Annotated in this window: 57 protein-coding genes and 1 pseudogene (2 of these 58 cut by a window edge); 30 read left to right on the plus strand and 28 right to left on the minus strand. The window is 73.5% G+C overall.

Going from position 1 to position 56,121, the window contains the following annotated elements:
- Positions 1–778 carry the 5' portion of a crotonase/enoyl-CoA hydratase family protein gene (locus tag EV378_RS04695; RefSeq protein WP_132421480.1) on the minus strand. The gene continues 110 nt to the left of window position 1, outside the view, so 778 of the gene's 888 nt are visible here — the first part of the coding sequence; the start codon lies at positions 776–778; its stop codon lies off the left edge, out of view.
- A 10-nt stretch (positions 779–788) separates the two neighbouring features.
- Positions 789–1,505, minus strand: coding sequence for a DUF1990 family protein (locus tag EV378_RS04700; protein ID WP_132421481.1), 717 nt, complete (start codon positions 1,503–1,505; stop codon positions 789–791).
- A 51-nt stretch (positions 1,506–1,556) separates the two neighbouring features.
- Here EV378_RS04700 and EV378_RS04705 point away from each other — a divergent pair, with 51 nt between their 5' ends.
- The 3 genes from EV378_RS04705 to EV378_RS04715 are packed head-to-tail and all read left to right on the plus strand — an operon-like array spanning position 1,557 to position 3,380.
- On the plus strand, positions 1,557–1,778 hold the full coding sequence (locus EV378_RS04705; RefSeq protein ID WP_132421482.1) for a hypothetical protein: 222 nt from the start codon (positions 1,557–1,559) through the stop codon (positions 1,776–1,778).
- Complete coding sequence (locus EV378_RS04710) at positions 1,721–2,521, plus strand: DUF1990 family protein (RefSeq protein WP_243653285.1); 801 nt, start codon at positions 1,721–1,723, stop codon at positions 2,519–2,521. The genes EV378_RS04705 and EV378_RS04710 overlap by 58 nt, the downstream gene beginning before the upstream one ends.
- A gap of 37 nt (positions 2,522–2,558) precedes the next feature.
- A complete protein-coding gene (locus EV378_RS04715) occupies positions 2,559–3,380 on the plus strand; it encodes an SAM-dependent methyltransferase (RefSeq protein ID WP_132421483.1) in 822 nt (273 codons plus the stop codon).
- On the opposite strand, the gene EV378_RS04720 is transcribed toward EV378_RS04715, so the two are convergent.
- Positions 3,377–4,045 (minus strand): anti-sigma factor family protein, encoded by a 669-nt coding sequence (locus tag EV378_RS04720; RefSeq protein ID WP_132421484.1) that lies wholly within the window; start codon positions 4,043–4,045, stop codon positions 3,377–3,379. The two genes, EV378_RS04715 and EV378_RS04720, sit on opposite strands and share 4 nt — an antisense overlap.
- Positions 4,042–4,542, minus strand: a complete 501-nt coding sequence (locus tag EV378_RS04725) for a sigma-70 family RNA polymerase sigma factor (RefSeq protein WP_279389592.1) — start codon at positions 4,540–4,542, stop codon at positions 4,042–4,044. The genes EV378_RS04720 and EV378_RS04725 overlap by 4 nt, the downstream gene beginning before the upstream one ends.
- Before the next feature lie 149 nt (positions 4,543–4,691).
- Here EV378_RS04725 and EV378_RS04730 point away from each other — a divergent pair, with 149 nt between their 5' ends.
- Positions 4,692–5,087, plus strand: a complete 396-nt coding sequence (locus EV378_RS04730) for a hypothetical protein (protein ID WP_132421485.1) — start codon at positions 4,692–4,694, stop codon at positions 5,085–5,087.
- 78 nt (positions 5,088–5,165) lie between these two features.
- Here EV378_RS04730 and EV378_RS04735 read toward each other — a convergent pair whose 3' ends face one another.
- On the minus strand, positions 5,166–6,308 hold the full coding sequence (locus tag EV378_RS04735; protein ID WP_243653570.1) for a Glu/Leu/Phe/Val dehydrogenase dimerization domain-containing protein: 1,143 nt from the start codon (positions 6,306–6,308) through the stop codon (positions 5,166–5,168).
- A gap of 326 nt (positions 6,309–6,634) precedes the next feature.
- Between EV378_RS04735 and EV378_RS04740 the strand changes: the two genes are divergently transcribed.
- The 4 genes from EV378_RS04740 (at position 6,635) to EV378_RS04755 (ending at position 13,012) form a co-directional block, all read left to right on the plus strand.
- Positions 6,635–7,573: a LysR family transcriptional regulator gene (locus EV378_RS04740; RefSeq protein WP_132421486.1), complete on the plus strand. Its 939-nt coding sequence runs from the start codon at positions 6,635–6,637 to the stop codon at positions 7,571–7,573.
- Positions 7,574–7,621: 48 nt separating this feature from the next.
- The gene (locus tag EV378_RS04745; protein ID WP_132421487.1) at positions 7,622–9,205 is read left to right on the plus strand and encodes a molybdopterin-dependent oxidoreductase; all 1,584 of its coding nucleotides are present in this window, start codon (positions 7,622–7,624) and stop codon (positions 9,203–9,205) included.
- A 34-nt stretch (positions 9,206–9,239) separates the two neighbouring features.
- Positions 9,240–12,506, plus strand: coding sequence for an arabinosyltransferase domain-containing protein (locus EV378_RS04750; protein ID WP_132421488.1), 3,267 nt, complete (start codon positions 9,240–9,242; stop codon positions 12,504–12,506).
- A gap of 107 nt (positions 12,507–12,613) precedes the next feature.
- Complete coding sequence (locus EV378_RS04755) at positions 12,614–13,012, plus strand: VOC family protein (protein ID WP_132421489.1); 399 nt, start codon at positions 12,614–12,616, stop codon at positions 13,010–13,012.
- A gap of 50 nt (positions 13,013–13,062) precedes the next feature.
- Here the strand turns inward: EV378_RS04755 and EV378_RS04760 are convergent, their stop codons facing one another.
- Together EV378_RS04760 and EV378_RS04765 are read right to left on the minus strand one after the other, a co-directional pair.
- Entirely contained in the window at positions 13,063–14,031 is a 969-nt protein-coding gene (locus EV378_RS04760) for an SDR family NAD(P)-dependent oxidoreductase (RefSeq protein ID WP_132421490.1), read from the minus strand.
- On the minus strand, positions 14,028–15,011 hold the full coding sequence (locus EV378_RS04765; protein WP_132421491.1) for an LLM class F420-dependent oxidoreductase: 984 nt from the start codon (positions 15,009–15,011) through the stop codon (positions 14,028–14,030). The genes EV378_RS04760 and EV378_RS04765 overlap by 4 nt, the downstream gene beginning before the upstream one ends.
- Before the next feature lie 56 nt (positions 15,012–15,067).
- Here EV378_RS04765 and EV378_RS04770 point away from each other — a divergent pair, with 56 nt between their 5' ends.
- Entirely contained in the window at positions 15,068–15,424 is a 357-nt protein-coding gene (locus EV378_RS04770) for a pyridoxamine 5'-phosphate oxidase family protein (protein WP_132421492.1), read from the plus strand.
- 11 nt (positions 15,425–15,435) lie between these two features.
- On the opposite strand, the gene EV378_RS04775 is transcribed toward EV378_RS04770, so the two are convergent.
- Both EV378_RS04775 and EV378_RS04780 read right to left on the minus strand, forming a co-directional pair.
- Positions 15,436–16,440 (minus strand): phenylacetaldoxime dehydratase family protein, encoded by a 1,005-nt coding sequence (locus EV378_RS04775; RefSeq protein WP_132421493.1) that lies wholly within the window; start codon positions 16,438–16,440, stop codon positions 15,436–15,438.
- A gap of 30 nt (positions 16,441–16,470) precedes the next feature.
- Complete coding sequence (locus EV378_RS04780; RefSeq protein ID WP_165922141.1) at positions 16,471–17,118, minus strand: TetR/AcrR family transcriptional regulator; 648 nt, start codon at positions 17,116–17,118, stop codon at positions 16,471–16,473.
- Positions 17,119–17,231: 113 nt separating this feature from the next.
- On the opposite strand from EV378_RS04780, the gene EV378_RS04785 reads away from it, so the two are divergent.
- The 3 genes from EV378_RS04785 (at position 17,232) to EV378_RS04795 (ending at position 23,051) form a co-directional block, all read left to right on the plus strand.
- Complete coding sequence (locus EV378_RS04785) at positions 17,232–18,590, plus strand: salicylate synthase (RefSeq protein ID WP_243653286.1); 1,359 nt, start codon at positions 17,232–17,234, stop codon at positions 18,588–18,590.
- Between the two features lie 1,628 nt (positions 18,591–20,218).
- Positions 20,219–21,637: an aldehyde dehydrogenase gene (locus tag EV378_RS04790; protein ID WP_132421495.1), complete on the plus strand. Its 1,419-nt coding sequence runs from the start codon at positions 20,219–20,221 to the stop codon at positions 21,635–21,637.
- A 46-nt stretch (positions 21,638–21,683) separates the two neighbouring features.
- On the plus strand, positions 21,684–23,051 hold the full coding sequence (locus EV378_RS04795) for an aromatic amino acid lyase (RefSeq protein ID WP_132421496.1): 1,368 nt from the start codon (positions 21,684–21,686) through the stop codon (positions 23,049–23,051).
- On the opposite strand, the gene EV378_RS04800 is transcribed toward EV378_RS04795, so the two are convergent.
- The 5 genes from EV378_RS04800 to EV378_RS35205 all read right to left on the minus strand — a co-directional run bounded on the left by EV378_RS04800 (position 23,038) and on the right by EV378_RS35205 (position 27,441).
- Positions 23,038–24,282 carry a cytochrome P450 gene (locus EV378_RS04800; RefSeq protein ID WP_132421497.1) on the minus strand — a complete coding sequence of 415 codons (1,245 nt, stop codon included), beginning with the start codon at positions 24,280–24,282 and terminating at the stop codon, positions 23,038–23,040. The genes EV378_RS04795 and EV378_RS04800 overlap by 14 nt on opposite strands.
- Positions 24,279–24,965 (minus strand): DUF998 domain-containing protein, encoded by a 687-nt coding sequence (locus tag EV378_RS04805; RefSeq protein WP_132421498.1) that lies wholly within the window; start codon positions 24,963–24,965, stop codon positions 24,279–24,281. The genes EV378_RS04800 and EV378_RS04805 overlap by 4 nt, the downstream gene beginning before the upstream one ends.
- 87 nt (positions 24,966–25,052) lie before the next feature.
- On the minus strand, positions 25,053–26,192 hold the full coding sequence (locus tag EV378_RS04810) for an LLM class flavin-dependent oxidoreductase (RefSeq protein WP_132421499.1): 1,140 nt from the start codon (positions 26,190–26,192) through the stop codon (positions 25,053–25,055).
- Positions 26,189–27,283, minus strand: a complete 1,095-nt coding sequence (locus tag EV378_RS04815; protein WP_132421500.1) for a YeiH family protein — start codon at positions 27,281–27,283, stop codon at positions 26,189–26,191. The genes EV378_RS04810 and EV378_RS04815 overlap by 4 nt, the downstream gene beginning before the upstream one ends.
- The gene (locus EV378_RS35205; protein ID WP_165922142.1) at positions 27,280–27,441 is read right to left on the minus strand and encodes a hypothetical protein; all 162 of its coding nucleotides are present in this window, start codon (positions 27,439–27,441) and stop codon (positions 27,280–27,282) included. The genes EV378_RS04815 and EV378_RS35205 overlap by 4 nt, the downstream gene beginning before the upstream one ends.
- A 272-nt stretch (positions 27,442–27,713) precedes the next feature.
- Here EV378_RS35205 and EV378_RS04820 point away from each other — a divergent pair, with 272 nt between their 5' ends.
- The 5 genes from EV378_RS04820 (at position 27,714) to EV378_RS04840 (ending at position 31,476) form a co-directional block, all read left to right on the plus strand.
- Entirely contained in the window at positions 27,714–28,541 is an 828-nt protein-coding gene (locus EV378_RS04820) for an LLM class flavin-dependent oxidoreductase (RefSeq protein ID WP_132421501.1), read from the plus strand.
- Between the two features lie 135 nt (positions 28,542–28,676).
- Positions 28,677–28,934 carry a hypothetical protein gene (locus EV378_RS04825; protein WP_132421502.1) on the plus strand — a complete coding sequence of 86 codons (258 nt, stop codon included), beginning with the start codon at positions 28,677–28,679 and terminating at the stop codon, positions 28,932–28,934.
- A 73-nt stretch (positions 28,935–29,007) separates the two neighbouring features.
- Complete coding sequence (locus EV378_RS04830; protein WP_132421503.1) at positions 29,008–30,441, plus strand: MFS transporter; 1,434 nt, start codon at positions 29,008–29,010, stop codon at positions 30,439–30,441.
- Positions 30,438–30,932, plus strand: a complete 495-nt coding sequence (locus tag EV378_RS36875; protein ID WP_132421504.1) for a winged helix-turn-helix transcriptional regulator — start codon at positions 30,438–30,440, stop codon at positions 30,930–30,932. Before EV378_RS04830 ends, EV378_RS36875 begins: the two co-directional genes overlap by 4 nt.
- 40 nt (positions 30,933–30,972) lie before the next feature.
- Positions 30,973–31,476 carry a PaaI family thioesterase gene (locus tag EV378_RS04840; RefSeq protein WP_132421505.1) on the plus strand — a complete coding sequence of 168 codons (504 nt, stop codon included), beginning with the start codon at positions 30,973–30,975 and terminating at the stop codon, positions 31,474–31,476.
- 12 nt (positions 31,477–31,488) lie between these two features.
- On the opposite strand, the gene msrA is transcribed toward EV378_RS04840, so the two are convergent.
- On the minus strand, positions 31,489–32,001 hold the full coding sequence (gene msrA / locus EV378_RS04845) for a peptide-methionine (S)-S-oxide reductase MsrA (protein WP_132421506.1): 513 nt from the start codon (positions 31,999–32,001) through the stop codon (positions 31,489–31,491).
- A gap of 164 nt (positions 32,002–32,165) precedes the next feature.
- On the opposite strand from msrA, the gene EV378_RS04850 reads away from it, so the two are divergent.
- A complete protein-coding gene (locus EV378_RS04850; RefSeq protein ID WP_132421507.1) occupies positions 32,166–32,357 on the plus strand; it encodes a hypothetical protein in 192 nt (63 codons plus the stop codon).
- 16 nt (positions 32,358–32,373) lie between these two features.
- Here EV378_RS04850 and EV378_RS04855 read toward each other — a convergent pair whose 3' ends face one another.
- The 11 genes and pseudogenes from EV378_RS04855 to EV378_RS04900 all read right to left on the minus strand — a co-directional run bounded on the left by EV378_RS04855 (position 32,374) and on the right by EV378_RS04900 (position 42,044).
- The gene (locus EV378_RS04855) at positions 32,374–33,129 is read right to left on the minus strand and encodes a class I SAM-dependent methyltransferase (RefSeq protein WP_207908578.1); all 756 of its coding nucleotides are present in this window, start codon (positions 33,127–33,129) and stop codon (positions 32,374–32,376) included.
- A gap of 27 nt (positions 33,130–33,156) precedes the next feature.
- Positions 33,157–34,164: pseudogene (locus tag EV378_RS04860) on the minus strand (methylenetetrahydrofolate reductase); the annotation flags it as partial.
- A gap of 15 nt (positions 34,165–34,179) precedes the next feature.
- Entirely contained in the window at positions 34,180–34,770 is a 591-nt protein-coding gene (locus tag EV378_RS04865; RefSeq protein WP_132421508.1) for an NADPH-dependent FMN reductase, read from the minus strand.
- Positions 34,771–34,793: 23 nt separating this feature from the next.
- A complete protein-coding gene (locus tag EV378_RS04870) occupies positions 34,794–35,687 on the minus strand; it encodes a LuxR C-terminal-related transcriptional regulator (protein WP_132421509.1) in 894 nt (297 codons plus the stop codon).
- A 196-nt stretch (positions 35,688–35,883) separates the two neighbouring features.
- The gene (locus tag EV378_RS04875) at positions 35,884–36,198 is read right to left on the minus strand and encodes a hypothetical protein (protein WP_132421510.1); all 315 of its coding nucleotides are present in this window, start codon (positions 36,196–36,198) and stop codon (positions 35,884–35,886) included.
- A gap of 31 nt (positions 36,199–36,229) precedes the next feature.
- The gene (locus tag EV378_RS04880) at positions 36,230–36,700 is read right to left on the minus strand and encodes a (2Fe-2S)-binding protein (protein WP_132421511.1); all 471 of its coding nucleotides are present in this window, start codon (positions 36,698–36,700) and stop codon (positions 36,230–36,232) included.
- Positions 36,701–36,716: 16 nt separating this feature from the next.
- Positions 36,717–39,107, minus strand: coding sequence for a xanthine dehydrogenase family protein molybdopterin-binding subunit (locus EV378_RS04885; RefSeq protein WP_132421512.1), 2,391 nt, complete (start codon positions 39,105–39,107; stop codon positions 36,717–36,719).
- Between the two features lie 554 nt (positions 39,108–39,661).
- Positions 39,662–40,834, minus strand: coding sequence for an LLM class flavin-dependent oxidoreductase (locus EV378_RS04890; RefSeq protein ID WP_132421513.1), 1,173 nt, complete (start codon positions 40,832–40,834; stop codon positions 39,662–39,664).
- Between the two features lie 71 nt (positions 40,835–40,905).
- A complete protein-coding gene (locus EV378_RS04895) occupies positions 40,906–41,109 on the minus strand; it encodes a hypothetical protein (RefSeq protein ID WP_132421514.1) in 204 nt (67 codons plus the stop codon).
- Positions 41,110–41,453: 344 nt separating this feature from the next.
- On the minus strand, positions 41,454–41,603 hold the full coding sequence (locus EV378_RS35210; RefSeq protein ID WP_165922143.1) for a hypothetical protein: 150 nt from the start codon (positions 41,601–41,603) through the stop codon (positions 41,454–41,456).
- 144 nt (positions 41,604–41,747) lie between these two features.
- Positions 41,748–42,044 (minus strand): Rieske (2Fe-2S) protein, encoded by a 297-nt coding sequence (locus tag EV378_RS04900; RefSeq protein ID WP_243653289.1) that lies wholly within the window; start codon positions 42,042–42,044, stop codon positions 41,748–41,750.
- A gap of 256 nt (positions 42,045–42,300) precedes the next feature.
- Here EV378_RS04900 and EV378_RS04905 point away from each other — a divergent pair, with 256 nt between their 5' ends.
- Complete coding sequence (locus EV378_RS04905; RefSeq protein WP_132421515.1) at positions 42,301–43,032, plus strand: YqjF family protein; 732 nt, start codon at positions 42,301–42,303, stop codon at positions 43,030–43,032.
- Positions 43,033–43,419: 387 nt separating this feature from the next.
- Here the strand turns inward: EV378_RS04905 and EV378_RS04910 are convergent, their stop codons facing one another.
- Positions 43,420–43,941, minus strand: coding sequence for a hypothetical protein (locus EV378_RS04910; protein WP_132421516.1), 522 nt, complete (start codon positions 43,939–43,941; stop codon positions 43,420–43,422).
- A gap of 248 nt (positions 43,942–44,189) precedes the next feature.
- Here EV378_RS04910 and EV378_RS04915 point away from each other — a divergent pair, with 248 nt between their 5' ends.
- Positions 44,190–44,882: a DUF899 domain-containing protein gene (locus EV378_RS04915; RefSeq protein ID WP_132421517.1), complete on the plus strand. Its 693-nt coding sequence runs from the start codon at positions 44,190–44,192 to the stop codon at positions 44,880–44,882.
- A gap of 271 nt (positions 44,883–45,153) precedes the next feature.
- Here the strand turns inward: EV378_RS04915 and EV378_RS35215 are convergent, their stop codons facing one another.
- Positions 45,154–45,942: an IclR family transcriptional regulator gene (locus EV378_RS35215; RefSeq protein ID WP_165922144.1), complete on the minus strand. Its 789-nt coding sequence runs from the start codon at positions 45,940–45,942 to the stop codon at positions 45,154–45,156.
- Between the two features lie 132 nt (positions 45,943–46,074).
- On the opposite strand from EV378_RS35215, the gene EV378_RS04930 reads away from it, so the two are divergent.
- The 10 genes in view from EV378_RS04930 to EV378_RS04975 are tightly spaced (at most 18 nt apart) and all read left to right on the plus strand, a layout consistent with a single transcriptional unit that may run on beyond the window.
- Positions 46,075–47,721: a class I adenylate-forming enzyme family protein gene (locus EV378_RS04930; RefSeq protein ID WP_132421519.1), complete on the plus strand. Its 1,647-nt coding sequence runs from the start codon at positions 46,075–46,077 to the stop codon at positions 47,719–47,721.
- Positions 47,718–48,605, plus strand: coding sequence for a cyclase family protein (locus EV378_RS04935; protein WP_132421520.1), 888 nt, complete (start codon positions 47,718–47,720; stop codon positions 48,603–48,605). Before EV378_RS04930 ends, EV378_RS04935 begins: the two co-directional genes overlap by 4 nt.
- Positions 48,602–49,771, plus strand: coding sequence for an acetyl-CoA hydrolase/transferase family protein (locus EV378_RS04940; RefSeq protein WP_132421521.1), 1,170 nt, complete (start codon positions 48,602–48,604; stop codon positions 49,769–49,771). Before EV378_RS04935 ends, EV378_RS04940 begins: the two co-directional genes overlap by 4 nt.
- Positions 49,768–50,769, plus strand: a complete 1,002-nt coding sequence (locus tag EV378_RS04945; RefSeq protein WP_132421522.1) for a phosphotransferase family protein — start codon at positions 49,768–49,770, stop codon at positions 50,767–50,769. Before EV378_RS04940 ends, EV378_RS04945 begins: the two co-directional genes overlap by 4 nt.
- Positions 50,766–51,125 (plus strand): hypothetical protein, encoded by a 360-nt coding sequence (locus EV378_RS04950; protein ID WP_132421523.1) that lies wholly within the window; start codon positions 50,766–50,768, stop codon positions 51,123–51,125. The genes EV378_RS04945 and EV378_RS04950 overlap by 4 nt, the downstream gene beginning before the upstream one ends.
- A 10-nt stretch (positions 51,126–51,135) precedes the next feature.
- Complete coding sequence (locus tag EV378_RS04955; protein ID WP_132421524.1) at positions 51,136–52,275, plus strand: Rv3169 family protein; 1,140 nt, start codon at positions 51,136–51,138, stop codon at positions 52,273–52,275.
- 18 nt (positions 52,276–52,293) lie between these two features.
- On the plus strand, positions 52,294–53,676 hold the full coding sequence (locus tag EV378_RS04960; RefSeq protein ID WP_132421525.1) for an MFS transporter: 1,383 nt from the start codon (positions 52,294–52,296) through the stop codon (positions 53,674–53,676).
- Positions 53,673–54,710 carry an alcohol dehydrogenase catalytic domain-containing protein gene (locus tag EV378_RS04965; protein WP_243653290.1) on the plus strand — a complete coding sequence of 346 codons (1,038 nt, stop codon included), beginning with the start codon at positions 53,673–53,675 and terminating at the stop codon, positions 54,708–54,710. Before EV378_RS04960 ends, EV378_RS04965 begins: the two co-directional genes overlap by 4 nt.
- The gene (locus tag EV378_RS04970) at positions 54,707–55,693 is read left to right on the plus strand and encodes a CaiB/BaiF CoA transferase family protein (RefSeq protein WP_132421526.1); all 987 of its coding nucleotides are present in this window, start codon (positions 54,707–54,709) and stop codon (positions 55,691–55,693) included. Before EV378_RS04965 ends, EV378_RS04970 begins: the two co-directional genes overlap by 4 nt.
- A 13-nt stretch (positions 55,694–55,706) precedes the next feature.
- Positions 55,707–56,121, plus strand: the 5' portion of a protein-coding gene (locus tag EV378_RS04975) for a type II 3-dehydroquinate dehydratase (protein ID WP_207908579.1). Its footprint extends 110 nt past the window's final position; the window shows 415 of its 525 coding nt (coding positions 1–415); its start codon is at positions 55,707–55,709; its stop codon lies beyond the right edge, outside the window.

Here is a 56,121-nt window from a genome sequence, read left to right on the forward strand (position 1 = left end):
CCTCGGCCACGTCGCGGCCCTGCCCGAGGTGCGTGATCGCCTGCGAGTCCAGCTTGTGCGCCTCCCACGGCGAGGACGCGCCGAGCATCGACCACAGCAGCTGCCGCGACACCGCGACGGACACGGCCGACGTGGTGTCCGCGATCTCCCGTGCCAGTGCGACGGCCGCCGGGTACAGCTCGTCGTCGGGCACGACCCTCGAGACGAGACGTCCGGCGAGCGCCTCCTGCGCGTCGAACACCCGTCCGGTCATCGCCCACTCCATGGCCTGCGAGATCCCGACGGCCCGCGGCAGGAACCAGCTCGACGCGGCTTCCGGGACGAGCCCGCGGCGGGCGAACACGAACCCGAATCGCGCCGACGACGCGGCCAGTCGCACGTCCATCGGCAGCGTCATCGTCGCGCCGACGCCGACGGCCGGCCCGTTGATCGCGGCGATCACCGGCTTGCGCGAGGCGGCGATCCGCAGCGACACGGTGCCGCCGCCGTCGCGCTTCACGCCGCCGATCTCACCGACCCACTCCCGCTCCGCGACGCGCGTCTCGTCGGTCGCGTCGAACGTGGACCCACCGCGCCCCAGGTCGGCGCCGGCACAGAACCCGCGGCCCCGGCCGGTGACGATCACGGCCCGCACGGCGTCGTCGGCGTCCGAGGTGTCGAACGCCTCGATCAGCTCGCGCGCCATCGTCGCGGTGAACGCGTTCAGCCGGTCCGGGCGGTCCAGGGTGATCGTGGCGACGCCGTCGTCCACGATGTAGTCGATCTCGGTGAACGGCATGATGGACGTTCTACAGGGTGGCCAGCCGCCGTGTCCGCACCGTCACGCCGCCGTCCGGGTGCCCTCCGGCGATCCGTGCGGCCCGGATGCACGCGTGCGTCCACATGTTGAGCTGCACCTCCTTCGCCACGCGCAGCCGGTTGTAGAGCACGTGCGAGAGCCGGTCACCGGGGCGGGCCCATGACTCGATGTCGAACCGCAGGCTCCCCGAGGCCTCCGTGGACGCGCGGAACTCGATCCGGCCGGCCTCCAGGTGCCCCTTCAGCGTCGCGAACACGAACCCGCGCGGGTCCGCGTCGACGACCCGCACCGGCCCGTCCCACGGCCCCGGCATCCGGATCAGGAACTCGTCGCCCGTCTCCATCGCGCCGTCGCGACCGTGGGTCCTGCGGAACACGGCGAACTCCGGCGACCACCGGTCCGGGTCGGCGACCAGCCGCGACATCAGCTGCTCCGGGGTGAGCCGGGTACCGCGGATCCGCACGCCGTAGCGCCGGTGCAGCAGCGGGCCGACGCCGTCGCGGACGGGCTGGATGCGGTCGTCGTCGCCCGCACCGGGCGGCAGCTCCGGCGGCAGGTCCGACGCGTCACCGTCGACGTCGCTGCGGTGGATCGGTGTGGTCCGCCAGAAGTAGCGCCAGGACACGAGCGCGACGCCGGGCGGCCACCGCAGCAGAGCGCCCACGCGACGCGACCGGGCGTCACCGGTGACGTGGGAAGTGGCCATACCGGGATCCCAGCACGTGTGTACCGGGCCCGCGCGGGGGAAGAGAGAGGTATGACCGTCGGAAGCGTGGTGCGCAGGACCGGGATCCGTGGTCCCGCGCTGCAGTGGGTGTCCCTCGGGTCGGTCGGGCTGTCGATCGGGCTGTGGTTGCGCGCCAAGACCGTCGACCAGGACGAGCGGGGCAACGCGGAGCGCCGGGCGATCTTCGTGGGCCTGTGGCCGTCGATGATCTGGCTGATCGCCGAGTCGATGCGGCGCGAGGAGCGGTCCTGAGCCGCCTCACGGTCCGTCGTACCGAGATCGGGCCCGGACCGGACCGGGATCCGACCGAGCTGGCCGGCCTGCTCGACGGGCTGGCCGAGCTGCCGGTCAACTACGACCCGGCCGACGGGCCCGTCGACCGCGACGACCACCGCTGGCACGTCGACGACGGACGCGCCGTGATCGGCCACGAGCGTCCCGGCCCGCCGGAACCGGACGGGCCGTGGGAGCGCGCGGGCTCGATCGTGCGCGACTACGGCTTCACCGACCACCGGCGGCTGCGCGGCGCCTACCGCGCGTCGGCGCCGCTGCTCGGGCGGGACATGCTGCTGGAGGGCCGGTTCGCGATCCTGCGCTTCCACCTCGGCGTCCGGGTCACCGACATCGTGGACACCGAGCGCGACGGCCACCGCATCTGGGGCTGGAGCTACGAGACGCTCGCCGGGCACCTGGAACAGGGGCGGCTCACCTACGAGGTGGACAAGGACATGGCCACCGGCGAGGTGACGTTCTGGATCAGGGCGTTCTCCCGCCGCTCCCGGGTGCCGAACCCGTTCTACCGGCTCGGGTTCGCGCTGTTCGGACGCGCGGTGCAGCTCGGCTTCTACCGGTCGGCGGGCCGGCGGGTCCGGGAGCTCGTCCGCAGCCGTCCGCCCGCGCCGGAGACCGGCACCGACGTCGTCGTCGCGCCCCGTGACAGCCCCCGTCACCGGTGGGACCGCTGGGCGGTGCACGTGTACCGCCCGGGAGCGTGACGGGGCCGGAGCGGGTACTCCGTTACGCTCGGTGCCCATGACCGACGGCCCGGACGTCCGCGAGGGCGGCGAGCCCCCGGACCTGCAACGCCCCAGCATCGCGCGCGTGTACGACTACATGCTCGGTGGCAACCACAACTTCGCCGTCGACCGCGAGTTCGCCGCCAGGATGCTGGAACGGCTACCGGGAGTGGCCGGGACGTTCGCGAACAACCGGGCGTTCCTGCGACGGGCCGTGCGGTACTGCGTCCGTGCGGGCGTCGACCAGTTCCTCGACCTCGGCTCCGGCATCCCGACCATGGGCAGCGTGCACGAGGTCGCCCGCGCGATCGACCCGGACACGCGCGTCGCCTACGTCGACAACGAGCCGGTGGCCGTGGCGCACAGCGAGCAGATCCTGGCCGGGCTCGACGGCGTCAGCATCAGCTCGGCCGACATGCGCGACCCGGAGTCCGTGTGGTCTGCCCCCGGTGTGCGGGACGTGCTCGACCTCGAGCGCCCGGTGGCCGTCCTGATGGTCGCGGTACTGCACTTCGCCGGACCCGCGGACGACCCGAGGAGCATCCTCGACGGCTACCGGTCGCGGCTCGTCCCCGGCAGCCTGTTCGCGGTCTCGCACGCGACGACCGACCTGCGCGACCCGGCCGACCGCGCAGCGATGGAGGAGGGCGAGCGGCTCTACCGGGAGAGCAGCACGCCGCTGCACCTGCGCGACCGGTCGCAGCTCGCCGATCTGCTGTCCGCGCTGACGCTCGTCGACCCGGGCGTCGTCGAGATGCGGGACTGGCACCGCGACCCGGAGGAGCCGGAGGCACGCGGCGTCGGCGAGGCGCTCGCCGTCGTCGGCCGGGTCGACTAACCCGCGAGCACGAGCTGTCCGGTGCCGGTCCGCACCTCGAGGCCGGCGACGGCGGCCGGGTCGAGGTTCGTCGCCGCCTGCACGTCGACGTCCTGACCGGGCGGCGGGGACCAGCGCGCCACCTGCTGCACCGAGCCGTCCGGGCCGCGGACGGTCAGCACGTACACCGACCGCGGAGCGTCCCGCGCCGGGGCGGGGCGGCCCGCCATGGTCCGGCAGCGCAGCGTGATCGCCGTACCCCACGGCTCGCCGGCCAACCCCGCCTCGCCGTAGACCGGCGCGTCCGCCGCCGCGGACTGCAGCTCCACCGTGCGGACCGGGACGGCGACCGTCTCCCGCGGCGCCAGCGACCAGCCGGCCAGCACCCCGACCCCGAGCACGACGACGGCGCCCGCGGCGACCAGCAGCCGTCGCGACCTCCGTCGCCTGCGCATCCGGCCGGCGACCCCGTCCAGGATCCCGGGGGGCGGCTCGTCCGGGCCGGCCCCCTCGACCGGCCCGGACCGGCCCGCCCTGGCGAGCAGGCCGGGCAGCCCGCCGAGCCTGCGCAGCTCGGCGGTGCACTCGTCGCAGCCGCCGAGGTGGTCCTCGAACGGGGCGCGCTCGCCCGCGTCCAGCGCCCCGAGCACGTAGACGCCGACGTCGAAGCGGTGCGGACAACTCATGTCCCCACCCCCATCTCGTCCAGGGTCAGCCGCAACGCCCGCAGCGCGTAGTGCGTGCGGGACTTGACGGTTCCGGGCGGCACCCCGATCCGGCGGGCCGCCTCGGCCACGCTGTGGCCGCGGTAGAAGCACTCGACGAGCACCTCGCGATGCTCCGCGGACAGCCGGTCCAGCGCGTCGGAGACCAGCAGTGACTGCAGGGCGGCGTCCACGTCGTCGTCGACGCCGCGTTCCGGCGGCTCCCCGGTGAGCGACTCGTCCGGGCGAGCGGACCGGGCCCTCCAGTCGTCGATCAGGATGTTGCGCAGCGTCCGCAGCAGCCAGGCTCGGGGGTCGCCGCGGCGCTCGTCGAAGACCTCCGGGTGCCGCCAGGCGCGGAGCAACACCTCCTGCACCGCGTCGTGGGCGCGCCCGTGGTCACCGGTCGTGCGCAGCGCGACCTGCCACAGGACAGCGGCGTGCCGGTCGTGCAGCGCCCGCATCGCGTCCGTGTCCACCGGTCCTCCGCTCGTGTCCCACCGGTGTACACGGACGCCGGACCGATCCGGTTCGAAGCGGTTCTTCGAGCCGGTGAACCGCGTGATGTCCGTTTCCGTGTACTCCATCGAGCCGGGCATCGGCTCGACCGACGGCGGAGGAGGCCGGAATGTCCGGAACGCGAGCGGAGAACACGGGCCTGCGGGTCCTCGGGGCGATCGGGCTGGCGATCGCGACCGTGATCCACGTGATGGTCGGCGGTGTGGGCGGCGTGATGCCGATCCTGTTCTGGCTGTCCGGCCTGGGCACGCTCGTCGGTCTGGTGCTGCTGTTCGTCCGGCCCCGGCTGGGTTGGATCGTCGGTGGCGGCGTGTCGGCGCTGACCGCGATCGGCTACGTCCTGCGCAGCACGGTCGGGCTCCCGCCGCTGGTCCCGAACGCGGTCGGGTTCTGGATGCCGGTGTCCGGCGGGATCTGCACGATCGCCGAGATCGTCGTGGCGGTCCTGGCCGTGTACGCGCTCGCCGACCGCGCGTCGGTCCGCGCCGCGGGCGCCCGCGCGTAACCGGCCCCGGCCGAACGAACGGCACCTTCGGGCAGTGTCATTGCCCGAAGGTGCCGTTCGTTGCGGAGGAAGGCGGGATCAGGGGATGACGAGCGGCGCCAGCGACGGGGCCGGGTCGGCCGCCCAGGCGTGTCCGGTCTCGCGCGGGGTGACGCCCTCCTCGGCCCAGCGGCCGAGCAGCGTCGCGACCTTGGCGTGCATCACGGTGCGCAGGCGGTCGAACGAGTTGTCCGGCCGGTCGTCGACCTCACCGAGCAGGAGCCACCAGGCCCAGACGGCGGCACCGGCGTTGGCGACGAAGTCCGGCAGCACCGGCACGCCTCGGGCGGCCAGCATGGCCTCGGCCTCCGGCGTCGTGGCGGCGTTCGCGGCCTCCACGACGACGCGGGCGCGGACGTCGAAGCTGTTGTCCGGCGTGATCGCGTAGGAGATCGCGGCCGGCACGAGGATGTCCACCTCGGTCGCCATCACGTCGTTGCGGTGCAGCTGCTGCACACCCTCCGGCAGGCGGGAGCGGTCCACCTCGCCGTAGCCGTCGCGCAGGTCGAGGATCGCCGGCACGTCGAGGCCGTTCGGGTCGTAGAGGGTGCCCGCCGCGTCCGCGACCGCGACCACCGTCATCCCGGCCTCGTGCAGGTACCAGGCCGCGCCGCCACCCATCGTGCCGATGCCCTGGATCGCGACGGTCGTCTCCGCGGGCGTCTGTCCCCAGTGCACGGCCGCGGCCAGGCAGGCGTGCGCGACGCCGTAGCCGCCGATCACGTCACCGAGCAGGAAGCCGTGGTCGACCTCGGCGTTCAGGCCGCGGCGGACACGCTCCAGCGTGGCCACCGGGTCGTCCGCGCGACGGATGGCCGCGTGGTAGCTCTGCCCCATGCCGAGGCGCTCGAACACCTCGTCGATCAGGTGCTGCGGGACGCCGAGGTCCTCGGCGGTGACCCAATGCGCGTCGATCCACGGCCGCATGGCCTCGCAGAACCGCTCCAGCACACCGGCGGCCGCCGGGTCCTTCGGGTCGAAGTCGATGCCGCCCTTGGCCCCGCCGATCGGCAGGTCGAACGTGGCGGTCTTGTTGGCCATGCCGCGCGCGAGGTCCTCGACCTCGGTCATCGTGCAGCCGGCGCGCATGCGGGTGCCGCCGGTCGCGATGCCGGCGCGCAGCGTGTGCACGACGAGGTAGCCGGTGGCCCCCGTGACCGGGTCCGTCCACTGCAGGCGCATGTACGGCTGGACGCGGGGCGCGTCCACGACCGTCGGGCGGGTCGGGACGCTGCTGATCGCGGCTCCCGTGTGCTCCATCGGGTCCTGCATCGTGGTCATCCGAGCCACCTCCGTTCCTCGTTCGTACGTTCGTTGGCCACCCCTTCGTCCGGTGGGCCCACCGTGTAACAGCCCGTTCGGGGAAGTCGGGGTGGACGACGATGTCCCCGGCGCGACGGTGCCCCGCCGGTGATGCCAGAGTGCGGTCCGCGCTCCCCGGGCGTCCATTAACGGATCATTGATGGTCGTGTTCAGCGTTCCTGCACAACACACCTACGCTGCAGCTCATGGACCTGTCGTTGCCCCGGTTGCGGATGCTGCGTGAGCTACATCGCCGCGGAACCGTGACGGCGGCGGCGAACGCGTTGCACTACACGGCGTCCGCGGTGTCCCAGCAGCTCGCCCAGCTGGAGCGCGACGTCGGGGCGAAACTGTTCGAGCGTCTCGGCCGCCGCGTCCGGCTGACCGACCTCGGCACCCTGCTCGCCGAGCACGCGGAGGAGATCCTCGGGTCGGTGGAGCGGGCCACGCTCGCGCTCGAGGAGGCCCAGGAGTCGATCTCGGTCAGGCTCACCGCAGGCGTGTGGGCGTCGGTCGCGTCCGGCCTGCTCCCGGCCGCGTTGACGATCCTCGCGGACTCGCACCCCGGCATCGAGGTGCGGACGAAGGAGCTGGCCCCGGAGGACACAGCGGGTGCCGTACGCGACGGCGCGCTCGACCTGTCGTTCGTGATCGACTACTCGAACTACCCGATGGACTGGGACCCGTCGCTGGAGCGGGCGGTGATCGCCGTCGAGCGGATCTACGCCGCCGTCCCGTCCGGCGCGGTGCCGTCGGCCAGCGTGACGCTCACCGAGCTGGCCGACCACCCGTGGATCCTGGCCGGCCCGCGCTCGCACCTCGGCACCGCCGGCCGGCTCGCCTGCCAGGCCAGCGGCTTCGAGCCACGGATCAACCACGAGGTCGAGGAGCAGGCCACGGCGCTGGCCATGGTCGCGGCCGGGCTCGGCGTCACGCTCGTCTCCGACCTCGGACTGGCGCTGCGCCCTCCGGGTGTCGACGTCGTCGCGCTCGGTGACGCGCTGACCCGCACCGTCTCGGTCGCCTACCGGACCCGCTCGGCCCGGCGGCCCGCTCTGCTCCTCGTGATCGACGCCGTGCGCACCGCGGCCGCGGAGCAGGGTCTCGGTGCCAGCGCACCGGTCACACTCCCGGACGGTGCGTGAACGGGTGACGGGCCGAACCCGTGGGGTGTCCACGACCGAACGCCTGTCATGACGACGACCGCTCCCACCCCGCCCCGGAGCGAGACCGGCGATCCGGTGATCGCGCGCCCGTGGGCCGCAGGGGCGGGGCTGCTCGGCGTCGCGTCGGCGCTGGCCGCCGGTGACCTGGTCGCCGGACTGCTGGATCCGCCGTCGTCGCCGTTCCTGGCCGTCGGCAACCAGTTCATCCGGATGACCCCGGAGTGGCTCAAGCAGTTCGCGATCGCGACGTTCGGGACCTACGACAAGGTCGCCCTTCTCGGTGGCATGGCGGTCGTGATCGCGCTGGCCGGTGTCGTGGCCGGGCTGGCGAGCCGCCGCACGCCGACGCCCGGCCAGGGCGTGATCATCGCGATGGGTGTGCTGGCCGCCGTCGCGGCGACGCTGGCCCCGACGTTCGGCGTGCTCGACCTCGTGCCGGCGGTCGCGGCGCCGGCCGTCGGGTACGGCGTGTTCACGGTGCTGCACCGCGCCCTGCTCGCGTGGGCGGCCGCGCCGGGCCAGCACGCCGCGCCGGAAGGCACCGGGCTCGCCCGACGCCGTGCGTTGACGCTGGCGGGCGTCGCGCTCGCCGGGACGGCGCTGGCCGGGGCCCTCGGGCGCCTGCTCGCCGGGAGCGGGACCGACGCGGTCCCGGACACGGTCGTCCCACCGGCCGCCGCTCCGCCGCCGCCGCGGATCCCGGCCGGCGCCGACTTCGCGGCGTCCGGCACGCCGTCGTTCCTCACGCCGAACGACAGCTTCTACCGGATCGACACCGCCCTGCAGGTGCCGCGGGTCGGTGCGGCGAGCTGGTCGGTACGCATCCACGGGATGGTCGAGCGCGAGGTCACGCTGACGTTCGACCAGCTCCGCTCGCGGCGCCTGATCGAGAAGCCGATCACCATGACCTGCGTGTCCAACCCGGTCGGCGGCGACCTGGCCTCGACGGCCCTGTTCCTCGGGGTCCCGCTCGTCGACCTGCTGATGGAGGCCGGTGTGCAGCCGGGCGCCGAGCAGGTGTTCTCCACCAGCGTGGACGGGTTCACCACCGGCACACCGGTCACCGCGCTCACCGACACGGGGCGCGACGCGATGCTCGCGATCGGCATGAACGGGAAGGCCCTCCCCGTCGAGCACGGGTTCCCGGTGCGGATGGTGGTGCCGGGGCTCTACGGCTACGTCTCCGGCTGCAAGTGGATCACCGACATGGAGGTCACCACCTGGGACGCGAACCCGTCGTTCTGGGAGCTGCGCGGCTGGTCCCGGGAGGCGCCGATCAAGACCCAGTCCCGGATCGACGTGCCGCGCTCCGAGGCGACCGTGCCGGCCGGCCGGGTGGTCGTCGCCGGGACGGCCTGGGCCCAGCACACCGGCATCACGAGGGTCGAGGTGAGGGCCGACGGCGGGCGCTGGCAGTCTGCGGAGCTGGCGACGGAGGTCGGGATCGACACCTGGCGCATGTGGCAGGCGCCGGTCGACCTGGCACCGGGGCGTCACCAGCTGCAGGTCCGTGCGACCGACCGGTCGGGCTACCTGCAGACCGCCCAGCTCCAGGACGTGATCCCGGACGGGGCGACCGGCTGGCACACGATCTCCGTCACCGCGGCCTGATCCTCCGAGCAGCACCGACCCGACCCGGACGCCCATGACGACGGACGCGCGCTCCCCCGCGACCGAGTCCCCGGCAGAGACGCCGGAGACGCCGGACGGGTCCGACGCGCCCGCCGCCGCTGCGGAGGGCACGGTCCGCGACCGGACGTGGGTGCTGCCGGGCGCCACGCTCGTCGTCGGCCTGCTCGGGCTCGTCGCGGCGCTGCTGATGCCGTTCGCCCCGGTCGTCGACCACGACACGACCGTCACGTGGCCCCGGGCGGGCAAGGACGTCACGTCGACGACGGCGTTCTTCGTCCCGTACGCACCGGAGTCCGTCCGCCTCGACGTGCCGTGCCCGGTCGTGCGCGCCGCGCTCGGCCGCGACGGGCCCACGACGATCGTGTCCTCGGACAGGCCGGGGGCGGACACGACCGGGTTCACCGTCACCACCGTCGATCAGAACCTGCTCGTGCTCGTCGGCGGGAGGCAGCTCTACCGCGAACCCGTCGCCGACGGCGACGCGTGCGGGATCGGCCTGCGCACCGACGGCGCGGGCAGCACGGTCACCCCGGCGGGCCAGGCACCGCGCACCTACCCCGGCGACCGCGTCCGAACCGTCCGCGTGTTCGCCACCGACCTCGCCCCGCCGGACGCGGCCGGCCTGCGCGTCGTGGCCCGCACGGCGGACTGGTTCACCGCCGACTCCACCGGCACGAAGGACGCCCTCGTCGTCGTCCAGCTCCTGCTGGCAGCCGCGTCCCTGGCGCTGCTCGCGCTCGCCGACCGGCAGCGACGCCGTCGTCGCAGCCTCGCCGGCACGCGACGGATCTGGCGCGCCACGGCGCTCGAGTCGTGGGCCACGGTGCGCGGGCTCGGGCGGAAGGCCGTGGACCTGGCCGTTCTCGGCGTGCTGGGCGTGTGGACGGTGATCGGCCCGCTGAGCCCGGACGACGGGTTCACCGAGGGCATCGTCCGCAACGCGGCGGGCACCGACCAGTTCGGCAACTTCTACCGCTGGGGCAACGCCTCCGAGGCGCCGTTCACGCTGGTGTTGCGGCTCGTCCAACCGATGGTCGACGACGGCGCGTCACCGCTCGCGCTGCGCACGCTGTCCACGATCGCCGGGGTCGCGGTGTGGCTGCTCGTGTCCCGGGTGGCCCTTCCGGTGCTGCTCGGCCGCCTGTCCCGCCGGGTGTGGGTGCGGCTGCTGCTCGCCGTCTGCCTGCTCGTCTGGTGGATGCCGCTGAACCTGGGCGTGCGCCCGGAGCCGTTCGCCGCGCTCGCCGTGACCGCGACCGTCGCGTTCGGGCTGCGCGCGGCCGCCCGCCCGCGGCACGGCGGCGTCTGGCTCGGGCTCGCCGCGCTCGCGTTCGGCACGTCGGTGGCGGTCACGCCGTCGTCGGTGATGGTGCTCGGCCCGGTCCTGGTGCTGCTCCCGGCCCTGCTGCGACGGGTGCGTGGCACCGCGACCGGCCTGCGCGGGCTGTTCGCACAGGCGGGTGCGACGGCCGCGGCGGCGGCGATCGGCGGCGTCGGGCTGGTACTGATCTTCACCGGCCAGAGCTGGTACACGGTGTCCCGGGCGACCGAGATGCACACCTACTTCGGGCCGAACGTCGCCTGGTTCGACGAGATCCGCCGCTGGACGCTGCTGTTCGGGTTCGACGGCGAGCAGGGCGGCCTCGGCCGCCGGATCCCGGTCCTGCTCACGATCGCGCTGCTGGTCGCCGTGCTCCCGCTGCTCGCCCGCGGGGTGCACCGGACGGCCGGCCTGCGGTGGGTGCCGGTCGTGACGGTGGGCGCGGCGCTCGGGCTGGTCGCGCTCGGCCTGACGCCGTCGAAGTGGACGCACTACTTCGGCACGCTCGCCGGCGTCGGCGCGCTGGGTCTCACGTGCGGCGTCGTCCTGCTGGTGCTGGCCGCCCGGCGGCGCGCCGACGAGACGGCGGTGCGGGCGGCGGCGGGCGCCGGGACGCTCGCGCTGGTGATCGCCGCGGCGGTCGCGTTCTCCGGCAGGAACGACTGGTTCCTGTACTCGCACTGGGGCGTCCCGCACGACGACGGCCCGTTCCGCCCGTGGAACTCCCCCGTGCCGTGGGTGGCGGTCGTCGTCGCCGTGCTCCTGCTCGGCGCCGTCGTCGCGGCCGTGCGGACCGGCGACAACCGCGCGGGCGCGCGGGACGGCCTGCGCCGCGGGATGGTCCGGGCTCCGGCCGTGCTGACCGCCTCCGTCGCGCTCGTCGGCGTCGCGGCCATGCTGTGGTCGTTCGCCGTCGCGCCGGGCCGTCAGGAGGGCAGCTACTCGGTCGGCGCGCAGATGATCGCCCAGTTCGACGGGACGCCGACCTGCGGGATCCTCGACGACGTCGACGTCGTCACGAACACCCCCGGCGGCGTGCTCGCGGCCGGGCCGGGCACCGCCCGGACGACCGGGTTCACGCAGAACGGCGGCTACCGCGGCACGCCCCCGGCGCCACCCGGGACCGGGAGCTCGCAGTTCCTGTGGGGCTCCGCCGACCGTGGTGCGTCCTCCACCGGGTCGCTGACCAGCCAGTGGTTCGTGCTCCCGGCGCTGGCCGACGACCAGGAGCTGGCGCTCGACGTGAACGGCCGGACCGGGCAGGGCAACTCGTTGAGCCTGGAGTTCGCCCCGCCGGGCGACGGGTCCGCGCCGCCGCTCGGGACCCGCGTGATCGACGACGCGGCCACCGACCCGGCGTCGCGCGCCGACTACCCGGCCGACCACGTCGAGCAGCAGACCCCGCTGTTCCGCTCGGACTGGCGCGACGTGCACCTGTCCCGCGACCAGATCCCGGCGGGCGCCGGGCTGGTCCGCATCCGGGCCACCGACGCGACCACCGACCCGGGCGGCTTCCTCGCGGTCACCGGCCCGCGTCTGCGTGACGTGAGGCCGGCCCGCGACGAGATCACCGCAGGCGACACGACGTACGTGGACTGGTCGCTGCTGTGGGCGGCGCCGTGCGTCCGGAAGTCCCCGCGCGTCGCGGACGGGCTGGCAGGAGCACCGACCGTGCTGCTGCGCGGGCCTGCCGACCTCGACTTCGCCGGGGACGCGTCGTTCGCCGCGTCGGTCGGCGGGGCGTTCGCGCCGATGACCGTGTACGACACCGAGAGCAGACTGCCGACGCGTCTGCGGGGCACCGACACCCGCCCGCGGTACGACGACTGGGGCTCGATCACGAGGGTCACCTACCCCTACCCGACCGACGCCTACGACAGGGCGACCACGCCCGTCGAACGCTGGGGGTGGGAGGGCGACCGCACCCCGCTCGGGTACCCGGAGATCCCCGCCCCCTGACCCCGCCCGTTCGTAGGGGTCCGGCCGTCGCGTCGGCTGATAGACAGGCAGCGATAGCCGCATCGGTGCGCGTCGCCGGTGCCCGCAAGAGCAAAGGAGCCCCTGCCGTGGCCTTCCCCGGTCTCCAGCACGTCGCGATCACCGTGTCCGACCTGAAGCGCAGCACCGACTGGTACGCGACGCTGTTCGGCGCCGACCCGGTCCTGGACGAGGACGAGGAGGGCGGCGAGTTCCACCACACCGTCTTCGCGCTCGACGGCGGCCTGCTGTTCGGCCTGCACACGCACCGGGGCAAGGAGACCGGCGAGCGCTTCGACGAGCACCGCACCGGCCTGGACCACGTCGGTTTCGCCGTCGGGTCGCACGCCGAGCTGGAGCAGTGGGCCGCCAAGCTCGACGAGCTGGGGATCTCGCACGGCGGTGTGAAGCGCGCCCACTACGGCAGCGGCGTGTCGTTCCGCGACCCCGACAACATCGCGCTGGAGTTCTTCACCGCCCCGGAGTGAGCCGGCGCCGCGGCGGGAGCGGGCGCACCCGTTCCCGCCGCGGACGTCCCTCAGCTCAGCGCGTCCACGCCGGTGAGCTCCGCGGACAGCGTCCACAGCCGGGCCGCCTCCGACGGGTCGACCGCGTACGGCCGCACCCCGGACGCCCCCGCCTGCTCGGCGGGCAGCGCCACCTCGCAGTCCTCGAGGTAGAGCCCGCCGCGGCCGTCGAGCTGCGGTGACGTCGCCGCCCACACGGCCGTCGCGGCTCCCTGCTCGGGAGTCTTGAACGACGGGTTGATCGGCGTGCCGTTCTCGTCGATCCACCCGGCCTCGACCATCTCGGCACGCGCCAGGTGCCGCTGCAGCGGGGTCATGATCCCGCCGGGGTGCAGGCCGAACGCCCGCACGCCACGGTCGCGGCCCAGCGCGTCCAGGTGCACGGCGAACAGCACGTTCGCCGTCTTCGCCTGGCCGTAGGCCTCCCACTTGTCGTAGCCGCGGGTGAAGTGGACGTCGTCCCAGCGGATCGACGAGCGGTGGTGGCCGCGGGAGGACACCGACACCACCCGGGCGCCGTCGGCCAGCGCCGGCCAGAGCCGGTTCGCCAGCGCGTAGTGCCCGAGGTGGTTCGTGGCGAACTGGGCCTCCCAGCCGGGCCCGACCCTGGTCTCCGGGCAGGCCATGATCCCGGCGTTGCCGATCAGCATGTCGATCCGGCGCCCGCCGGCCAGGAACCGGTCGGCGAACGCGTGGACGCTGTCCAGGTCACCGAGGTCGAGCGCGTCCACCTCGACGCCCCGGACGCCGGCGAGCTCCGAGGCCGCCGCGTCCGGGCGCCGGGCGGGCACGACGACCTGCGCGCCCGCCGCCGTCATCGCCCTGCTGATCTCGAGCCCGAGGCCCGAGTAGCCGCCGGTGACGACGGCCAGCTTCCCGGTCAGGTCGATCCCGGCCAGCACGTCGGCCGCGGTGCTGGAGGCGCCGAACCCGGAGCCGATCGGTGCCTGGGTCCCGGCGATGTCGCGCGCCGTCGTCATGCGGACACCAGCTTGCTCAGCGTCCGGCCGGCCAGCTCGACCGCGCCCTCCTGGTGGCCGCTGACCGGCAGGTTGATCACCAGACCGTCCACGCCCGCGTCGAGCACGCGGGTCTTCAGATCCGCGGCGACGTCGTCCGGGTCGCCGGCGAACACCCGGCCGGTGGCCGCCGCCCGCTCCTCGTCGGAGAGCGTGTCCGGGTCGACGCCGATCCCGCGCAGGTACGTCGTGACCTGGTCGCGGGCCTTGTCGCCGTCCTCGTCGATCATCACGAACGCCAGGAAGCTGGTCTCCAGGCTCGACCGGTCGCGGCCGGCCTCCTGGCAGCGCTGCGCCAGCGCGTCCAGCTTGCGGGGCAGCTCAGAGGGCTGGCAGATGATGTTGAGGTGGTCGGCGTCGCGGGCGGCGAGCGCGAACGTCTTCTTCTCGCCACCGCCGCCGAGCATGATCGGGAGGTCGTTCCGGATCCGCGGCTCGTTCATCGCCGTCTCGGTCCGGTACCACGTGCCGGAGAACGTCGGGCGGTCCCCGCGCAGCATCGGCTTGATGATCTGCAGGGCCTCGTCGAGCCGCTCGAAGCGGTCGGTGAACGTGCCGAACTCGAACCCGAGCTGGCGGTGCTCCAGCTCGAACCATCCGGCGCCGATCCCGAGCACGGCCCGCCCGCCGCTGACCACGTCCAACGTCGACACGGCCTTGGCCAGCAGCGTCGGGTTCCGGTAGGTGTTGCCGGTGACCAGCGTGGACAGCTGGATCGACGACGTGGCGGTGGCCAGTCCGCCGAGCGCCGTGTACGCCTCGAGCATCGGCTCGTCGGGTGAGCCGAGGCCGGGCAGCTGGTAGAAGTGGTCCATCACGAATGCGGTGTCGAACCCGGCGGCCTCGGCGTCGCGGGTCTGGCGGATGACCGTCGGAAACAGGTCGGAGACCGGAGCGCCGTAGCTGAAGTTCGGCATCTGGTAGCCGAGTCGAATACCCATGACGCAAACGCTAGGACTTCGAGCGCGCTCGAACGCAAGTGCGGAGGTGGTGTGACATGGACCGGCTCGCCGACGCGTGGCGTGACCACCGTGCGCCGCATCTCGTGACCGTGCTCGACGGGCGGGCGCACGTCGTGCCGGTCGGTGTCGACGTGGCAGGCGGTGCGTTCCGCATCGACGCTCCGGGACGCCGGGCCCGCGCGGGTCTCGCACGGAACCCGCAGGTCACGCTCGTCTGGTCACCGTACGACGACGGCGGCTACAGCCTGATCGTCGACGGCACCGCCGAGCTCGACGGGGACGTGCTGCTCGTGTCCCCGACGCGCGCGGTGCTGCACCGCCCCGGCGCGCCGTCGGCTCCCGGCGGGAGCTGCGGTGCGGACTGCGTGGAGCTGGACCCGACGCTGCCGTAGGTCGGTGCGGCTCAGAGCGCGCGGAGGAGACCCGTCCGGTCGTGGCAGCGGGCGTACTCGAACAGGCACTCGTCGGGGTGGGCGACGGACACCTCGTGGTAGAGCCGGATCGTCGTCCCGCGCTGCTCGGCGACCAGCTTCACGAACGAGTCGAAGATCGCCAGGTGGCTGGGGTGGCTCTCCGACCAGCGCTCCAGGTCGGCCATGGTGCGCCACCACCCGAGTCCGAACGTGCGCTCGACGGGCGCGCCGTCGTCGTCGAGGACGGTGAGGTAGCGGTTGCTCCAGCAGCCGACGTCCGGTCCCTCCTCGTGCAGGAAGTCCATGCCCTCGCGCAGGCGCGGCTCGATGTCGGTCAGGTAGCGCTCGCGCTCGTCGCCCGCGGTGTCCGACCAGTCCTGGCCGGAGCGGATCAGGCAGACGCTGCCGGTCGGCCGGACGCGGACGACGTCGCCGTCGCGCTCGACCTCCAGGTGTCCCGGATCGTCCAGGTCCTCGTCCTGGGACGCCGGCATCCGGTCGCGCATGCTCCCCCAGTACGCGTGTTCGAGGACCTGGTCGGAGTACCCCTGCGCGAGGTGCGCGACGCCCTCGGGCCTGCTGCGACGGCCGGTGATCGTCTCGTAGCGCTCGACCCGCGGCCGGATCACCTCGAGCCAGCGTCCGCCCGGCCCGTCGAGCCAGGCACGGCGGTGCGTGGCGAGCCAGTGGTCGAACGCCTCCGGGTCGTCCCAGTAGGCGACGACGACGGCGTCCCCCGGCGCCCGGCCCGGGTCGTCCGACGGGACGAGGGCGCGGTCGACGTGGCGCGGGGCTGCATCACCGGCGAGCGCCTCCGGCGGCAGCTCCGCGACCGGGTCCTCAGCCTGGACGCCGAGGTACGCCATCACGACCTGGCGCTGGTCGAGCGGCGGGCGCGCGACGAACGACGGCGACGGCGGCGTGAACCCGTCGGGCGTCCGGACGGGCCGCGTCCGCTCGACGGTCAGGTGCTCCGGGATCGCGGACTCGGTCATGCGCCCGATCCTAGGTCGAGGGGACGCCCGTCACAGAACGCTGAGCCCGGACCGGAGCGCGCGGTCCGGGTCGTCGCCGAGGCCGACGAGCAGGTGCACGCCCATCGGGACCAGCACGTGCCGCACCGGCTCCTCGATGTCCCGGAAGTGCCCGGCCAGCTCCAGCGACACGAACCCGTGGATCATGCTCGTGAGCTGGGCCGCGACGAGCGCGGCGTTCTCCTCCGGCCGCAGCCTGCCCTGCTCGATCGCCCGGAACACGGCACCGACGACGTGGATCACCGCCTCCTGAGCGGGCCCGGCCGCGACCGCCGTCGCCGCGGGCTCCGGACGGTGCCCGCCCGGCGCGCCGAGGCCGAACATCAGGTCGTAGAGGTGCGGGTTCGCACACGCCACCTCGCGGTAGGCCAGCGCCAGCGCGCAGATGTCGGCGACCGGATCGTCGCCCGCCTCGACGGCGGACATGCGTGCCCCGAGCCGCGAGAACCCCTCGTCGACGACGGCACGCAGCAGCGCGGGCATCGAGCCGAAGTGGTGGTAGAGCGCGGTGGTCGACGCGCCGATCTCCCGGGTGAGCCTGCGGGCCTGCACGGCGTCCGGCCCCTCGCGCTCCAGCAGGCCGATCGCGGCGGTCACGAGGAGGCGGCGGACATCGCGGGGTACGTCACGTCTCGCCACGTTGCCTCCCCTCCCGGCCACGGTTACCGTCGACTGTGTAACGCTGTTACCCCACCGGCGACAGCAGGACACGGTCCCATCCGTGCCCGCCCACCACGCAGCAGGGAGGCCTGGTGACGACCGCGCGGGAGATCGACACCCACCACGATCTCTACCTGGAGCGCACCGTGCTGTGCCCGGGTGAGCCGCTCGACGTCGTCCGCCGCCTCGCCTCCTCCGCCGCCGGTGAGGACCACATGGTCTACGAGAACGGCCGCGAGTGGTCGTTCGCGACCGGTGTCGTCGCAGCGCTCTGGGTGGACACCGACGGGGTGCACCTGCGGACCGAGGGCAACGACGCCGACGTTGCCTGGTCCTCCCTCCCGGCGAACGACCCGCTCCCGGTCCTGCGCTCGCTGCTCGACACGCTGCCGTTCCGCGACTGGCGGGCCTACGGCTGGATCGCATTCGAGCTGGCCGGCGCCCGCGCGCACGGCCGTCCCGCCGGTGCCGACCGGCTGGTCCACCTCGTCGTCCCGCACACCGAGGTCCGGCTCTGCGACGGCGTCGCCCGCGTGCGCTCCGCCGACCGGGCCGGACTCGACAGCGCCGCGGCGGCACTGGCCTCCCGTTACCGCGTCCCGGCGCAGACGCACGCCGTGACCGTCGACTCGCACGGGCACGGCGCCGCGGAGCACGAGGCCCGCGTCGCCCGCGCGGTGGCCGCGATCCGCCGCGGCGAGCTGGACAAGGTCGTGATGTCCCGGGTGGTGCCGGTCCCCGAGGAGATCGACCTGGTCGAGACGTTCGTCGCCGGGCGCCGCGCGAACGCCCCCGCCCGCTCGTTCCTGTTCTCGCTCGGCGGGCTGGACGCCGCGGGCTACAGCCCGGAGGTGCTCGTCGCCACCGATCCGGCGGGGCGGGTCGTGAGCCAGCCGCTGGCCGGGACGCGCGCCCGTACCGGCGACCCGGACACCGACGCGCGCCTGCGCGACGAGCTGCGTCGCGACCCGAAGGAGGTCGTCGAGCACGCGGTGTCCGTCCGCGCCGTCGTCGAGGACCTGCGCGAGGTCTGCGAGGACGTGTGCGTGCACGACTACATGGACGTCGTCGAGCGGGGTTCGGTGCAGCACCTGGCCTCCCAGGTCGGCGGCCGTCTCTCGGCGGGCCGCGACGGTTGGGACGCGCTCGGCGCGATCTTCCCGACGGCCACCGCGTCCGGCGTCCCGAAGCAGGCGGCCTGCGACCTGATCGCCTCCGACGAGTCCGAGCCCCGCGGCCTCTACGCCGGCGCCGTGCTCACCGCCGACGCGGGCGGCGCCCTGGACGCCGGGCTCGTGCTGCGCACCGTGCAGCGCCGCGACGGCCGCACCTGGCTCCGTGCGGGCGGTGGGATCATCGAGGCGTCCCGCCCGGAGCGCGAGCTGGAGGAGACCCGGGAGAAGCTGGGCAGCGTCGCCGGGTTCCTGGTCCCCGCCGCGCCCCGCCCGTAACGCCCGTCGCGCCGGTCCGCACGGTGATCCGCAGCCCGCTCGGTGATCCGCCGTACGCACGGTGATCCGCCGTACGCGCACGTCCGCGGACAACGCACCCGGCCGGACACACGCGTCCACCGAACCAGCCCGCGCCCACCGGATCAGCGCGCACTCCACGGATCATGACCACCCGACAGCGCCCTCACCACCGGCGACACCATCCGCACGGTGATCCGCAGCCCGCACGCCTCCACGGAGAACGCACCCGCCCGGACACACGCGTCCACCGAACCAGCCCGCGCCCACCGGATCAGAACGCGTTTCCCAATTCATGTCCCCACCCGCGGCAGCACCCACCACCGGCGACACCACCACCCGCACGGTGATCCGCAGGACGCGCACGTCCGCGGACAATGCACGCGACCGGCCACGCGCACCCACCGAACCAGCGCGCGTCGCTCGGATCAGCGCGCATTCTTCTGGATCACCGCGCGTTCTCCGGATCACCGCGCACCGACCGGATCAGCCCGCAACCCGTGGATCACACCCAGGAACGGCACCCCACCGTCGGCGACACCGCCATCCGCACGGTGATCCGCCGTACGCGCACGTCCGCGGACAATGCACGCGACCGGCCACGCGCACCCACCGAACCAGCGCGCGTCGCTCGGATCAGCGTGCGTTCTTCCGGAGCACCGTGCGTTCCCTGGATCACCGCGCACCGACCGGATCAGCGCGCAACTCGTGGATCACGCCGAGGGACGGCGCCCCACCGTTGGCGACACCACCACCCGCACGGTGATCCGCCGTACGCGCACGTCCGCGGACAATGCACGCGACCGGCCACGCGCACCCACCGAACCAGCGCGCGTCGCTCGGATCAGCGTGCGTTCTTCCGGAGCACCGTGCGTTCCCCGGAGCACCGCGTACCGAGCGGAGCAGCGCGCGTTCCCCGGACCACGCCCCCAGGGACGGCACCCCACCGTCAGCGACCATCCGCACGGTGATCCGCAGTTCGCGCACCTCCACGGAGAATGCGCGCGCCCGGCCGCACGCATCCACCGGATCACGACGCGTCCTCCGGATCAGCGCGCGTTATCTGGATCAGCGTGGGCCACTCGGATCAGCGTGCGTCCCCCGAATCACGACGCATTCTCCGGATCAACGAGCGTCCCCCGGATCAACGCGCGCTCCCCGAATCATGTCCCCACCCGCGGCAGCACCCGCCACCGGCGACACCACCATCCGCACGGTGATCCGCAGTACGCGCACCTCCACGGACAACGCACCCGCCCGAACACGCGCACCTACCGAACCAGCGCGCGTCCTTCGGATCAGCGCACGTTCTTCCGGACCACCGTGCGTTCTTCCGGACCACCGTGCGTTCCCCGGATCACCGCGCACCGACCGATCAGCCCGCAACCCGTGGATCACGCCCAGGGACGGCGCCCCACCACCGGCGACACCGCCATCCGCACGGTGATCCGCAGTACGCGCACCTCCAGGGACGATGCGCGCGCCCGGCAGCACGCATCCCTCGGATCACGACGCGTCGTCCGGATCAGCGCGCGGTCGGCGGGAGTCGGGTTCGCAGGTGCGGAACACCCCGGTTCCGCCGCGGGTCGAGGGACGGGAGGCTCGCGCCCATGGAGACGTTCGGTCACGTCATCGACGGCCAGGAGACCAGCGACGGCGCGACGTTCGCCTCGGTCGACCCGTGGACGCGCCAGCCGTGGTCGGACGTCGCGCTGGGCGGGGCGGCCGAGGCCGACCGGGCGGTGACCTCGGCGCGGCGGGCGTTCGACGAGGGCCCGTGGTCGCGGATGGGGTACGGCGAGCGCGGGGCGCTGCTGCACAAGCTGGCCGACCTGATCGAGTCGCACGCCGACGAGCTGGCTGCGGCCGACTCGCACGACATGGGCAAGCCGGTCGCGGACGCCAAGGGCAAGGACGTCCCGCGCACGGCGCAGAACTTCCGCTTCTTCGCCGACCACGCCCGCCTGGCGACGGCCGAGACGCTGCCGATGGACACCGGCCACCACACGTACACGCGTTACGAGCCGGCCGGCGTCGTCGCCGCGATCGCGCCGTGGAACTTCCCGCTGATGCTGGAGTCGTGGAAGGTCGCGCCCGCGCTGGCGTGGGGGAACACGGTCGTGCTCAAGCCGGCCGAGGACTCCCCCGCGTCGGCGACGATCCTGGCCCGGCTCGCGCTGGAGGCCGGCATCCCGCCGGGCGTGCTGAACGTGCTGCACGGCTATGGGCCGGGCTCCGCGGGCGAAGCGCTGACCAGGGACAAGCGGGTCGACCGGATCACGTTCACCGGCGAGTCCGCGACCGGCCGCGTGATCACCGAGGCGGCCGCGCGCAACCTCACGCCGGTCAGCCTGGAGCTCGGAGGGAAGGGCGCGAACCTGGTGTTCGACGACGCCGACCTGGACGCGTCCGTCGACTGGTCGATCCGCGCGATCTTCACCAACGCCGGGCAGGTCTGCCTGGCCGGGTCCCGCCTCTACGTCCAGCGCGGGATCCTCGACGAGTTCCTGGACCGTTTCGTCGCCGCCGCGGAGGCGATGGTGATCGGCGACCCGCGCGAGGCGTCGACGCAGATCGGGCCGCTGGCGTCGGAGACGCACTGGCGCAAGGTGACCGGCTACCTCTCGGAGCCGGCGGGCAAGGTCCTGACCGGCGGCACCGGCGACGGCTGGGTCGTCCGCCCGACGGTGATCGTGGACGCACCGGCGGACTCGGCGATCCAGCGCGAGGAGGTGTTCGGGCCGGTCGTCACGGTGACGCCGTTCGACACCGAGGACGAGGCCGTGTCGGCCGCGAACGACTCGCCGTACGGGCTGAACGCGATGGTGTTCACGGAGAACCTGTCGCGGGCACACCGGGTCGCGGCGCGGCTGCGGGCCGGCACGATCTGGACGAACTGCTTCTTCATCCGGGACCTGAGGGCGCCGTTCGGCGGGTTCGCCGACTCCGGGTGGGGCCGCGAGGGCGGCAACTTCAGCCGCGAGTTCTTCACCGAGCCGAAGGCCGTGGTGATGGCCATCAGGCAGTGATCCATCGAGCAGTGAACCGCGACGGGCCGGATGGCAGTATCCGGACGTGACGGTACTGCTGAGCTCCCCGGACGACCTGACTCTGGACGCGGTGCGCCGGATCGCACGCGGCGGTGAGGACGCGGAGCTCGCACCCGCGGCGCTGGACGCGATCGGGCGGCGGCGCGACGAGTTCCTCGCGTTCGTCGACGCGAACCTCGACCGGTACCTCTACGGCATCACCACACGCCACGACACGGCCGCCAAGCAGTTGCTCGACGAGCCGGGGCGGCGCGAGTACGGCGCCGTCATGCCGCCGACGCCCCCGACCGTCGGCCCGCCGCTGCCGGACCGCGTGCTGCGGACGGTCCTGGTCGCCCGCCTGGCCGACGTGCTGCACGGGACGGCGCCGGTCCGCCCCGGGACCGCGGGCCGCCTCGTCGACCTGTTGCGCAGGCCCGATCTCCCCACGGTCCCGGCGGCCGGGCACGGCGAGCCGGGCGACATCATCGCGCTCGGTGCGCTGCTGCGGCCCGAGTTCGAGCACACCCTCGAGATCGGCGAGGGCATGTTCCTGGTCAACGGCTCGTCCGTGGCCGCGGCCGTGCTCGCCGACGCCGTGCTCGACGCCGGCGACCGCCTCGACCGGGCCGAGCGGGTGCTGGCCCTGTCCGCCGTCGCCGGGTCCAGCCCGGACATGCACTACGACGAGGCGCTCGGCCGCATCTGGCGGGACCCGCACCAGGCCGAGGTGCTCGCCCGGTTCCGCGAGCTGCTCTCCGGCGCCGCCCGCCCGCAGCTCCCCTACCAGGCGCCGGTGTCGTTCCGCAGCGCGCCGCGCGTGCTCGGGTCGGTGCGCCGGGCGCTCGCGCACGCCGAACAGGCCGCGGCGATCGGGCTGTCCGCCGCGTCGAACAACCCGGTGTTCACCGGCACCGACATCCTGTCCAACGGCGGGTACCACAACCCGCTGGCGTCCCCGGCCCTCGACGCGCTCACCCACGGCTGGGCCGACCTGACCCACCTGGTGACCGCGCAGATCAACCGGCTGGTCGAGGTGCCGGACGGGGTCCGGGCCCACGAGAGCGAGCCACGGGTGAGCGGGTTCGGAATGCCCGCCAACGGCTGGGCCGACCAGGCACGGGCGGCGGCCCAGCCGTCGCTGGTCGGGGTCGGGCGCAGCGGCCCGACGGACACGAGCACCCCGGACGTGCTCGCCTGGCGCCAGTGCGGCGACGCCGGCTACGCGCTGGACGCGAACCTGTCGCTGCTCGCCGTCCTCGCCTCGCACACGCTCGCCTACCGGAAGGACGTCGTACCGCCCGGCCTGGCCGACCTGCACGCGTCGGTGCTCGGACACTACGGCCTGGACACGACCCCGCTCGGGGCGATGGACGCGATGGCCGACGTGTTCGCGGTGCTCACCGGCCGGTGACCGGGCCTCGGCGGAGCACCGTGAACTCCACCGGCAGCGTCGTGATCGCCCACGTCGTGCCGACCTGTTCGACGACGGCGTCCGGGTCGGCGACCCGGATGTCGCCCATCGCGGCCAGCACCTCCTCGAACGCGATCCGCATCTCGGTGCGCGCCATGTGCACCCCGACGCACAGGTGCGCACCGAACCCGTAGGCCATGTGCCGGTTCGGACGACGGTCCGGGACGATCTCGTCGGGCCGGTCGAACACGGCCGGGTCGTGGTTGGCGCCCGCCCAGTTCAGGTAGATCCGGTCCCCGACGGCGAAGTCGTGCGCGCCCAGCGAGAACGGAGCGGTGACCGTGCGGGTGTGCGAGCGGGTCGGCGTCACGTAGCGCATCAGCTCGTCGAGCGCCGTCGGGATCGACGACGGGTCGTCGCGCAGCGAGCGTTGCAGCTCCGGCTCCTCGGCCAGGACCAGGAACATCATGCTCATCGAGCTGGCCGTGGTCTCGAACCCGGCGGGCAGCAGGATCATGCAGTAGTCGAGGATCTCGGTCTCGGTCAGCGGGCGACCGTCCACGGTGGCCGAGCAGAGCCGGGACACGATGTCGTCGGCCGGGTCGCGGCGCTTCTTGGCCGACAGCCCGTCGAAGTAGGCGTAGATCTCCTCGGCCGCGCGCCCGTCGCCCGCGCGTCCACGGACGAGCGAGACGGCCAGCTCGGCCAGCCGGTCGCGGTCCGGGCCGGGGACGCCGAGCGCGTCCATCAGCGCGTGCACGGCGAGCGGGTTGCAGATCTCGGTGAACAGGTCGCAGGACCCACGCTCCAGCACCGGGGCCAGCAGGTCGCGCACGATCTCCCGGTAGTACGGCTCCTTCTCCTTCTGCGCGGCCCGGGACAGCGGCTCGGCGATGATCTGCTTGTACTGGCGGTGCAACGGCGGGTCGGACTCCATCGGGATGACCGGCCGCACGTTGCCGAAGTTCTGCAGCAGCACCGGGAAGTTGGACAGCTCGGTGCCCTCCCGTTTGTGCACCTCCAGCAGGGCGTCGTAACCGGAGACGGTCCAGATGCCGCTCTCGAACCCGTCGGTACGGGTGATCGGGCACTCCTGCGCCATCCGGCCGGCGACCCGTCCGTAGCGGCCGCGGGTCAGGCCGGGGCAGACCGGGTCGAAGTGGTCACGCAGGTGGTCGAGGTCCTCGTGCTCCGCGGCGTCGGCGGACGGGTCCCAGTAGCGCTCGGTCATCGTCGACTCCCCCTCTCGCGCAACCGGACCGTAGCCCGGATCGGGGGCCGGCGGGGAGTGCGCTCCGCCGAGGACGGGCCGAACGCCCTCCCCAGCGCGACGGTCGCCGGCCACAGCGTCTGTGCGACGACGAGCGCGCGTTCGGCCAGCCCGAGCTGCCGTCCCCCGCCGACCAGCTCGACCGTGAACCAGGCCAGCAGCACGACCAGGACGGACGTCACGACGACGGCGGGCGCGCGCCTGCTCCACCGGTCCACCGCCGGGTCGTCACGCGAGCGGGACGCGGCCAGCGGCCAGAGCGCGAACGCCGCCCAGCCCACGCCGGCCGCGACCATGTGCACGGTCGAGCTGCCCTGCGCGGGCTGGGGCATCAGCCCGGCGAGCGTCACGGCCACGCCGCCGACCGCGAGCACCATCCGTCCACGGGCCCGCATCCCGGGCAGCGCCGCCGCGACCACCACGTAGCCGACGCCGAGCGCGAGCAGCGTGGTCGTCATGATCCAGCGGTCGGTCGCGCCACGGTTGGCGAGCGCGCTGAACGTCTGCCGCACCGGGTCGTACCCCGGCGCCTGCGCGGCCGCGGCGAACCCGGCACCGACGAGCACCAGGACCGGCGCCGCGACGGCGAACGCGGACGCCGTCCACCCCGCACCCGAACGGATCCCCGGCGCCGACGTGGTCATCTCCCGAGTGTGCTCCCGGTGGGCGCGTGATCCGCAGCCGTGGAGCGAACCGTGCGCAGGCCGACCGTTGCGCTCCCCGAACAGCGATCAGCCCCGCCCGAACCACTCCGTCGCCAGCAGCTCGTGGCTGCGCACCCGGTCGGCGTGGTCGGTCGTGATCGTCGTGACGATCACCTCGTCGGCCCCGGTCGCGCGGGCGAGCACGTCCAGGCCCTCGCACACCGTGGTGGGCGACCCGACGATCTGGGTGCTCACGCGATCCGCCACACCGGCCCGCTCCGCGTCCGTCCACTCGCGAGCGCGGGCCTCGGCCGGTGTCACGTACGCCTGGGCGCCCCGCCCGGCACGGATGTCGAGCACCCACTGGCCGTAGGGCGCCGCGAGCTCGCGGGCGGTGTCGTCGTCCGGCCCGACGACGACGTCCGCGGACACGATCACGTACGGCTCGTCGATCCGGCCCGGCCGGAACGCGGAACGGTAGGCGGACACCGCGTCCAGCACACCGTGCGGCGCGACGTGGTACCCGGCCGCGAGCGCGAGGCCCCGCTCCCCGGCCGTCGTCGCGCTGTCCCCGCCGCTGGTGGCCAGCACGAGCACCTGCAGGTCGGCGCCGAGCGCGGGCAGCACCGGCATCTCGGCGCCGTCCGGTCGCCGGGCTGTGCCGTCCACGTAGGACAGCACCTCGTCGACGAGCGGGCCGTACTCCGGCGACGGCTGGTCGGACCGGAAGCCCATGATCTCGGCGAGCGCGCGGAACTGGGACAGGTCACCGGCGAACCGCGCGGGCGCCGGGACCAGCAGCCCCTCGACCACCCGGTCGGCCGGTCGCGCGCCGTTCCCGTCCGGGGCTCCGGCCCGTCCGGCCTCGATCGCGCGGAGGATCTTGTGCAGGTCGAACCGGCCGAGCCCGACGTCGACCCGGCCCGGGTACAGCGCGGCGACCGTCCCGAACTGCTCGGCCACCTGCAACGGCCGGGTGCCCGGCATCTGCACGGCGCCGGAGCCGACCCGGATCGTCGACGTCGCCGCGGCGATCTGCCCGACCAGCACCGGCGTCGACGACGACGCCACACCCGGGACCAGGTGGTGCTCGGCCACCCAGTAGCGGTGGTACCCGGCGGACTCGGCGACGCGTGCCAGGTCGATCGTGCTGCGCAGGGCGTCGGAGGCCGTGCCGCCGGACGGCACCGGCGACAGGTCGAGGACCGACAGCGGGAGCGGGCTCATCCGGCGTCGAGCCATCCCGAGGTCAGCAGCACCAGCCCGAGCGAGCACGCGGCCACCACGACGAGCCCCAGCGCGGCGACGATCAGCGGTCGCCATCCGCTGCGCGCCATCTCCCGGATGTCGAAGTTCAGCCCGACCCCGGCGAAGCACAGCAGGAACGCCCACTTGGACAGGTTCCCGAGGCTGCTGACCTCCGGCTTGGACAGCAGACCCGCCGTCGCCACCGCGGACACCACGACGAAGCCGAGCACGAACTTCGGGAACGTCCGCCACACGAACGCCGTCCGCGCCCGCAGGCCGGGCGCGACCGCGACACCGCCGCGGGTCGACCAGTAGATCGCGTAGACGAGCACGACGACGCCGATCAGCGCGTTGCGCGTGTTCTTCACCGCGACGGCCGTCTGCTGCGCCTCCGCGGAGTACGCCGCGCCCGTCGCGGCCGTCTCCGCGGTGTTGTCCACGGCGAGCCCGGCCCACAGCCCGAACTGCGTGTCGGTCAGCTGCAGCAGGTGCCCGATCGCCGGGAACGAGAACAGCGCGACGGCGCCGAGCGCGAGGATCGCGGCGATCGCGTAGCCGGAGTCCTCGTCGTCGGCGTCGATCGCCCCGCGCGACGCGACGATCGCCGACACACCGCAGATCGACGTGCCGACGGCGAGCAGTGTGGACAGCTTGCCGCCGAGCCCGAACAGTCTGCCCACCAGCAGGATCACCGCAGTGGCGATCGCCATGTCGACGAGGATCAGGCCGAGGCTGAACCCGCCGAGCTTCGCCAGGTCGCCGAGCAGGAACCGGGCGCCGAGCAGCACGATGCCGATCTTCAGCCAGAACTCGTAGGTCCCGACGCCGGGCCGGAAGATCTCCGGCACGCCGACCGTGTTCCGGATGACGAGTCCGATCAGGATCGCCCACAGCACGTACTCGACGTCCGGGAGCGCCGTGCCGGTCGCCGTGCCGACGGCGCGCAGGCCGAGCTGCAGGTACGCGGCCACGATCCCGATCACGGCGAGCAGCAGCAGGCCCGGCAGGTAGCGGGGCAGCTCGCGGGCGCCGCCACGGGTGGCGGGCGCGGTGCCGGTCGGGGCGGTCACTTGACCAGGAACGGGATCGACGGGAGCAGGCCGAGCAGGGCCAGCAGGACGACGACGGCGGCCACGATCACGGCCGCCCAGTCGGCGCCGATGCGGGCACCGAGGCCGGGGCGCTGCGCCGGGTCGGACACGGGCTCTGGCGAGGAATCGGTACTCACGGGGTGCCTCCCATGGCTGTGCGCAACCGATCACCGGAGCGCAGAGGACGGCGGCGCGCCACGCGCTCCGCCGAAAGACGGGTCAGACCCGGCGACAGCCACTGGCCGTGACGAAGCAGCAGTCGATCCATCGACGCTGCGTCAGCGGTCCGTGGGGCACGGACGGAGACGTTACGGTGCGCAACGGGCTCTCCGCACCCCCGAACCGGGAGATCGGTTTCTCCGGTGGTCCCGCGAGGGCCGGGCGACCCACCCGTCCTACTCTCGCCGCCATGCGGCTTGGCTACCTCACCCACGTGACCGGTGACGATCCGGCGCGCGCGTACCGGGAGACCATCGAGCTGGCGATCGAGGCGGAGCGGCTCGGGTTCGACTCGTTCTGGGTCGCCCAGCACCACGACGGGCATCTGGGTGGCCTGCTCGGGTCCCCGCTCGTGCTGCTCGGGGCCATCGCCCAGTACACCGAACGGATGCGGCTGGGCACCGGTGTGATCGCCCTGCCGTTGGAGGACCCGCTCCGCCTGGCCGAGGACGCGGCCGTCGCCGACGCGCTGTCCGGCGGGCGGCTCGAGCTCGGCATCGGTGCCGGGGCCGACGCGGACGCCTCGGACCGCTTCGGGCGCGACCACGACGAGCGCCACGAGGACTGCCTCGCGGCGCTGGACCGGCTGCTCGAGCTGCTCCCCGGGGACGAGCCGCAGTCGCGGATCTGGTGGGCGACCGGCCGACCCGAGACCGTCGACGCGGCGGCCGACCGCGGCGTCGGACTGCTGTCCGGGCGGCGCGGTGAGGCGCACCCCGAGGTGGCAGGCGACCTCGCGCGGTACTGGACCTACTGCCATGGCACGCCACGGGTCGCGCTGTCCCGGCCGCTGATCGAGGACGAGAGCAGTACCGAGACGCTGGTGCGCTGGGCCGAGGACCCGGCGTTGCCGTGGGCGGGCGAGATCGTCGTCCAGGCCCAGCCGGCGACCGCGCCCACCGCACGGCACCGCGAGGTGCTGCGCCGGGTCGCCGACGAGATCGCGCCCCGGCTCGAGGAGCCGAACGGGATCCGCCCCGGCCGCGAGCGGTTGTCGGCGACGAGGTCCGCGACCTGACGGATCTCCGGAAGCGACCCCGCGCGGACGCCTCGACCGGCCCGGTCCGGGCTCGGCGACCCGTGCCGAGGGGCTTGCCGAACGCGGTCCGCGGGGCCGACCCTTGTCCCAGGGCGGGCGAGAGGGCGCGAAGCGATGCAGCCGGACCACGTGTGGACCCACGTCACCGACGAGCAGGCCGCCGGCCGGGCGTGCGTGATGTGCGGACGACCCACCGATCAGCCCGGCTGGGCCGGTGTCGTGGTCGGACTGTCGGACTCCGGAGACCCGGTCTACGCCTGCTCCGGCGGGGAGGGTCAGATCCTCGGCGGCGACCCACGACCCGCCGCCCGCACGTGCGCGGACCAGGCGGCGCTCGTCGTCCCGGACTCGCCGGAGGGGCTCGGACTGTGACCTGATCTGAGTTGCTCTGAACAACTCAGCCCGGATACGCTCCGGTCGTCGGTCGACGATCCGGGAGGTCCACATGGGAGAGGCCACGTCCGTGCACGGCACGGACGATCCCCGGCCGGCCCCGCGGCCCGGCACCGTCCTGCTCGTCGTCTCCGCCGCGGCGTTCCTGGCGAGCCTCGACCTGTTCGTCGTCGCGATCGCGTTCCCGGCGATCCGCGCCGACTTCCCCGGCACCGACCTGGCAGGCATGTCGTGGGTGCTCAACGGCTACACGGTCGTGTTCGCCGCGTTCCTGGCGCTGGCCGGACGGCTCGGCGACCGCTACGGCCACCGGCGCGTGTTCCGGGCCGGCCTGGTGGTGTTCACGCTCGCGTCCGCGGCGTGCGCGGTCTCCCCGTCGGTGGGGGTGCTGGTCGCCGCCAGGGCCGTGCAGGCGCTCGGTGCGGCGCTGCTGACCCCGGCGTCGCTGGCGCTGCTGCTGGCCGCGTACCCGGCCGAGCGGCGTGCGCGGGCGGTCGGCACGTGGGCGTCGATCGGGGCGGTCGCCGCGGCACTCGGCCCGCCCGTCGGCGGCCTGCTCGTCGAGCTGTCGTGGCACTGGGTCTTCCTGATCAACCTGCCGGTCGGGCTCGCCGCGCTGGTCGCGGCCGGTCGCGTGCTCCCCGCGGTCCGTCCGGCCGGGACCGGACGCCCGGACGTCGCGGGCGCGGTCGCGCTCGTCGCGGCCGTCGGTGCGCTGGCCTGGGCCCTGGTGCGGGCCGCCGACGCCGGCTGGACCGATCCGTGGGTGGCGGCCGGGTTCGTGGTGAGCGCACTCGGGCTGGGCATGGTCGTGGCCCGGTCGGTCCGGCATCCCGTCCCCGCGCTCGACCTCGCCGTGCTGCGCTCGGTCCCGCTGCGCCTCGCGAGCACCGCGATGCTGCTGTTCACCACCGGCTTCTCGGCGATGTTGCTGGTCAACGTGCTGTTCCTGACCGGGACGTGGGGGTGGTCGGCTCGTCTGGCCGGGCTGGCGCTGGCGCCGGGGCCGCTCGTCGTGGTCGTCGTGGCGCGGTTCGCGGGTGGCTGGGCGGCCCGGTTCGGACCCGGCCCGGTCGCCGCGGCGGGCGGCCTGTCCTTCGCGCTCGGGCCGGTGTGGTGGCTGGCCTCGCTCGGGCCGGAGCCTGCCTACCTCACCGGTGTGCTGCCCGGACAGCTCCTCACCGGCCTGGGTGTCGGGCTGATCCTGCCGTCGCTGTCGTCCGTCGTCGGCTCGGCGCTGCCCGCCCCGCGCTGGGGCGCAGGGTCCTCGCTGCTGAACACGGCGCGCCAGATCGGCGCGGTGCTCGGCACGGCGCTGGCGGTGACGGTCGTCGGTGCGACGACGACGGGGCGCGGCGAGCTCGCGCTCCTGCGGCACGGGTGGATCATGCTGGTCGTCTGCGGCGCGGCCGCGTCCCTGACCGGAGCCGTGCTCTGGGCCGTCGGGACCGCCGAGCGCCGCCCGGCCCTGGAGGGAGCGACGTGACCACCGGATTCACCTACACCGACTTCGACTCGGAGAGCTGCTCGATCGCCCGCACCGCACATCTGCTGGGCGACCCGTGGACCGTGTTGCTCGTCCGCGACCTGCGCAACGGCGTCCACCGCTTCGACGAGCTCGCCCGCCACCTCGGCATCGCGCGCAACGTGCTGACGCGGCGGCTGTCCGCGCTGGTCGACCGCGGTGTGGTGGAGAAGGTCGAGTACCGCGAGCCGGGGCGACGGGCGCGGGCCGAGTACCGGCTCACCGCGCTCGGACGCGACCTCGGTGTCGTGCTGTCCGCGCTCATGCAGTTCGGCGACCGCCACCTCGACGGCGGCGCCGGACCCCCGGTCGTCCCGCGGCACGTCGGGTGCGGGGCACCGATCCGCCTGGTCAGCGAATGCGCCGCCGGGCACCGGATCACCGGCTCCGACGCCATCGAGATCGAACCCGGCCCGGGCGCCCGCCCGCGGCCGGGCCGTACTGGTGCGTAGCTCAGCAGGCTTCGTACTCAGACCCCGGAGAGGACGAGACATGACCATCGCCGACAGAGCGACCGACCGTCGTCGCGAGTACACGTGGTCGGACCCGCGCGAGCTGGCCGCCGCCGCGACCGGCGTGGACGGCCTGACGTTCCTGCAGCAGCTCGCGGACGGCACGCTGACGCCGCCGCCGATCCTGCACACCATCGGCGGCCGGCTGGTCGCCGTCGCACCCGGCGAGGTGACGTTCTCACTCGAGCCGCAGGAGTACCACTACAACCCGATCGGCTCGGTGCACGGCGGCGTCTACGCCACGCTGCTCGACTCGGCGTGCGGCTGCGCCGTGCAGTCCACGCTGCCCGCGGGTGTGGCGTACACGAGCCTGGACCTGACCGTGAAGTTCGTCCGCGGGATCACCGTGGACACCGGCCCGGTCACGTGCACCGGCCGGGTCGTCCACGGTGGTCGGCGGACCGCCCTGGCCCGCGCCGAGATCCACGACGCGGGCGGGCGGCTGCTCGGCGAGGCGTCGTCGAGCTGCCTGATCCTGCGCTGAGGATCGGGAGGATCAGCCGGCGGCCTCGGCCCGCTTCGGGAGCACCCAGCCCGGACGGACGAAGTGGCACGTGTAGCCGTACGGGTAGTTCTGCAGGTAGTCCTGGTGCTCCGGCTCCGCCTCCCAGAACGCGCCGGCGGGCTCCACGTCCGTGGTGACCTTGCCGGGCCAGAGCCCGGACGCGTCGACGTCGGCGATCGTGTCCAGTGCGACGGCCCGCTGCTCGTCGGACGTGTAGAAGATCGCCGAGCGGTAGCTGCGGCCGATGTCGTTGCCCTGCCGGTCCTTCGTCGACGGGTCGTGGATCTGGAAGAAGAACTCCAGGATCTCCCGGAACGAGATCGTGTCCGGGTCGAACACGACCTCCACGGCCTCGGCGTGGTCGCCGTGGCGGCGGTAGGTGGCGTTCGGCGTGTTCTCGTCGCCGGAGTACCCGACGCGCGTGGACAGCACGCCCGGACGGTGCCGCAACAGCTCCTGCGCACCCCAGAAACAGCCGCCGGCGAGGATCGCGGTCTCGGTCATCGAGGGACCTCCTTCGTGGTCGGACTCGGTCGGATCAACACGTGACCGGTCGGCGATGTTCCGCCCGGCGTGTCGGCGATGCCCACTCCCCGTTCGTCGCCGACGGCTGACCCCGGCCTTCCGTATACGGTAGCGTCGTTCCTTCGCGCGACTCGGGGGACGACATGGGCGACGACGCAACACCGCCGGACGGCGGAGCGGCGGGACACGAGCTGCCGCCGGGCGGACCGCAGGCCACCGCCAGGGGCTGCCTCTGCTCGGTGCTGGCCAACGCGGCGTACCGGTCCGGAGCGGACGAGAACCCGTGCATCGACCCCCTGTGTCCGCTGCACGCCGAGGCGGCGGCGCAGAACTGACGCCGGCCGGTGCCGGTCAGCGGGCGCGCAGCAGGTGCCCGCGTACGACGCCGTCGGACATCAGCGCGCCGAGCCGCCCGCTCTGCTCCTCCGCCTCGGCGAACCGCGGATCGTCGCCGTGCCGGCGGGCGAGCAGGTCGTCGACGCGGTCGGCGCGCTCCCGCCACGACGGCGGCGCAGGCGGCAGGTCGTCCGGCGCCACCTCGTCGTCGACGACGAAGCCGTGGTCGGTCAGCAGCTCTCGTACCCGACCGAGTGTCGGGAAGCGGTTGCCGTCCGGGGCGCCCGCAGGGCGCGGCTCGTCGGCGGTGAACACGAGCAGTCCGAGCGGGCCGCCGGGTGCCAGCACCCGGCGCAGCTCCCTCACGAGCCGGGCCTTGTCGTTGTCGTCCAGCGTGCACAGCACGCCGAGGCACCAGCACGCGTCCAGCGACCCGGTGGCCAGCGGCACCCGCTCCCCGCCGCCGACGACGGCGTCCATCCCGAACATCCGCGCCGCGGCCCGGCAGGCACCGGGCATCGGGTCGACGACGACCGGTACGACGCCCGCCTGCTCGCGCGCATACGCGGCCGGGCCCCCGGTGCCGCCGCCGACGTCGCCGAGCCGCATGCCGGGCCGCAGGTCGCGGCACAGCCGGTCCAGCCCGGCCGGGCTCGCGCTTCCCCGGCAGGCGGCCGGGATCGCGTGGTCCGGACCGAGCTCGGCGACGGCGTCGGTGGTCCAGCGGGCGACCGTGTCGAACTCGATCTCCATCGGCGAGGTCTCTGGCATCCGTGGAGCTACCCGGCACGCGGCGGTCTACGCGGCCAGCAGCCCGCGGATCCTCCGCCCGACCTCCGCCTTGATCTCCGCGGCACGCTCCGACCCGCCGGACGTGCCCCGCCCGGACAGATTCACCCCGGCCACCCCCGGCACGGCCAGCAGTTCGGCGGCCTCGGCGACGGCCGCCTCGATCCCGGCCTCGACCGGGTCCGGCGCGGCGAGCACGGCCTCGACCCGCTCCGGGTCGAGCGCCAGCCCGGGGAACGCCTGCAACGTGCGCGCGCCCGGCTCGTCGGTGTAGACGGCGACGCCCGCCACCACCGGCAGGTCGGCGCCCGACGCCCGGGCCGCCGACGTGAACGCGGCGAGCCGGTCGGCGGAGCCGACGTGGTTCAGCACGGCCGCACCGGCGCCGGCCCGCCGCTTCTCGGCCAGGCGGGCCGCCCGCTCCTCCCGCGGCGGCGCGTCCGGCGACTCGGGCACGGCGACCGGCAGCCCGGCGGCGGCCGCGAGACCGGCCAGGCGGGGACCGTCGAGGTCGAACACCTGCGTCACGTCGGCGCGCACGCCCGGTGCGCGCGCGTCACCGGTCACGCAGAACACCGCGTCCACGCCCACGGCGGCGAGCCCGGCCAGGTCCTGCTCGAGCACGACCCGGTTGCGGTCGCGGCAGGACAGCGTCACCCACGGGTGCCCGCCCGCCTCCCCGATGAGCGCGGCGAGCAGCGTGGGCGGGAAGTCCGGCTGGTCGTGGTACTGGCCGACGAGCAGCGCGTCGCAGGACCCGGCGAGCATGGTCGTGCACCGGGCCAGCGACCCGGCGTCGTAGGGCGGGACGGTGAGATCGGCCAGCACGATCGGGCGCCCGCCGGAGCGCTCGAACGCTCCGGGCACCGGATGCGACGACGGCACCGGGCCACCCCACGCGACGGCCGGTCCGTCGACGAACGGACAGGTCACGGACCCCAGCTCGCAGGTCAGGTCGTCGCGCACTCCCCCGCACGGCCCGTAGACCATCCGCTTCGGACAGGACGACACCGCGGCGACGGTACCGACGCGTCAACTGTCGCGCAGGAAGCGCCGCGGGATCGCCGGACCGTCCGCGCCGTAGAGCGTGCGCGGCATCCGCGACGCGAACTCCACCAGCGTCCCGGCCAGCTGCCGGGTGCGGTGGACGATGCCCTCGTCGGAGATCTCCCCGCCGGCGAAGTGCCCGTCGTGCGCGTACACGGCGCCGGGCACCGGGTAGGCACGGAAGAAGCCGACGAGCGGCTTGAGCTCGTGCTCGATCGCCAGGAAGTGGTGGTCGGAGCCCCCGGTCGCGACGATCCCGACCGGCTTTCCCTCCAGCGCGTCGTTGGGCAGCACGTCGAACAGGTTCTTCAGCCGTCCGGTGTATCCGCCCCGGTACATCGGGGTGCCGACGACGAGCGCGTCCGCGGCGACCACCTCGTCGATCACCGCGCGGGTGTCGCCCTCGTAGTCCGCGGGGTCCCGCCCGTCGGAGAGGATCACGTCGCGGTCCCGCAGGTTGACCACCGAGGCGTCGACGTTCGGCTCCGACGACCGCGCGTGCCCGACCACCGCCTCGACGAGCAGCAGGGTCTTCGACGGCGTGGACGGGCTCCCGGAGATCCCCAACAGCTTCATCCGGCGGACCCTAACCGCTCGGCTCAGGGGATGATCCCCAGGCTGCGGCTGCGGACGACGGCCTCGTGGCGGCTGTGCGCCTCCAGCTTGCGCATCGCGCTGCGCAGGTAGGCCTTCACCGTCTCCGGCTTGATCGACAGCCGGGTCGCGGTCTCCGCGTTCGTGCAGCCGAGCGCGACCTGCGAGACGACGTCGACCTCGCGGACCGACAGCGCGGGCCGATCGGACGGCACCGCCCTCGGCACGCCCCGGACGGCGCCGGCGCTGCCGACGTCGGCGAGGCGCCGCGACACCGCGGCGACGCGGTCGGCCAGGCCGTCGTCGTCGATCAGCTGGGCGACGGCACGCAGCTCGGCGTGCAGCTCGCGCAGCTCCTCGAGATCCATCACGTCGCGCAGGTTGCCGGGGGACGCGGTCGCGACGCACTCGGCGTCGCGCAGGCGGCGGACCACCTCGTCCTGCACGGTGAGCTCGATGCTCAGCCGCCGCGCCCCGGACAGGATCGCGGCCTTGCCGCGGTCGCCGAAGCCGGCCTTCGTCCGGGTCGCGATGTAGATCAGGGCCACCGCGCGGTCCCGCACCATGATCGGGGCGGCGGCCACGGAGGCCAGACCCTCGCCGAGCACCCACTCGTCGTACTCGTGGGTGATCGTGTCGGCGGTCCGGTAGTCGTTCACCGCGACGGGCCTGCCCTCGGCGATCACCCGGCCGCCGATCCCCTCGCCCGCCCTGACCTCGAGGCGGTGCAGTTTGCGCGTGCGCGTGCCGCGGAACTCGCTGAGCACCGCGGTCGATCCGTTGTCGGTGAACGCACCGAACGAGACCGGGACGCCGGTGTCGCTCTGGACGGTGCGGACCGCGGCGCGCAGGGCGGCCGGGCGGTCGAACGCGCGCGGGCGTTCTGGTCGACTGCTCATCGGAACCACCTTTGGTTCTGCGAGCGCACTGGGTCGCTGTGTCGCTGTGAGTATGGCTGAGTGGTGGTGGTGCTGTCTCGCGCGTCGTTCCGGAGGGAGATGACGCGCCGGGCCCCCGGAGAGGAGGCGGGGCCCGGCGCGTCGCTGGTCGGGGGCCTGGCTCCCTAGTCCATCAGGCCGCCTACCAGCAGCTTCCCTACTGGAAGGGGCCGTTGGTCAGCAGACCTCCGACCGGTCCCTCGACGTAGCGGTAGTCCAGTGGCGGGAACTCGGTCTCGACACCGTTCGCACCGTCCGGGCGGTCGTCGCCGTTCAGGGCGTCCAGAAGCCCGTGGTTCGCCTCGCCCAGCGTCGCGCCGACGCCGCTGACCGCCTGGAGCGGGCTCTGGGTGCTCGGGTAGCCCTCGGCCGGGTTCTCCTCGTCCGCCTGCGCGGTGCCCACGGCCGCGAGCGGCAGCACCAGGCCGGCCAGCCCCAGCGAGGCGGTCATCAATCTCTTGCGTGCGTTCATCGTCGTGCGTCCTTCCGTAGCCGTACCGGGGTCACATGTTCTCCGCGCCGGCCTTCGCGGCCTCGCGGATCCGCTGGTACGTGCCGCACCGGCAGATGTTGCGGATCTCGGAGAAGGCGTCGTCGTCCAGCTCCCGGCCCTCGGCCTTGACCTGGTTGACCTTCGCCACCGCGGCCATGATCTGGCCGGGCTGGCAGTAGCCGCACTGCGCGACGTCGTGCTCGATCCATGCCTGCTGCATCGGGTGCAGGGTGTCGCCGTCGGCGAGGCCCTCGATCGTCGTGATCTCGTCCTCCGGCCCGATCGCGGAGACCGGGACGGAGCAGGGGTTGAAGGCCTTGCCGTTGTAGTGGCTGGTGCAGGCCTTGCAGACGTTGATCCCGCAGCCGTACTTGGGTCCGGTGACGCCGAGGACGTCGCGGATCACCCAGAGCAGGCGGACGTCGTCCTCGACGTCGACCGAGACCTGCTCCCCGTTGAGCGTGAACGTGTGGGTGGGCATGTCGGTTGTCTCCTACTCAGCCGTACGTGTACTCGAGGCCGTCGGTGGGCGACTCCGGGATCGGCGGCGACGTCGGGTACTCGGTGAAGCCCTCGGGGAACGGCTCCTCGTGCAGGAGCGGGGTGTACTCCGGCTCCTTCCCGGTCGCCTTGCGCCATGCGCACACGACGGCCGCCATCGTGGCGGGCACGCCGGCCTCGCCGGCACCGCCCGGATCCGGGAAGTCCGAGTCGTCCACGACGACGATGTTCATCTCGGGCGGGGTGTTCCACTGCCGGGTGTAGAAGAAGTTGTCCCAGCTGGCCTCGACGAAGTGCCCGTCCTTGAGGTGCAGCCCGCCGGTCAGGGCCCAGCCGATCCCGTCGTTGATGCCGCCCATCATCTGCGCCTCGTAGCCCAGCGGGTTGAGCAGCAGACCGGGGTCGACGACGAAGGTGACCTTGGTGACCCTCGGCCCCGTGCGACCGGAACGGACCTTCCGGTTCACCGTCTCCGGCCGGCAGTCGAGCTCGACCACGCAGGCCATGGCGGCCTTGTACTCCTGGTGGACGGCGATGCCCTGGGCCGTGCCGGGCTCCATCGACTTGCCCCAGTCGGCCTCCTCGGCCGCCCGGTCGAGCACCTTCTTCAGACGGGCGTTCTTGATGAACTCGGCCCGGAACTCGTAGGGGTCCTTACCCAGCTGGTCGGCGATCCGGTCCACCATGACCTCGCGGGCGGTGCAGGTGTCCGGGCCGTACACGTTGCGGGTCGAGCCGGTGTTGAAGCCGGACTCGACCTCGTTCATCACGGCGGTGTTGACGCCGAAGTTGTACGGCGTGGTCACCGAGATGTTCCAGAAGGCCTCGGAGATGCCCAGGTTCCCGCCCGGAGCCTTGATCGCCTGCGAGGTGATCATCTCGGCGAAGCCCTCGTCGACCTCCATGTTGGTGCCGGTGTAGCGGAGCTCGAAGCTCGCCACCGCGTCCTTGGTGACGACGGCCCGGATCCGGGTGGTGCACAGCGGCTTCACCCGGCCCTGCCGGCAGTCGTTGGCGCGGTCCCACATCAGCTTCACCGGGCGGCCGAACGCCTTGGCGGCCTCGGAGGCCTCCTGGACGTGGTCGTTGAACAGCCTGCGACCGAACGAGCCACCGCCGGGCACGACGTGGAACGTGACCGCGTTCATCGGGATCCCGAGCTTCTGGGCCACGATCTTCTGGCCGGCGATCGGGCTCTTGGCCGGGGCCCAGACCTCGGCCTTGCCGTCCTTGAAGTCGACGATCGCGCAGTTCGTCTCCAGCGCTGAGCCGTTGCGGGCGTGGTGGACGAAGGACTGCTCGAGCGTCGTGCCGACCACCGACGGCACGGCCAGCGGAAGCTCGGCGGCGCGCAGCTCGCTCACGACGTCGGCATCGGACTTGCCGGCCAACGTGCCGGGGGCCCAGTCGACCTGCAGCGCGTTCACGGCGTCGAACGCCTGGCCGGTCGTCCTGGCCCCGACGGCGATGCCGTTGCCGATCATCTCGACCGCCTCGACGCCGGGCATCCCGCGGACCTCGTCGATGTTCGCCGGGGTGCCGTTCGGGAAGCCATTCAGGTCGGGCGCCCTGCAGATCACCGTGTGCAGCGCGTCCGGGACCTGGATGTCCATCGTGAACTGCTTCTTGCCGGTCACCATGGCGCGCGCGTCGTCCTTGCCCCGCGACTTGCCGAGGATCGTGAAGTCGTTCTTCTCCTTCAGGACGACCTCGACCGCCTTGGTGACGGGGCTGGCGGCCTTCTCGGCCAGCTCGCCGAACGGCAGCGCCCGGCCCGCGGTGTCCACGACCGTGAGGCCCGCGGTCTGCAGCGTCCGCTTGTCCTGACCCAGCTGGGCCGCGGCGGCGTCGAGCAGCGCGCCCTTCGCGATCGCGGCAGCGACCCGGACCGGCGAGTAGATGGAGTAGGTCGCGCTGGAGCCGCCGGTGAGCTGGTTGAAGACCAGCTCGGGGCGGGCATCCGCGAGCGTGACGTTGACCTGCTCCGGCTCGATGCCCATCTCCTCGGCGATGATCATCGCGAAGGAGGTCATGATGCCCTGGCCGTTGTCCGAGCGCGGCAGCGCGAACGAGACCGTGCCGTCCCTCTCGACGACGACCTTGAGCAGGCCGTTGGTCGGGCGGCAGGCGTCGCGGTAGCTGTCCACGAACTCGTAGAGCTCCGCGGGCTGCGGCGGCGACGGGATCGCCGCGGCGGACGCGTTCGGGGCGCCGAAGGCACTCCCGGCGTCGAACAGGCTCTGTCGACCGATCTCGGCAGCGACGACCAGCGTCGGTGCGGCGATGATGTAGCCGAGGAACTTCCTGCGGCTGACGTCCTTGTGGTGGGGAGCTTCGTCCTCGGAGCGGGGGCGGGGACGAAGCAGTGGCGCGCGATGAGCGGGCATCGTTGTCCTCTCTGTACGACTCCGGTTCCGAACCCAGTTGGGGAGCTGGTTCGGACGTCCGGCCTGCTTGGAGCGGACAACGACGTTCCGGTGGGGGCAGACACGCTCCGGATGTGCAGGATTCGACCATCTGGGCCCTTTTCGACGCCTGCTTCACGCCGCACGGATCAACGATTACCGGGGTTTGATCACGCGCAGAAGGGGCACCCGGCGGAATCGGTCCGCAGATGCGGATTACCGGAGGAGCTCCCGCCCACCCACATGCGGGGGTGGCGCCTGAACGCCGGACTGTGGTGAGGCTATCCAAACGAAAGCTTGGGTGCCGATGGCGTCTGCCGCTCCTGGGTCAGATCGGCTCGCGACGGTGCGGCGTTACGCCCACCGGATCCGCCATCATGCGCCGGACAGCGCGAGACCCGGGGCCGGGCTACCTCGGCCATGCACTCGGCGTCGCCGACGTGCTCGGGGTCCTGTTCGGCGAGTCCGGCTACATCACCGGCGCGACGTACGGCGCGAACGGCGGCTCGCACATCCACCGAGCCGCCGCTCCCGCCCTACGTGCGGCTCTTGCGCTCCTCGGCGTAGCGGTCGGTGGCCGCCTGCAACGCGTCCGCCTGCTTGGAGTTGAGCTCGTCCCAGCGGGAGCGGGCGTAGCGCTCGGCCGCCAGCGTGCGGTCGGCCGAACGCTGGAACTTCGGCATGACCTGGTCGGCGAACAGCTCGTAGTGCCGCCGCACCGCGTCCGGACGCGCCCATTCGTGCGCCATCATCAGATAGGCACCGAAGCCGCCGTTGGACTGCTTGTACATCGTGTCGATCATCGCGACGGCGTCGTCCGGCGTACCGATCAGGCCGACCCCGGACTCGTTGACCCAGGCGATCCGCTCCTCGAGCGTGTCGCCGAGCGGGTGGAACTGCGGCGCCGCCGCCGTCTTCTGCAGGTAGTCGAACCAGTCCTCGATGCCGTACTCGACGTCGCGCAGGGCCTGTTCCCTCGTCTCCGCGATGTGCATCGGGCCGACCAGGCGCCAGCCGGAACGGTCGCACGGCTTGCCGTGGCGCGCGGCCTCCTCCTCGACGACGTCCCAGTGCAGGGCGAGCAGGTCCAGGTCCCCGACCAGCGTGGCGCCGACCGACAGGAGCGACAGGCCGTGCTTGCCCGCGATCCGCGGCCCGGACGGCGACGCGATGGCCGCGACGCCGATCTCGAAGCACGGGTCGGAGTACGGCATGAGCTGGCACCGGGCGTCGACGAGGTTGTACCGGGCCGTCTTGTGCGTGACCGGCTCGTCGGTGGTCAGCAGCTGCATGAGGACGTCGGTGTCCTCCTCGAGCGCGGGACGCTGCTCCGACGGGTCGATGCCGATCATCGCCGCATCGGTCGGGAGCGCGCCAGGGCCGAGGCCGAGCATGAACCGGCCACGGGTCAGGTGGTCGAGCAGCAGCGCACGGTCGGCCACCCACAGCGGGTTGTGGTACGGCAGCGAGAGCACCCCGGTGCCGAGCCTGATGTGCTCGGTCTTCGCGGCCACGTGTCCGATGAAGATCTCCGGCGACGCGATCAGCTCGGCACCGCACGAGTGGTGCTCGCCCAGCCACGCCTCGTCGTACCCGAGCCGGTCCAGGAGCTGGATCGTCTCGATGTCCCGCTGGAAGGCCGTCGTCGGGTTCTGCCCGACCTTCGCGTGGAACGGGGCCATGAAGATGCCGAAGCGCAGACGCGACATGGGATGCCTTCCGGGAGCGACGATGCTCGGACCGAGCCAGCGTCACCGGACCCGACGGCATGTGTCAAGGATCACATACGGCCCGAACTTCCCTTGTCCACCTGGGCGTTCGGCCGGATCGCCGAGCGCAAACCCGCACCTGCCGCAACGGGCGAGCGCGCGCCGTCGTCGGACTCCACGTCGTGCGCCCTGACGACCCGCATGATCAGCGCGGTCGCGGCCTCGGGAGCGGCGTCGGCGCGCGCAATCGTCAGGAACGCGCCGGACAGCGGCACGGAGCGGAACCACGTGTGCCCGCGCAGCCGGTGCTCGCCCCCGCCCCACCGGTGTGGCCACAGTGGACGCCCGCCGGAGGCCGGAGCCCGACTGCTTCTCGGTGGCCGCGATCGCGATCACCGCGCCGCGCCTGCCGTCCACCGGGATCGACATCGGGTCTGGCTCGGTCGACGGCACGGCGCGCTCCCACCGTCCGATCACCTCGCGGTCCACGCCGTCCCGCCACGCGATCGTCCCGACCTCGTGCACGGTGGCCCCGCGGCCCCCGGCACGAGGACGCGGTGATCGGCTTCCCGGCAGCGTCGACGGACAGACTTGTCCGCCGGGACTGCCGGGGACCCGATCACGCCGCGACCGGCCGTGCGCCCGCGCAGCAGATCGCGCCGCTCAGCTCGTTCCGGTCGGTCACGCAGTCCACGACGGACGACGTCGTCGGGCGGATCTCCGGGCAGCTCGCCCCGACCAGGGCGGCCGGGGCGATGGCGATCCGCACGTCGGTTGCCGGACCGCACGGCACGAACGGTCCCCGGGGCGACGCCGCCGGCCGGACCCGTCGGTGCCGTCCGTGTCGTGCCGTCCCCCAGTGCCGCAGACCGGCCTCGCGCATGAGCGGCACGACGGCCTCGCCGACGGAGCGTCACGGTCGCAGGGCGACCATCCCGTCGACCACGACCACGTCGTGCTCCGGCAGTCCGGACGGCGACGGGCCGCCCGCCACCGAGCCGTCGGTGATCCGGAAGCGGCTGCCGTGGCAGAGGCAGTTGACCGTCCCGGCCGCGATCGAGCGCACGACGCACTCGCGGTGCGGGCAGACGGCACCGAACGCGCGGAACTCACCCTCGGCGGGCTGCGTCACGACGACGCCCCTGTCCCGCAGGATCACACCACCGCCGACCGGCACGTCCGCGACGGCCACCATCGGCTCGGGTTCCACCGCGACAGGGTCCCGCCGCGGACCGCCCCGGGCAACGTCAGACGTCCGCGTCCTCGTGCAGGTCGAGGAGATCGTCCAGGTCCGCCGCGGTGTCCAGGTCGATCGGCCCCACGGACGGATCGTCGTCGACGACAGCGTCGGGCACTGCGGACATCGGGACCTCCGAGGGTCGACGTGTGTCCACGGTCCACCGCCGGTGCCCCGACGTCATCGGCAGAAGTGCGTAGTGCGATGCCTGCCCCGGCATGCTGAGCCGATGAACCACCCGGAGCCCGTGCGCGCCGTCGCACCCGGCGTGCCACCGCCGCTGCTGTCCCGGCAGAGCTGGCGGGACGTGACGTTCCTGCACTGGGCGGTGGAACCGTCGCGCGTCGCACCGCTGCTCCCGGCCGGTGTGCGCCCGGACGTCCACGACGGACGGACGTGGGTCGGGCTGGTGCCGTTCCGGATGGTCGGCGCCGGCTTCGGGCGCGGTCCGGCCGTGCCGTGGGCGGGCACGTTCTGCGAGACGAACGTGCGCCTGTACTCGGTGGACCGCGACGGGACGCGCGGCGTCGTGTTCCTCGGCCTCGACGCGGAACGCCTCGCCGTCGTGCTCGGTGCGCGTGCCGTGTTCGGGCTCCCCTACCGCTGGGCGCGGATGCGCATCGACACCGACGGCGGCGACCGCACGTACACCGCGTCGAGCCGGTGGCCGGGCACGCGTTTCCGCGGCCGGATCCGCATCCGCCCCCGCGACGGCGTGCTGGACGGCCCGCTCGACCGGTTCCTCACCGCGCGCTGGGGTCTGCACGTCGCCCACCTCGGGCGCACCTGGTACGTGCCGAACGAGCACGAGCCGTGGCCGCTGCGCGCGGCGACGGTCCTCGAACTCGACGGCGGCCCGCTCGCGTCGGTGGGCTTCGGTGACCTGACCGACCGCCCACCGGAGCACGTCGCGTTCGCCGACGGCGTCGACGTCCGGTTCGGCATGCCACGTCGGGTCTGACGCGCCGCGCGGCACGTCGACCCGGACGCGCGCCGCGCTGAAACAGCTCGTGCCGGGCCCGGCGCACGCTGATCCGGCTCGTGCCGGGCCCGGCGCGCTGACCCGGCCGACACGCACCGGCCGGGGGAACGCGCACGCCCAGACGCACGCGTTCCCCGGACCAGCGCGCGATCGCCGACCCAGCGCGCGTCCCCCGAACCCGGGCGCACTCCGCCGATCAGCGGGCGTCCCCCGAACCCGAGCGCGCTCCCCGGATCAGCGCGCGGGCCGCACCACGACGCTCGGCGGACCCGCCAGACGCTCACCGGCCGGGAGAACGCGCACGCCCCGACGCACGCGTCCCCCGAACCCGAGCGCGATCGCCGGATCAGCGCGCGTTCGACCGGGTCAGGCCGGCTCGACCGGACCGATCTGCGTGCCCCCGTCGACGCCGAGCGGACCGTTCGCGCCGGCGACGCCGGGGATCTCCCCGTCCGGGGCCTGCAGCGTGAAGGTCACCTCGTTCGCGCTCGCCGGGCCGGGGCTCGACGGCACCTGGATGTCGAACGCGACCGGTGCGCCCGGCCCGAACGCGACCGGCGTCGACTGGTCGCCGTACGACGTGGCGTCGACGGCGCGCGGCGAGCCGTTCAGGCTGAAGCCGACGCCGGTCGGCGAGCCCTGCAGCAGGCACGGTGACGTGCCGGGCGCCGCGGTGAGCACGACCCGGTAGTGGGCGTGCCCCGCACTCGACGGTGCGGGCGTGACCACGCCGGTCTGGTTGGCCGGTCGACAGGCCGACGGCGCCGGATCGGTGTCCGATGTGGCCGGAGCCGCGACGGCCGCCCCGGCCGTTCCGACGGCGCAGGCCGCCGCTACCGTCACGGCGGCGATCGTGCGTGCAGTGGTGCGGGCGAGTCGGGTGCGCATGGGCTGTACCTCTCTCGTTCCTCACGTCCGTCCCCCGAGCTCCCCAGCCGGAGGACGCTGACACCGGGAAAGACGCCTGCACCGCGGAACGGTTCGGCACGGGTGGGGTTGCTCTCTTCGGAGCAACCTGGACGACGCTCGCCCCTCCCCACCTGCTGCAATCTCCAAACATCGCATCCCGCGATGAGTTCTGCGGCCAGGTCGGGTCTCCCCTCCCAGCACCGGAATCCGACCTCTGTGAGGACGCCATGAGCACTCCGACCACCGCCGCGCTCCCGCCCGTCGTCGACGCCGCCGCCTGGCAGAAGGAGCTCGACGCACTGCGCGCCAGGGAGAAGGCCGCGACCCGGGAGCTGGACGCGATCGCCGCACAGCGCAGGCGACTGCCGATGGTCGAGATGCCGGACTACGTGCTCGAGGGTCGGAACGGCCCGGTCCGGCTCGTCGACGCGTTCGAGGGCGCGTCCCAGCTGATCGTCTACAGCCACATGTGGCACGACGGCGCCGAGTGGCAGTGCGGCGGCTGCACCGGTTTCACGTCGCAGTTCACGCGCACCGAGTTCCTGCAGAACTACGACGCCCGCTTCGTCGTCGTCACGCAGGGCCCGATCGACGAGGCGCTGGCCTACCGCCGTCGCGTCGGAAACACGATGACCTGGTACTCCACGGCGAACAGCGAGTTCGGCAGCGACGTCGGCGCCCCTCCCGGCGGCGGGTTCGCCGTCAACGTGTTCCTGCGTGACGGCGACACCGTGTACCGCACGTGGCACTCGAACGGCCGGGGCACCGAGCAGCTGAGCCACTCGTTCGCGCTGATCGACATCCTGCCGTACGGCCGGCAGGAGGTCTGGCAGGACTCGCCGGAGGGGTGGCCGCAGAGCCCGACGTACAGCCGGTGGTCCGGTCCGGAGGAGATCGCCGCCGCCTACGGCGAGGGGTGAGCGCCGGCACCCGGTGACCGCGGCCAACAGTCGGGCGGGAGCTTCTCTCGTGGTCCGTGGCTGCACCGGAGCAGCTCCCGCCCAGGCCGGGTGGCGCGCCGGCGGAGCTGGGTGGGTTGAACGAGAGCTCCGCACGCGCGCGCCGGCCGGACGGCAGCAGCTCTCGCACGACGAGTCGGCGCATGGCAGAGAGTCGGGGCGTGGCCGAGCAGGGTCGCGCCCGGCCGAGCAGAGCCGCGCCCGGCGAGCAGAGCCGCGCCCGGCCGGGCGCTCAACCGATGGCGCGGGTCTCCGGGGGGTGGCCCGCGTCGTCGTGCATCCGGCCGAGGTCGCGTTCGATCGCGACGGCCGACGCGCGGGCGGCGGTCAGCAGGCGCGACTCCTCGTCGCCGGTCATCTGGCTCCCGAGGGCCGAGACGTGGATCGCCGCCACGACCGCGCCGATGCCGTCGCGCACCGGCACGGCGAGCCCGACGACGCCGGCGATCGCCTCCTCGCGGCTGATCGCGTGGTCCTGCTCGACGATCCGCGCGAGCTCGCGCTCCAGCTCCTCGCGGCCGGTGAGCGTGTGCCCGGTGAGCTCCGGCCGTTCCTGGGCGAACAGCTTGCGCCGCAACGACGGGTCGTGCGCGGCGAACAGCTTCCCGACCGACGTCGCGTGCAGGTGCAGCGACTGCCCGAGGCGGATGTCCACCGAGACCGGTCGTGACCCGGGGAACCGGTCGACGTAGGCGACCCGGCGGCTGAACGGGACGGCGAGGTAGATGTCGTCGCCGGTCTCGCGCGCCAGCTCCTGCAGGTGGCGACGGCTCAGCGCCCGCACCTCCAGCCCGTCGACGATCCGGATCCCGAGCCGCACGGCGCGCGGCCCGAGCGAGTACCGCAGGTCGTCGGTCACCGTGACGACGTCGGCGGTGACCATGCGCTGCAACAGGTTGTGACTGCTGGACAGCGGCAGGCCGAGCCGCTTGCTGATGTCGCTCACGGTCATCCCGTCCGGGCGCCCGACGAGCAGTTCGAGGACGTCGAACGTCCGCGCATATCGGTCCGTGCTGCTCACGTCCGCCAGCTTTCCAGATTTCGAAGGATCCTTCCAGTTCTTGACGCCGCCGGTATGGCGACCTAGGTTTCCGGAACACGAAGGCCTCTTCGATTTCTGGAGAGGTCGCGCCGCACGAGGAGGCCCACCGAGGTGCCCGTTCAGGACGGAACCGAACCCCCACCGGAGACCACGGTCCCGCAGCTGGTCGACGCCGTCGCCGCCCGCACACCGGAGCGCGAGGCGATCGTGGCGGGACCGGGCCGGCTCACCTACTCCGCGCTGGCCGACCGTTCCCAGGCCGTCGCCAGGGGGCTCGCGTCGCTGGGCACTGGGACCGGGACCGTCGTGGGGCTCCTCGCCCCGAACCTCGCCGACTGGGTCCCGGCCGCCGTCGGCGCGATGCGCACCGGCGCCCGGGTCGACGCGTTCAACACCTGGGCCAAGGCGTACGACCTGGAGTTCCTGCTGCGGTCCTCGACCGCGTCGGTGCTCGTCGTCGCCACCCGGGTGCGCGGCACCGACCTGCTCGCGGAACTCCGCACGCTCGTCCCGGAGATCGACCGGTCGGAGCCGGTGCGCAGCAGCCGGTTCCCGCACCTGCGGCACGTCGTCGTGATCGGCGACGAGGTCCCGGCCGCGGCACTGTCCTGGTCCACGCTCGTCGACGGGCACGCCGAGGGGGCGCCCGTCGGCGAGCCCGCGGAGCGCACCGGTGACGACCCGGCGTTCGTGCTCTACACGTCCGGGTCCACGACCACCCCGAAGGCGGTGCCGCTCTGCCACCGCGACCTCGTCCTGAACGGGTTCCACATCGGCGAGCGGATGGGCCTCGGCGAGACCGACCGGGTGTGGCTCGGCTCGCCACTGTTCTGGAGCTACGGCTGCGCGAACGCGCTGATGGCGACGATGAGCCACGGCGCGACGCTCGTGCTGGAGGAGCACTTCACCGCCGCCGCGGCCGCCGCGACGTTCGCGCGCGAGCAGGTCACGGCCGCCTACCTGCTGCCGCCGATGATCGACGCGCTGGCCACCGACGCCGCCGCCGACGTCCGTGCCGTCGCGTCGCTGCGCACCGGGCTCACGATCGGCCGGCCGGACGTGATCGACCGCGCCGTCGACGACCTCGGCATCGACGGGATCTGCAACATCTACGGCTCCACCGAGACGTACGGGAACTGCTGCGTCACCGACCACCGTGCACCGCTGGAGCGCCGCCGTGTCACGCAGGGCAGGCCGTTGCCGGGCGTCGAGGTCCGGATCGTCGACGACGACGGCGCGCTCCTGCCGCCCGGTGAGCCCGGCGAGGCACAGGTCAGGGGCCGGCTGACGCCCGGCTACCTCGGCGACGGCGCCGCAGCCGATGCCGCGAACGCGGCCGCGTTCACCCCGGACGGCTGGTACCGCACCGGCGACCGACTGATGCTCGACGACGACGGCGCCGTCGCGTTCGTCGACCGGACCGGCGACATGATCAAGACCTCCGGGATCAACGTCTCCCCGGCCGAGGTCGAGGGCTTCCTCGCCGACCACCCCGGCGTGCGGGAGGTGCTCGTCGTCGGTGCGCCGCACCCGTCGCGCGACGAGGTGGTGATCGCGTTCGTGGTTCCGGCCGACCCGGCCCTGACGCCCGCCGATCTCGTCGCGCACGCGAAGCGCAACATCGCGGGCTTCAAGGTGCCGTGGCTGGTCACGCTCGTGGAGGACCTGCCGCGCACCGGGACCGGCAAGCTCACCCGGCGCGCCCTGCGGGACCGGGCGGCCGAGCTCGTCGCGGCCGAGCTGGCGGTGTCCCGATGACCGGCAGTGCGACCGGCAACTGGGGGCGCTGGGGCGACGACGACCAGGCCGGCGCGCTCAACCTCGTCACCCCCGAGGTCACGCTCCGCGCAGCAGGCCTGGTCCGGGAGGGCCGCACGCTCTCGCTGGCCCAGCCGCTCGGACCGTCCAGCCCGACGCCGGGGCACCGGCCCCGCCCGGCGCGGTTCATGAACCGCGACGCCGGCGACTACGCGCTCGGCGCCCGCACGCCGGGCGGGTTCAAGTTCGCCGAGGACACGGTGCAGTTCCCGTCGCACAGCGGCACCCACGTGGACGCGCTGTCCCACGCCTGGGCCGGCGAGCACCTCTACAACGGGCACCCCGAGTCTGGCACCCGCAGCACCCGCGGCGCGCGGCGCTGCGGCGCGGAGAGCCTGGTCCCGGTCGTCACCCGCGGGATCCTCGTCGACCTGGTCACCGCCGCCGGTGGCCCGCTGCCGCGGCAGACGCCGGTGGGGACGGCCGGCCTGGAGCGCGGCATCGCCGAGGCGGGCGTGACCCCGGAGCCCGGGGACGCCGTGCTGATCCGGACCGGGTGGTGGGAGGCGCACGCGAGCGACGGGAACTACTTCGACGGCGAGCCCGGCATCACGGGGGAGGCGGCCGAGTGGCTGGCCGCCCGTGACGTCGCACTCGTCGGGGCGGACAACTACGCCGTCGAGCAGCAGACCGACGAGCCCGGCTTCCCGGCGCACCTCGTGCTGCTCCACCGGCACGGTGTCCCGCTGATCGAGAACCTCGACCTGTCCACACTGGCTGCCGCACTCATCGACAGTGGACGGTCGACGTTCATGCTGTCGTTCGCACCGCTGCCGCTCGTCGGCTCGACCGGGAGCCCGGTGACGCCGGTGGCCGTCCTGTGACGGGCTGGCTGTCGCTGGTCCGGCCGGGCGACCTCGTCGTCGTCGCGCAGGGCGTCGGCGAGCCGACCCCGCTGCTGACCGACCTGCTGGACGCGGCACCCGCGGACGTCGAGGTGTTCGTCGGCCTGTCGCACAGCGACGCGCTGACCGGTCCGACGTCGATGCCGCTCGTGTCGTTCGGGGCGCTCGGCCCGCTGGGCAGGCCGCCGCACCGCGGCACGGTCGAGATCGTCCCGGCGCACTTCGACGACCTGGCGCGTGTGCTGCCGCACCGTGGGCGGGACCTCGTGCTCCTGATGCAGGTCGCCGAGGCGGACGCGAGCGGACGGCACAGTCTCGGCGTGGCCGTCGACCACACCTACGAGCTGGTCGGGCGGGCGCGCACGGTCGTCGCCGAGGTCAACGCGCAGCTGCCCGTGACGTCGGCCCCTCGGCTGCCCGCCTCCACGTTCGACGCGTGCGTCCCGACGTCGCGGCCGCTCCCGGTCGTCGCGGTGCCGGAGGTCGGGGAGCCGCAGCGCCGGATCGCCGAGCACGTCGCCGGGCTCGTCCCGGACGGTGCGACCGTCCAACTCGGACTCGGAGCACTGTCCACGGCGATCGGTTGCGCGCTGTCCGGGCACCGGGACCTCGCCGTCCGGTCCACGCTGGCCGCCGACTGGCTGCTGGATCTCGTGTCGTCCGGTGCGGTGCGCCCGGAGCGCGCGACGATCTGCGAGGCCGCCGGGTCGCCGGAGCTGTACAAGCTCGTCGGCGCGTCCGACGTCGCGATCCGCCCCGTCCGCGAGGTCGCGGCCGTCGACTCCGAGCGGTTCGTGGCCGTCAACTCCGCGCTGCAGGTCGACCTGTCCGGGCAGGTCAACGCGGAGGAGCTCCCGGCAGGGTACGTCGGTGCGATCGGCGGGCAGGCCGAGTACCTGCGCGCGGCGCAGCGCTCACCCGGCGGGTGCGCCGTCGTCGCGCTCCCGGCGACGGCGGGACGGCACTCGCGGATCGTGCCCCACCTGACGACCGTGACGACGCCGCGGTCCGGAGTGGACGTCGTCGTCACCGAGCACGGGGTCGCCGACCTGCGTGGCCGCGGCCTGCGCGAGCGGGCCGACGCACTGATCGCCGTCGCGGCGCCGGAGCACCGCGACGCGCTCCGGGAAGGGACCGACCGATGACGACGACCGCGCCGGACACCGAGGCGGGCCGCGTCGCCGCGCTGCTGCGGGCGTTCCTCGCCGGCCAGGACGCCACCGGCACCGTCGACGCCGTGCGCCGCGCCGGGAGCGGACGCTCGCGGGACAACTGGCTGTTCGACCTCGTCGACGACGGCGCGCGTGAGCCGTTGATCCTGCGCACCGACCCCGATGGCGGGCTGATCGACACCGACCGTTCCGTCGAGTTCGCCGTCCTCAAGGGACTCGAGGGCAGCGGCCTGCCGACCCCGGTGGCGCGCTGGCTGGACGCCGACGGGAGTGAGCTCGGCCGCCCGTCGCTGATCATGCGGCGCCTCGGCGGCGTCTGCGACTACCGGGTGCTGCGCGACGACAACCGGCCGCTCGGCGAGCGCATCGGGCTGGCCAGGACGTTCTGCGAGCTGCTGGCCGGCGTGCACGCCGTCGACCGGCGCGCGGGCGCTCTGGACGCGACGCTGACCGATCCCGGACCGGAGGCCGCCCGCGCCGAGCTGGACCGGTGGGCAGGGATCCTGCGCGCCGACCAGCTGGAGCCGTGGCCGGAGCTGGAGTACGCGGCCGTCGTGCTCGGTGAACGGGCCCCGCGCAGCACCGGCACCGTGCTCGTCCACGCGGACTTCAAGCCGGGCAACATCCTGCTCGACGGCGACCGGGTGACCGCGCTGCTGGACTGGGAGCTCGCGCACCTCGGCGACCCACTGGAGGACCTCGGCTGGGTCACCCAGCCGCTGCGCGCGGGCGAGCACACGATCCCCGGGGCGTGGGAGGCGGCCGACCTCGTCGCGCACTACGAGCACACCACCGGGTCCACGGTGGACCGCGCGGCGCTCGCGTGGTGGGTCGCGTTCTCCTCGTTCAAGACGGCCGTCATGCAGGTCAGCGGCCTGCGCGCGTTCCTGGAGGGCCGCGCCGACGAGCCGTACCGGCCGACCCGCCGCGTGCTGGCCGAAGTGCTCGACGCCGTGCTGGAGGACTCGTGAGACCGACGATCGACGAGCAGCTCGGCGGCGCCGCCCGCCTGCTCCGGCTGGCCGAGGACGACCCGGAGATCACCCCGGAGATCGCAGAGCTGGTCCGCAACGCGCGACGGCTCGTGCAGCGCGTCGAGGGCTCGTGGTCGCAGGCGCTGCCGTTCCTGGTGCAGGACAACGCGAGCACCGCAGCGCTCCTCGGCGAGGACGAGCCAGGTGAGGAGACCGGCCTCGCCGGCGCCGCGGCGCGCAACGAGGACCTCCGCGCGTCGCTGACCTCCCGGATCCACGAGCTCCCCGACGGACCCGACCGGGCCGCGATCGGCGCGCACCTGCGCGCCCGCGTCGCGGCCGACCCGACGTAAGGACGGCGCCATGAGCGACCACCCCGGCCTCACCGCCGACGACGAGCACGTCGCCGAGCAGTTCCCGCTCTCCCCGCTCGACGACTACATGGTCCACCAGACGCCGGACCCCGTCCGTGTCATGTGGACCGGTGACCCGCGCGCCTACGAGCGCTACTGGATGGTCTCGCACGACGCGTCCGGTGACGTCGTGATCGCCACCGGCGGCAGCCTGTACCCGAACCTGGACCGGGCAGAGGCCTACGCGATCGTGACGGTTCGCGGGCGGCAGACGGCCGTCCGCAGCTTCCGGTCCATCGGCGCCGACCGCGCCGACCTGCGGATCGGCCCGATCGCCCCGCGGATCGTGCGCGGGCTGCGCGAGTGGCGCTACGTGTTGGAGCCCAACGAGTGGGGCGTCGCCTACGACCTGACGTTCACCGACACCACCCGCCAGGTGTTCCGGGAGCCGCTGTCGAACTCCGCCACCGGGACACCCCCGGGCCGCAGGGGCGACGTGACCAGCGGTTTCGAGTGCTTCGGCACGGTATCCGGGTGGGTCGAGGTGGACGGCGAGCGGATCACGCTCTCCCCCGGCTCGGCCGGCACGCGCGACCGGCACTGGGGCACCGGACGTGGCGTCGGCGGGCCCACGATGTCGCTCGGCGGGCGCCTGCACGTCGGCACGAACGGCAACGCCTTCGTCGACTTCGGTGACTGGACGATCTGGGGCGACCGCGTGTTCTACCCGTTCGGCGACGACCGTCCCGGCCACGGGACGGTCGGCAAGCCGACGCGGCGGCTGCGCTTCGAGCCGGACACCCAGGTGTTCGCCGAGGGGATCGTCGACTACACGTTTGGTGACGGCACGACGGCGCAGCTGCACTACGAGAAGATCGGCCAGCAGACCGCGTTCCTGCGCTGCGGCATGTACGGCGGGACGCCCGGGGGCGACATCCACCAGGGCGGCTACGACGGCCCCGACATGACCGAGGGCGAGACGTTCGACCTCACGCGCCCGGAGACCCGGATCGGGATCCGCGGGCTCGACGAGCACCTCTGCCGGGTCACCCGCGACGACGGGCGTTCCGTACTCGGCATCTACCAGGCGATCGACCCGGTGGCCTACGAGGCCTGCACGTCCGGTCGGCGTGGCTGGGACTTCCTCTGACAGGGTCAGGAGACTCCGTTGTCCACTGCAGATTCCACCGCACTCCCCCCAGCTCTCCCCTCCCGCGCCGAGCAACGACGCATCGCGTTCGCCTGCATCATCGGCAACTTCCTCGAGTACTTCGAGTTCGCGCTCTACGGCTTCTTCGCCGTCGCGATCGGGGCGACGTTCTTCCCGTCCGACGACCCGACGACCGAGCTGCTCCAGTCGCTGGCCGTGTTCGGCGTGGCGTTCCTGCTGCGCCCGGTCGGCGGTGTCGTGTTCGGACTGATCGGCGACCGGATCGGGCGGCGGGCGTCGTTGTCGTTGTCCATCACCATGATGGGCGCCGCCACGACCGTGATCGGCCTGCTCCCCGGCTACGACACGATCGGGATCGCCGCGCCGATCCTGCTGGTGCTCGTACGCTGCGTGCAGGGCCTCTCGGTCGGCGGTGAGTGGGGCGCCAGCTCCGCGTTCCTGATCGAGACCGCCGGACCGGGGCTGCGCGGCCAGCGCGGCAGCTACCCGTCGATGGCGGCGGCGTTCGGCTTCATCGGCGGCTCCGCGCTCGCCCTCGGGTTCGGGCTCGCGTTCACCGCGGACCAGATGGCCGACTGGGCATGGCGGATCCCGTTCCTGATCGCCGCGCCGCTGTCCCTGCTCGGGCTCTACATCCGGCGCAGGCTCGAGGACACGCCCGTGTTCAAGGAGATCGAGCAGGCCTCCGACCGGCCGCGGGCGAAGCTGCGCGACGCGGTGAACCCGAAGCTCTGGCGCCCGCTGCTGATCACGTTCGCGTTCTCCTGGATCTGCGGCGTCGGCCTGTTCTACCTGACGTCCTATGTGGTCAACTTCCTGTCCGCGACGGTGAAGATGGAACGCACCCAGTCCGCGCTGCTGGTCGCGATCGGTCTGGCCGTCTACGCGGCGCTCTGCCCGATCGCCGGACGCCTGTCCGACCGGTTCGGACGACGCCGGACGATCCTGTTCGGCTGCATCGGTCACGTCGTGCTCGCCGTGCCGGTGTTCATGCTGCTGTCCACCGGGAACGCCGCGCTGGTGCTGCTGGCGCTCGTGATCTACGGCGTCGTGCAGGCGCCGATCAACGCGAACACGTCCCTGGTCATGATCGAGCTGTTCCCGGCGTCGACGCGCCTGACCAGCGGTTCGCTCGGGTTCAACCTGGGCGTCGGCCCGCCGTCGGGGTTCGGCCCGTTCCTGGCCGCCGCGCTCGTCGCGGGTACCGGGCTGTCCTACTCGCCCGGGTTCTTCCTGGCCGGGGTCGCGCTGTTCAGCCTCGTGGTCCTGTTCCTGATGATGCCGGAGACGGCCGGGCGCGACCTGCTGCTCGAGCACGACGCCGTCCAGGACACGGCCGCGGCCACGGACGACGCACCGCCCGCCCGGACGGCACCGTGACCGGCGACATGCGCTGCGTCGCGCTCGACGGCACGGGCGGGCCCGACGTGCTCGTCCCCGGCACCTGCTCGATGCCAGAGCCTGGCCACGGCGACCTGCTGGTCCGTGTCCGCGCCTGCGGGGTGTGCGGACACGACCTGCTGGCCCGCAGCGGGGCGCTCGCCGCGGGGCACGGTGCCGTGCTCGGGCACGAGATCGCCGGCGAGGTTGTCGCGGCCGGGTCCGATGTGGAGGTGGACCTGGTCGGCCGCCGGGTGGCGCTCGTGCAGCGGATCCCCTGTGGACGGTGCGACGAGTGCGCGGCCGGCCTCACGACGCTGTGCCGGCAGGGACCCGGGTTCTACGGCGAGGACGTGCCCGGCGGGTACGCCGAGTACGTGCTGGCCTCGCCGCGCAACGTCGTGCCGGTGCCGGACACCATCCCGGACGCGGCCGCGGCGATCCTGTCCTGCGCCGTCGGGACCGGGTGGCGGGCACTGCGCCGCGCGGGCACCGCGCCGGGTGACGTCGTGCTCGTCACCGGCGCGGGCGGCGGGGTCGGCGTGCACGCCGTCGAGCTGGCCAAGCACCTCGGCGCGACGGTCGTCGCGCTCACCGGGACGGCGGCGAAGGAGAAGCGGCTGCTGGAGCTCGGCGCGGACGCCGTGCTCGTCTCGCCGGACACGCGAGCGGTGCGCGACTGCGTCCGCGACCTCGGCGGGCGACGCGGCGCGGACGTCGCGCTGGAGCTGACCGGCGGTCCGACGTTCCGGACGGCACTGCGCGCGCTCGGACCGCGCGGGCGGCTGGTGCTGATCGGCAACACCGAACCGGGCACGCTGCCGTTGGAGCCGGGGCTGGCGATACTCAAGGAGCTCACCGTGTACGGCTCCGCGCACGCGGACGCGACGGACCTCGCCGACGTCGTCGGGCTCGTCGCGTCCGGTGCGGTGATGCCGGTGCCTGCGCGGACGTGGGCGCTGGAGGACGCGTCGGCGGCCCATGCGGCCGTCGAGCGGCGCGAGGTCACCGGGCGGGCGGTGCTGGTGCCGTGACCGGCCCGCTGCGCGGCATGCGCGTGCTGGATCTCTCCCAGCAGCTCCCCGGCCCGTACGCGACGTTCCTGCTCGCCGGGCTCGGCGCGACCGTCACGAAGGTCGAGCCGCCGTCCGGCGATGCCGCCCGCCATCTCGACCCGGAGCTGTTTGCGAACGTCAACGCGGGCAAGGCGAGCGTCGTGCTGGACCTCAAGTCCGACGACGGCCGCGCGCGGCTGCTCGAGCTCGCCCGCGAGTCCGATGTGGTCGTCGAGGGCTTCCGGCCCGGCGTGACGGCCCGGCTCGGGTGCGACGCCGCGACGCTGCACGCGATCCGGCCGGAGCTCGTGTACTGCTCGGTCAGCGGGGCCGGGCAGACCGGTCCGCTGGCCGGGCACCCGACGCACGACCTGTCGTTGCAGGCGATGGCCGGCGCGATCTCCGGGGACGTCACCCGCATCGGCGTGCCGTGGGTGGACCTGGCGACCGGCACGTCCGCGGCGCTCGCCATCACGGCGGCCTGGCACGCCGGCGGGGGCGCGTACCTGGACATGAGCATGCTCGACGCCGCCGTGGCCTGGACGCGGATCAAGCCGGCCGGTCTGGAACCGGGCCCGGAACCCACCTACGGGACGCTGGTGACCTCCGACGGCGAGCGCGTCGTCGTCGCGCTGCTGGAGGATGCGATGTGGCGGCGCCTGTGCGCGGCGCTCGGCTGGACGGACTGGGTCGACGACGAACGGCTGGCCCGCTACGTCGACCGCCGGACCCACGGCGCCGAGATCCGGCAACGGCTGGAACGCGACGTCGCGACGATGACGCTCGACGAGGTCGTCGCGCTCGCCGAACAGCGCGACCTCCCGCTCGGACCGGCCGACGCGACGGCGGATCCCGTTGCCCGCGAGCAGATCGCGACCCGCTTCCCGTCCGACGGCGACCTGTCCCCGCTGCCCGCCGTCCTGCTGGACCGGCTCGGTCCCGCGCCGCGACTCGACTCCTGAGAGGACTCCCCCGGTGCTCGCCTCCTTCCGCCCCGACGACGCCCGACGCTGGACGATCGGCGTCATCGACGGCCCCAACATGCCCAACCTCGGCAACCGCAGCGAGAAGATCTACGGACCGATCAGGTCGCTCGCCGACCTGCAGGCGCTCGTCCGGTCCACGGCCGAGGACCTCGGCGTGGAGGTCGTCCCGTTCGCGTCGAACCACGAGGGCGAGATCCTCGAGTTCGTGCACCGCACGCAGCACGAGGTGCACGGCTACGTGATCAACCCGGCCGGCCTGACGACGTACGGCGAGGCCACCCGGCACGCGCTGGACGACTCGACGAAACCGGTGGTCGAGGTGCACTTCGCGAACACCGCGCGCCACTTCGCCGAGGTCGCGCCGCACTTCCAGCAGCAGACGAGCCGGTTCACCTACACCGCGA

This window comes from Pseudonocardia endophytica, assembly GCF_004339565.1.
Taxonomy (GTDB): domain Bacteria; phylum Actinomycetota; class Actinomycetes; order Mycobacteriales; family Pseudonocardiaceae; genus Pseudonocardia; species Pseudonocardia endophytica.

Bases quoted from the DNA above. Each gene is read 5' to 3' on its own strand.
- EV378_RS04735 (WP_243653570.1), bottom strand. From the start codon at position 6,308: ATGCGCCTGCAGTGGACGGACCCGGTCACGGGGGCCACCGGCTACCTC.
- EV378_RS04720 (WP_132421484.1), bottom strand. From the start codon at position 4,045: ATGAGTTGTCCGCACCGCTTCGACGTCGGCGTCTACGTGCTCGGGGCG.
- EV378_RS04865 (WP_132421508.1), bottom strand. From the start codon at position 34,770: ATGAAGCTGTTGGGGATCTCCGGGAGCCCGTCCACGCCGTCGAAGACC.
- EV378_RS04770 (WP_132421492.1), top strand. From the start codon at position 15,068: ATGGACCGGCTCGCCGACGCGTGGCGTGACCACCGTGCGCCGCATCTC.
- EV378_RS04855 (WP_207908578.1), bottom strand. From the start codon at position 33,129: ATGCCAGAGACCTCGCCGATGGAGATCGAGTTCGACACGGTCGCCCGC.
- EV378_RS04875 (WP_132421510.1), bottom strand. From the start codon at position 36,198: ATGAACGCACGCAAGAGATTGATGACCGCCTCGCTGGGGCTGGCCGGC.
- EV378_RS04820 (WP_132421501.1), top strand. From the start codon at position 27,714: ATGCGGCTTGGCTACCTCACCCACGTGACCGGTGACGATCCGGCGCGC.
- EV378_RS04880 (WP_132421511.1), bottom strand. From the start codon at position 36,700: ATGCCCACCCACACGTTCACGCTCAACGGGGAGCAGGTCTCGGTCGAC.
- EV378_RS04765 (WP_132421491.1), bottom strand. From the start codon at position 15,011: ATGGGTATTCGACTCGGCTACCAGATGCCGAACTTCAGCTACGGCGCT.
- EV378_RS04830 (WP_132421503.1), top strand. From the start codon at position 29,008: ATGGGAGAGGCCACGTCCGTGCACGGCACGGACGATCCCCGGCCGGCC.
- EV378_RS04730 (WP_132421485.1), top strand. From the start codon at position 4,692: ATGTCCGGAACGCGAGCGGAGAACACGGGCCTGCGGGTCCTCGGGGCG.
- EV378_RS04945 (WP_132421522.1), top strand. From the start codon at position 49,768: ATGACGACGACCGCGCCGGACACCGAGGCGGGCCGCGTCGCCGCGCTG.
- EV378_RS04775 (WP_132421493.1), bottom strand. From the start codon at position 16,440: ATGACCGAGTCCGCGATCCCGGAGCACCTGACCGTCGAGCGGACGCGG.
- EV378_RS04745 (WP_132421487.1), top strand. From the start codon at position 7,622: ATGACGACGACCGCTCCCACCCCGCCCCGGAGCGAGACCGGCGATCCG.
- EV378_RS04700 (WP_132421481.1), bottom strand. From the start codon at position 1,505: ATGGCCACTTCCCACGTCACCGGTGACGCCCGGTCGCGTCGCGTGGGC.
- EV378_RS04805 (WP_132421498.1), bottom strand. From the start codon at position 24,965: ATGACCACGTCGGCGCCGGGGATCCGTTCGGGTGCGGGGTGGACGGCG.
- EV378_RS04890 (WP_132421513.1), bottom strand. From the start codon at position 40,834: ATGTCGCGTCTGCGCTTCGGCATCTTCATGGCCCCGTTCCACGCGAAG.
- EV378_RS04705 (WP_132421482.1), top strand. From the start codon at position 1,557: ATGACCGTCGGAAGCGTGGTGCGCAGGACCGGGATCCGTGGTCCCGCG.
- EV378_RS04915 (WP_132421517.1), top strand. From the start codon at position 44,190: ATGAGCACTCCGACCACCGCCGCGCTCCCGCCCGTCGTCGACGCCGCC.
- EV378_RS04885 (WP_132421512.1), bottom strand. From the start codon at position 39,107: ATGCCCGCTCATCGCGCGCCACTGCTTCGTCCCCGCCCCCGCTCCGAG.
- EV378_RS04750 (WP_132421488.1), top strand. From the start codon at position 9,240: ATGACGACGGACGCGCGCTCCCCCGCGACCGAGTCCCCGGCAGAGACG.
- EV378_RS04905 (WP_132421515.1), top strand. From the start codon at position 42,301: ATGAACCACCCGGAGCCCGTGCGCGCCGTCGCACCCGGCGTGCCACCG.
- EV378_RS04800 (WP_132421497.1), bottom strand. From the start codon at position 24,282: ATGACCGAGCGCTACTGGGACCCGTCCGCCGACGCCGCGGAGCACGAG.
- EV378_RS04840 (WP_132421505.1), top strand. From the start codon at position 30,973: ATGACCATCGCCGACAGAGCGACCGACCGTCGTCGCGAGTACACGTGG.
- EV378_RS04870 (WP_132421509.1), bottom strand. From the start codon at position 35,687: ATGAGCAGTCGACCAGAACGCCCGCGCGCGTTCGACCGCCCGGCCGCC.
- EV378_RS04955 (WP_132421524.1), top strand. From the start codon at position 51,136: ATGAGCGACCACCCCGGCCTCACCGCCGACGACGAGCACGTCGCCGAG.
- EV378_RS04850 (WP_132421507.1), top strand. From the start codon at position 32,166: ATGGGCGACGACGCAACACCGCCGGACGGCGGAGCGGCGGGACACGAG.
- EV378_RS04790 (WP_132421495.1), top strand. From the start codon at position 20,219: ATGGAGACGTTCGGTCACGTCATCGACGGCCAGGAGACCAGCGACGGC.
- msrA (WP_132421506.1), bottom strand. From the start codon at position 32,001: ATGACCGAGACCGCGATCCTCGCCGGCGGCTGTTTCTGGGGTGCGCAG.
- EV378_RS04760 (WP_132421490.1), bottom strand. From the start codon at position 14,031: ATGACGACGGCGCGCGACATCGCCGGGACCCAGGCACCGATCGGCTCC.
- EV378_RS04825 (WP_132421502.1), top strand. From the start codon at position 28,677: ATGCAGCCGGACCACGTGTGGACCCACGTCACCGACGAGCAGGCCGCC.
- EV378_RS04715 (WP_132421483.1), top strand. From the start codon at position 2,559: ATGACCGACGGCCCGGACGTCCGCGAGGGCGGCGAGCCCCCGGACCTG.
- EV378_RS04935 (WP_132421520.1), top strand. From the start codon at position 47,718: ATGACCGGCAGTGCGACCGGCAACTGGGGGCGCTGGGGCGACGACGAC.
- EV378_RS04910 (WP_132421516.1), bottom strand. From the start codon at position 43,941: ATGCGCACCCGACTCGCCCGCACCACTGCACGCACGATCGCCGCCGTG.
- EV378_RS04740 (WP_132421486.1), top strand. From the start codon at position 6,635: ATGGACCTGTCGTTGCCCCGGTTGCGGATGCTGCGTGAGCTACATCGC.
- EV378_RS04810 (WP_132421499.1), bottom strand. From the start codon at position 26,192: ATGAGCCCGCTCCCGCTGTCGGTCCTCGACCTGTCGCCGGTGCCGTCC.